Below are 41,020 nucleotides of genomic sequence, written 5' to 3'. Positions count from 1 at the left end.
CGAATGCCGGCCCCCCGCGCAGGCCTTGCGATCATGGTCGACCTATTCCTCTACACCCTGGGGCCCCCGCTTCTCGTCGTGGCCCTGTCCGCCCCGTGGGTGCTCCGCGCGGGCAAGTCCCAGCCCGGTCTCGTCTGGCGTCTGGCCTTCATGATCGGCTCGATCGGCGGCTTCTTCATCTTCGTCGCCGTCGGCTGCGCGGAGGATCGATCCTTCGCCGAAAGCCATGGAGGGCGGCCGCCGATGATCTCGTCCGCCTCCATCGCGGTGATCTACGGCGGAATCTTCAGCCCACTGGGCGCCGCAATCAGCGCCGTCCCCCTGTGGCTCTACGCCAGGCGGTCGAAGGAGCGTTGAGCAGCGGAGGACGGGGGCAGGGGCCGCGCCCGTGGCCCACGCAGCGCACGCTTTCCTCAATCTTGTCCCCTTGTTCCCTTCTCACGATAGCCCTGGCCTTTATCGCGAGGGCTTGTTGTCTTGTCTCGGGCTATCGATCCTTTTCAACGATAGGGCTGAGCCTTATCAAAAGGGCGCTGGATAAGGGAATGTCCTATCGTTGAAAGCCCTCGGCCCCACTGAGCTTTGTCACAAGGGCACAACACCGTGCTCAGTCCCGACGTGGATGCGCTCGGTGCCCGCAGCGCCTTGTCGTGCAGGCTTGCCGGATGCTTGCGTCCGCGCTCCCCCTGCCGCAGCGGTGGTCGGGGTGGCGTATGGCGCGCCGCGCCTTTCCGGGCCGTCACCCTCACCGTGGCGTGGGGCCGCGCGGCGTGCCCGCGTTCGCTCGGCATGTTCGGATGTGTGCGCGTGAATGCAATTCAAATTTGTGGATGCATTTCGGGTTGACTGTATGCATAATCCGGCATGGGCGACGCGTCGCGCGCCCTGCCCGAACATCATTTCATTCTGGAGAGAACATGACATCCACCGCCACCGGCCGCGTCGCCCCTCAGGTGCTCGAAGACGACATCCAGGCCTTCATGGCCCTCGCCACCATGCCCGACTACGCGCCTCGCGATCCCAATGTCACCCTTGCGGCCATCACCGCCACCTACGAGGAACTCCTGGCCGACCGCGCCGCCCTGGTGCACGCCCAGATCGCGATGGACGCCGTGCGCGACAGGCTCGCCAACACGGAACAGCGCATCCACAAGCAGATGCTCGACGCCAAGAGTCAGGTGCGCGCCCAGTATGGCGACGACTCCAACGAGCTTGCCGCGATGGGGCTCAAGAAGAAATCCGAGAAGAAATCCCCCACCCGCCGCCCGCGTGGCAACAGCGCCGCGGGTGTGTGAGCGCGGCGCCGGTCACCCGATGAAGCGGCGCCGCAACGGCGCGGAACGGGCGGCCTTCGCCTTCCGGGCGGCCGTGCAGGCAACGTCTCAAGCGGTGGAGGTGCCGGCTTCCTCCCGCATCCCGATCACTTCCGGCAACTGGAGATTCAAATGAGCAAAGGTGGAAGCAGCGGCGGCGCCCGTGGCGGTGCCTCGCAGGGGGGCGGTGGGAAAGGCGGTAGCAGTGGCGGCGGCGGCCGCGGCCAGGGTAACGGCGGTGGCTGGCCCAGCGGCACCGGCCAACCCTCCGGCGGTGGCCGTAGCAACGCCCCTGCGGGTGGCGGTGGCAAGAAGTAGATGAAGCGGAGCCGGCTGGGCGTGGCCCGGCTGGCTCACTCCAATGCCGAGCTTGCTTTTGCATCCGTGTGGATGCAGATTCGCACCATCATGGATGCTTGGGAGCGCCGCATGCGTACGACAGTGACGATTGATGATGCCCTTTACGAGCGGGCACTGGAACTGGCCGATCCTTCCATGGACAAGGCCGATCTGTTCCGTGAGGCGATCAAGACCTTCGTCCGGGTCCAGGCGGCCAAACGGCTCGCCGCGCTGGGCGCCAGTGCCCCGGATATGCAGGGCATTCCTCGAAGCCGGGAACAGGATCAGCGATGAGCGGCGTGCTCGTCGATACCTCCGTGTGGGTAGACCATTTCAGGCGCAGCAACGATGCGCTGGTCGAACTGCTCGGGCTCGATCTTGCAATGTCGCACCCGCTGGTGATTGGCGAAGTTGCCTGCGGTACGCCACCGGACCGGATGCGCACTCTCGCCGATCTGGGGCTGCTACAGCCGACCCGACAGGCCAGCGTGTTCGAGGCGCTCACCCTCATTGAGCGGGAAAAACTCTTCGGCGGGGGCTGCGGACTGATCGACATTCTCCTGCTGACCTCGACGCTGATGACACCCGGCGCCGTGCTCTGGACGCTGGACAGGCGGCTGGGCTTGCTGGCGGAGCGGTTTGGGGTGGGGTATCGGGCGGCGAGGCATTGAAGAGCCGTGTGCTGCAAGCGTCAGGCGGGTACTTCTAAGCCCGGCAGCACTCGCGGCTTCGGCACAAGGGCGTCAATGGATTGCCCTGAAAGATGATCTTGGCCGTGTTACGGGCACCAAGGTGCACTCATTCTGGGTCTTGAAGGTTTCTTAGCGCTGCGCTCATGGCCGCGTAGCCATCGGAGGGGTACATCGGCCAATTCTGGGGCATGCAAAAACCCTTGCGTCTTTCGGTGTTGCCGAACGACGCATGCCAAGGATTATTGAGTGGCAGCACCCATCCCTCAGTGTTGGTTTCGCCGAACTGGTCATGTGTGATGTCGATGATATGCCCACAAGCCTCGAACCAGGCGTGGCTCTGGTTTCGTGAAAGACCTGGGTGGTGCTCTCCGCATACATAATCGCCGTCAATGCCGAAGTGTTCCTTCAACAATCGGCCAATTAGATTAGCTGATGCGCCACAAGCCCCGGCAGGGAAATCCGAAAAATCAATCGAGCGAGGTTGCTTAGGCAGGCTCTCTGCTCCACGGCGACAAGCCTCGGCGAATCGTATGAGAGTATTCAAATCGATGGTATCCATGCCCTAAGGCTAGCACCATTAAGGGCGATCTTGCTCAGATGAGCAGGTGCCTTCCCCGAATTACCCCCCCTTTCCCCCTCACTTCCGCCCTTTCCCCGGCGCTGGTCTGAGCGACCATCCGGAGCATGAACGGAAGTCTCAACCTGCGCACGCTGTTTGCGCCCAGCAACATCCGGCAGCTTGCCGGGCCGCTGCTCATCGTCCTCATCCTGTCGATGATGGTGCTGCCGCTGCCGGCCTTCGTGCTCGACCTGATGTTCACCTTCAACATCGCGGTGTCGGTGATGGTGATGCTGGTGGCGATGTACACCAGGAAGCCGCTGGATTTCTCGGTGTTCCCCACGGTGCTGCTGGTCACCACGCTGCTGCGCCTGTCGCTCAACGTGGCTTCGACGCGGATCGTGCTGCTGGAGGGCCACACCGGGCCGGATGCGGCGGGCAAGGTGATCGAGGCCTTCGGTCACTTCCTGGTGGGCGGCAACACCGCGGTGGGCCTGGTGGTGTTCATCATCCTCACGGTCATCAACTTCGTGGTCATCACCAAGGGCGCGGGGCGGATCGCCGAAGTGGGGGCGCGCTTCACCCTCGACGCGATGCCCGGCAAACAGATGGCCATCGACGCCGACCTCAACGCCGGCCTCATCGATGAGAAGGAGGCCAAGAAGCGCCGGGCCGAGACCTCTCAGGAGGCCGACTTCTACGGCGCCATGGACGGTGCCTCCAAGTTCGTCCGCGGCGACGCGGTGGCGGGCATCCTCATTCTCGGGATCAACGTGGTGGGCGGGCTGATCGTCGGCGTGCTCCAGCACAACATGGAGCTGGGGCAGGCGGCCACCAATTACACCCTGCTCACCATCGGCGACGGGCTGGTGGCCCAGCTGCCGGCGCTCATCATCTCGGTGGCGGCCGGCCTGGTGGTGTCGCGGGTGGGCGACGACGGGGACATGGGCTCCCAGGTCATCGGGCAGGTGTTCTCCAACCCGCAGGTGCTGGTGCTCACCGCGGCGATCCTGGGCATCCTGGGTTTGATCCCCGGCATGCCCAACTTCGTGTTCCTGCTGCTGGCCAGCGCCTTGGGTTACATGGCGTGGCGGGGCGGCATCAAGCAGACGGAGGCGGTGGAGGAGGAGGCGCCCGCCGCGGCGCCGGTGGTGCCTGCCGAGAGCCAGGAAGCCAGCTGGTCGGATGTCACCCCGGTGGACGTGCTGGGGCTGGAGGTGGGCTACCGGCTGATCCCGATGGTGGACAAGGGCCAGGACGGCGAGCTGCTCAAGCGCATCCGCGGCCTGCGCAAGAAGTTCGCCCGGGACATCGGCTTTCTGGCCGCGCCAGTGCACATCCGCGACAACCTGGAACTCAAGCCCAACGCCTACCGCATCGTGCTGAAGGGGGTGGAGATCGGCACCGGCAACGCCTTCCCCGGGCAGTTCATGGCGATCAACCCGGGGCGGGTCTCGGGCCCGCTGGCCGGCCGCGAGACCACCGATCCGGCCTTCGGCCTGCCCGCGGTGTGGATCGACGCCAGCCAGCGGGAGCAGGCCCACGCCCTGGGCTACACCGTGGTCGACGCCAGCACCGTGGTGGCCACCCACCTCAACCACCTGATCCTCAGCCACGCGCCCGAACTGCTGGGCCGCACCGAGACCCAGTCGCTGCTCGACCACATCGCCAAGGACAACCCCAAGCTGGTGGAAGATCTGGTGCCCAAGCTGCTGCCGCTGGCCACCGTGCAGCGGGTGCTGCAGAACCTGCTCGACGAGGGCGTCAACATCCGCGACATGCGCTCCATCGTCGAGGTGCTGGCCGAATTCGCCCCGCGGGTGCAAGACCCGCTGGAGCTTACGTCCCGCGTGCGTCAGGCCCTGGGTCGGGCGATTGTCCAGGGGCTCTTCCCGGGCAGCGGCGAGGTGCAGGTGATGGCCCTCGATCCGGGCCTGGAGCGGGTGCTGATGCAGGCCATGGCTGGCGGCGGGCCGGACGGCGGCGCCATCGAGCCGGGCCTCGCCGACACTCTGCTGCGCGAGACCGCCGCCGCCGCCCAGCGCATGGAAGACATCGGCCTGCCGCCGGTGCTGCTGGTGCCGGCGCCGCTGCGCTGGCTGCTGTCGCGCTTCCTGCGCCGCAGCGTGCCCACCCTCAAGGTGGTGGCCAACTCCGAAGTGCCCGAGACCCGCCTGATCCGCGTCTCGGCGATGATCTCCCCCACCGCCTGATCCTGCCGTCGGCGCGCCCGGAATGGGCGCCGGCCGGCCCCGCCGCAGGAATAGCACCCTAAAACCTGTCTTTTCCCGGCCATCGAAAGACGACCGGCTGCGGATAATCAAACGTACCGAAGTGCCCACGCCGATCCCGTGAGTGCCTTCGTACCCCGGAGACAGGAGCATGAACGTCAAGCGCTACTTTGCCAAAACCGCCCGCGAGGCCCTTCGCATGCTGAAGGACGACCTCGGTCCGGACGCCGTGGTGCTGGCCAACCGCGCGGCCAACGGCGGCGTCGAGATCCTCGCCCTGCCGGCGGGCGATGTGGCAAGCCTGCAGCGTGCCCGCAGCCAGGCCCAGGCCGCCGCAGCGGCGCCTGCGCCCGCCCCGGTGGCGGCGGCTCCCGCGCCTGCTCCTGCGCCGGATTTCTTCGACGACGACTTCCGCGTCAGCCTGTCCCGCGCCGCCGCGGCCAACCGCCCGGCCCCATCGCCCGCGCCGACGCAAGCCGCCCAGCCCCGGCCGGCCGCCCCTCGCGCCCCCGACATGCAGCCCTTCAACCCGCCGCGGGTCGAGCTTAACCGCGACGTGTTCAATGCCGCCTCCAGCCAGATGCGCCGCCCGCCCGCCGAGGCGCCCCGTGCCCCGGCCCCGGCCCAGCCCCGCTCGCCCCTGCGCAGCGACGCCGCCGCCCGCGCCCCCGAAGCCCCGGCCCGCCAGCGCCCCACCGGCATCGAAGAAGAAGCCCGCATCCGCGCCCTCGAATCCGCCAACTCCCAGATGGCCAACGAGCTGGCTGCCATCCGCACCATGATCGAACGCCAGCTCGCCGGTTTTGCCTGGGGCGAACTGAGCCGCAGCGCCCCCGGCCGCGCCCGCCTGATCGGCGATCTGCTCGAGGCCGGCTTCTCTGCCGTGCTGGCCCGCGAGCTGGCCGAGTGCGTGTCCGAAGACGAAGCCCCCGAAGAAGCCCACCGCCTGCTCCACGCCGAACTCGCCCGGCGCTTCCGCGCCATGGACTGCGACGCCGACATCATCGACCGGGGCGGCGTGTTCGCGCTGGTCGGCCCCACCGGCGTCGGCAAGACCACCACCACCGCCAAGCTCGCTGCCCGCTGCGTGGTGCGCCACGGCGCCGACAAGCTGGCCCTCATCACCACCGACAGCTACCGGATCGGCGCCCACGAGCAGCTGCGCATCTACGGCCGCATCCTGGGCGTGCCGGTGTACGTGGTGCGCGACGCCACCGACCTGCGCGAAACCCTCGCCAGCCTGCGCGACAAGCACATGGTGCTGATCGACACCATGGGCATGAGCCAGCGCGACAAGATGGTCGCCGAGCAGGCCGCCATGCTCACCGGCGCCGGCAAGGTGTCGCGCCTGCTGCTGCTCAACGCCACCAGCCGCGGCGACACCCTGGACGACGTGGTCAATGCCTACGGCGGCGACGATCTGGCCGGCGTGATCCTCACCAAGATGGACGAAGCCATGTCCCTCGCGCCGGTGCTCGACGTGGCCGTGCGCCACCAGGTGAACGTGTACTACATCGCCAACGGCCAGCGGGTGCCGGAAGACCTCCACCTGCCCGACCGGGACGCGCTGCTCGACCAGGCGCTGCGCGAGCTGCCCGCCAACTCCCCCTTTCGGCTCGACCCCCTCGAAGCCGGCCTGCTGATGGCCGGTGCCGGCCAGACCGGGGTCGCCCAACTGCGCGGAGGGGTTTGAGATGCTCCACGCCTCCGATCAGGCCGCCGGCCTTCGCCGCCTGTTCCGCCGCACCCCGGCCGGGGTGGTGGCCCTGTTCGCCTCGGGCCGCGCCCCGCGGGATCTGGCCATCCAGACCCTCACCGCCCTCACCGAAGGGGCCCGCCGCGTGGTGGCCATCGACGAGCACGCCCCCGACCGCGGCTCCCTGCTGGCGGCCTTCGGCTACCCGGACGGCGGCGACCTGCTGGGCGCCCTGCAAGGGCAGCACGACGTGACCGAGACCATGCGCGAAGTGGCCGACGGGCTGTGGGTGGTGCCTGCCGCCGCCACCGTGCTGGCCGTGCCGCTGCTCGACGAAGCCCAGCACGCCCGCCTCGAAGCCGGCATCGCCGAGCTGCAGCGCCGCGCCGACCTGCTGGCGATCCACACCGCCGGCGACGTGCGCAACCTCACCCCCTTTGCCCGCGCCGCCGGCCGCCGCCTGCTGGTGGTGGAGGCCAGCGGGGTGGGCGCCCGCGGCGCCTGTCAGTGGATCAAGGGCCTGGCCGCCGCCGGCGCCGGATCGCTGGAGATCGCCGTGAGCGGCGCCCGCGACCGGGCCGACGCCACCGCGCTCTTCGCCAGCCTCAACGACTTCACCGGTCGCCACGTGGGCCTGCCCCTGGTGTGGCGCGGCGAGGTGGAACGCGACCCCCTGGCCGACGCCATGACCACGCCCCTGGGCGCCCGGCACCCGGCCGAAGGGGCCCAGGCCTTCATCCGCCGGCTGCGCGCCTGGTCGACCCAGGCCGGTGTGGCCGGTTGAGCCGGGCAAAAAGTGCAATTGTGAAATCTTGTGTCGTCGGCTGCATGAAAGCCTATCGTTGCCGATGAGTAATGGGAGCGCCGCGCGACTCCGAAACCAGACCAGAAAGCAGACGAAAGATGTACACCGCTTCCGGCACCCTCGATAAAGAGCAACTCGTCGTCCAGTACGCGCCGCTGGTCAAGCGCATCGCCTATCACCTGATGGCCAAGCTGCCTGCCAGCGTGCAGGTGGAGGACATCATCCAGAACGGCATGCTGGGCCTGCTCGACGCCATCAACCGTTACGAGGAAGGGCTTGGCGCCCAGTTCGAGACCTACGCGGTGCAGCGCATCCGCGGCTCGATGCTCGACGGCCTGCGCGAGAACGACTGGCTGCCCCGCAGCCTGCGCCGGGACATGCGGCGCATCGAGGCGGCGGTGCATCAGCTGGAGCAGCAGAACGGCCGCCACCCTACCGAGGCCGAACTGGCCGACTCGCTGGGCGTGCCGCTGGCCGAATACCAGCACATGCTGCAGGAAGCCCGCGGCTACCAACTGGTGTACTTCGAGGATTTCAGCGGCGAGGGCGAGGACGACTACCTTGAGCGCCACATCACCCTCGAAGGCAACGACCCGCTCACGCTGCTGCTCGACAGCAACATGCGCGACGTGCTCATCAAGGCCATCGACGACCTGCCCGAGCGCGAGAAGACCGTGATGGGCCTGTACTACGAGCAGGACATGAACCTGCGTGAGATCGGCGAGGTGCTGGGCGTCTCGGAATCCCGCGTGTGCCAGCTCCACAGCCAGGCCATCGCCCGCCTGCGCTCGCGCATCTCCGGCGCGATCCAGACGGCGCCCAAGGTCAAGGGTGAGGGCCGCGGCCGCGGTCGTCGCCCGGCCGCCGGCTGAACCGGGCCCGGGGCGTCGCCATGGACAGCATCAGCCTGATCGGCCTCACCCTCGCGCTGGCCGCGATCCTCGTCGGGCAGGTGCTCGAGGGTGGTCACGTCGGCTCGCTGATCCAGCCGACGGCCTTCCTCATCGTCATCGGCGGCACCCTTGGCGCGGTGATGCTGCAAAGCTCGCTCAAGGTCTTCCGGCTGGGCGTGCAGATGATCCGCTGGGTCTTCATGCCGCCGGCGCTCAATCACGACGCGCTGATCGCCGAGGTGGTGCGCTGGAGCAACGTGGCCCGCAAGGAGGGCCTGCTGGCGCTGGAAAGCCAGATCCCCGCCATCGACGACCCCTTCATCCAGAAGGGCCTGCAGCTGCTGGTCGATGGCGTCGAGCCCGACCGTCTGCGCGAGGTGCTCGAAGTGGAGATCGACACCTGGGAAGGCCAGATGAAGCAGGGCGCCAAAATTTGGGAGGCCGCCGGCGGCTATGCCCCGACCATCGGCATCCTGGGCGCGGTGATGGGCCTCATCCACGTGATGGAGAACCTCTCCGACCCCTCCAAGCTGGGCTCCGGCATCGCGGTGGCCTTCGTGGCGACGATCTACGGGGTGGGCTCCGCCAACCTGATCTTCCTGCCGGTCTCGAAGAAGCTGCTCGGGGTGATCGGCACCCTCGCCTCGATGCGCGAGATGCTGCTGGATGGTCTCGTCGGCATCGCCAACGGCGACAACCCGCGGATCATCGAGAGCCGCCTCAAGGGCTACACGGGGTAGGCGATGGCGCGACGCCGGAAGCACGAGGACGAGCACGAGAACCACGAACGCTGGCTCGTCTCCTACGCCGACTTCATCACCCTGCTGTTCGCCTTCTTCGTGGTGATGTACTCGCTCTCGTCGGTGAACGAGGGCAAGTATCGGATCATGTCCGACTCGGTGGTCAACGCCTTCCGCAAGCTTGGCGTGCAGACCAACAACGCCCAGATGGCGTCCGCCCCCATCCCGTCGATCCGCCCCAGCGGCCCGCCGCCCAGCCCCGAGATCGAGGAGGCCCGCAAGGCCAAGGCCGAGCGGGTCAAGAACATGGCCGAGGAGATCCGCAAGGTGCTCGCCCCGCTGGTGGCCGACGGCCAGGTGCGGGTGACCGAGGGCGCCTTCGGCATCACCGTCGAGATCAACGCCAGTGTGCTGTTCAACCCCGGCGAGGCCCAGCTCGGGCGGGAGGCCGTCGCGGCCCTGCGGGCGGTGGGGCAGGTGGTGGGGCCGGCGGAGTTCCCGATCACCGTCGAGGGTCACACCGACACCATCCCCATCGCCACCGCGGCCTTCCCGTCCAACTGGGAGCTGTCGGCGGTGCGGGCGTCGAGCGTGGTGCGGCTGTTCGTGGAGAGCGGCGTGCAGCCCGCGCGCCTCACCGCGGCAGGGTATGGCGACCAGCGGCCGGTGGCCGACAACGCCACGCCCGAGGGGCGGGCCCGCAACCGGCGGGTGACGATCCTGATCGAATCGCGGGCGGTGGAGCCCCAGGCCCAGCCGAAGCCGCGGGCCTCCGGCATCGCCGACTCGATTCTGCCGGCCGATGCGGCGCCCCCAGTGCCGGCCTCGCCCCCCGCAGACGCCAACAGGCCCGCGCAGTAGCGGGCGCACGGACGCGGCGCGGTCAGGCCACAGGCGAAGCGGGGGAGGAGGGCGCGTGCCCGAGACGGGCCGGTGCGCAGGCCGGAATCAGACCGAGCCGAGGTGGCGGCTGCCGCCGGTGGGGCGGGACTGGCCGTCCGGGCCGTAAATCTGGGGGTGCTCTGCGGCGGCGAGGAGGGTGGTGAGCGCCTGCTGGTTGTTCTGCAGACGCTGGGTAATCAGCTGACCATTGACCCGGTTGCGCTCCTTGGCCTGATCGGCCAGCGCCACCACCTCGCTCCAGGCGGTGAGGGCTTCGGGGTTGCCGGCCAGCACGATGCGGATGTTCTCGTTGGTCACTTTGGCCCCGACCCGGGCAAACATCGCCAGCCGGTCGTCGGACAGGCGCTGGAGCGCCCGGTAAAGCGCCGTCTTCTCTTCGGCGAGCAAGGCCAGCGCGTCGATCTGGCTGTGCACCAGCAGCGCCTCCTCCCGCTCGAGCAGGGCCACGAAGCCGCGCATGCCGCGCAACTCGTCCTGGATGAGCTGGGCGAGGCGAGCCTGGAAGCCGGGATCGACAGCCATGCCCGCTTACGCCTTGGAAGTTTGAGCGTTGAGCATCTGACGCACGCTGTCGATGAGCCCGTCGGCCACCTTCTCGGTGTCCACCTTGAAGCGGCCCTCGCTCATCGCCTGCTTGATCTCATTCACCTTCGCGCTATCGACCACCGGCGTGTTGGCGATGGTCTGCTCCATCTGCTGCAGGCGGGCGGACAGGGAGGACAGCTCGACCTTCTCGCTGCTGCCGGCGTCCTGGGATTTCGGTGCTTCCTTGGCAGTGCGCGTGCGGCCTTCGCCGGACGGCAGATTGCTGGTCGCTTTGACAGAGTTATCGATCTTCACGGCAGTGCCCTTTCATCCATAAGTCGACTGGGTATACGACGCATGGAGATGAAACTTTAACCCATTCGGGACGAAGGGCGCGGCGGCCGTTTCATGGCAGCGTGATTTCGACAACGCCTCCGCTGCGGGCGATGCCCCGCACCACCTGACCGCTCGCAAGGCGCACCTGGGCGGGCTGGCCGACCCCGGCCGAACTGAGGGCCACCCCGTCGTTGGCCACCTGGAAGCCGGCCCCGCCGGAGACCACCTTCACCGGCTGGCCCTGGGCCACCGCCAGTTGTGGGCGCAGGTGGCTGGCGGTGAGCGGACGGCCGGCGGCGAGGTTGATCCGGGCAGTCTGGCCGATGGCCTGGGCCGGGTCGGTGAGCACGTCGGCGGCCATCGAGGTGAGTTCGCCGGTGTCGACGCGCAGGTCGCCCGGCGCGATGGGCTGGCCGGCGGCGAGCGGGCCGGCGGTGAGCAGGTAGGGGCCCTTCACCCGCACCTCGGCGGGCACCCAGGCCGACCACGCCGTCGGCGCCAGGCAGCGCACGCCGACCGAGATGCGCCCCCAGGCCCGTGCGCCGGGCGGCAGGAAGGCTTCGAGCTGGAGGCAGGGGGCCAGCGCGTTGCCGGCGCCGAACTCGCCCACCTGAATGCTCACCTCGCCCGACAGGCTGCGGGCCTGGGCGGCCAGGAAGCGGCTCACCTCGGCCCGCACCGGCGCGGCGTCCTGGCGGGCGGCGGCCGGCGCGGCAAGGTTCAGCAGCACGAGGAGGAGGGCGAGAAAGCGGGGCACGGAGGTCATGGCATGGCAGCGCGAAGCGCGATGACGCCATTGAACCATGTGGGCGCCCGTCGCCGCGACGGGAACAGACGCGCTTTTCCGGCCCTGTTCGAGGCGGCCGGTGGCGGGCGGCCGGGCCGGCAAAGTTTGCCGCGGCGGCAGTGGCGGGGAGGCAAAAAAGCGGCTGCCGGCCGGGGAATTGGGGCGCGATTTGCCGCCTGTTCGACCCATCGACGGCGGTGGCCGGCTCATAAGATGGCTGGCACGGAAGCTGCAAAGGTGTGGCTGCCAGCCGGTCTCCAGCAGCTTACGGCGGACCCGGCACCCAACTTGAGGGATTAGCAGACATGACGAACCGACTGGACGATACGCTGCGTTTTCACCAGACCGCGCTCAACGCCCGCGCCTACCGCCAGCAGGTGATCGCCTCCAACATCGCCAACGCCGACACGCCCAACTTCAAGGCCCGCGACGTGGATTTCCGCGAGGCCCTGACTGGCGCCCTTGGCGGCGCGACCCGCGGCCTGCCCCTCAAGACCACCGCCCAGCGCCACATCGCCGGCGCCGCCGCCAACCCGCTGGAGGCCAGCCTCAAGTACCGCAACGAGGTGCAGGGCGCGGTGGACGGCAACACGGTGAACATGGATACCGAGCGGGCCGCCTTCGCCGAGAACTCGGTGCAGTACCAGGCCAGCGTCACCTTCATCAACGGCCTGCTGCGCTCGATGCAGATGGCCGTCCAGGGCCAGTAAGGAGATCGCCATGAGCATGCTCAATGTCTTCCAGGTGGCCGGCACGGCGCTCCACGCCCAGTCGATGCGCCTGAACACCACCGCCAGCAACCTGGCCAACGCCGACAGCGTGGTGGGTGCCGACGGCCAGCCCTACAAGGCCAAGCAGGTGGTGTTTGCCGCCACCCCGATGCCCGGCGCCGGCGTGGCCGCCCAGGGCGTGCGGGTGACCCAGGTGGTCGAGAGCGCCGCGCCGATGCGCATGGTGTTCGACCCGAAGAGCCCCGCCGCCAACGCCGAGGGCTACGTGACGATGCCCAACGTGAACGTGGTCGAGGAGATGACCAACATGATCTCCGCCTCCCGCGCCTACCAGACCAACGCCGAGATGATGGGGACGGCCAAGAGCCTGATGGAAAAGACCCTCGCCATCGGACAGTAACAGTTCATCGAGATTGGAAAGATCATGAGCACAGTGGGTTCCGCCACCTCCGCCGAAGTCATCGCCGCGCTGCAGAAGAACACCGCCTCCACCGCCTCGAAGACCGACGCCGCCCAGAGCCGCTTCCTCACGCTGCTCACCGAGCAGCTGAAGAACCAGGATCCGCTCAACCCGGTGGACAACGCCCAGATGACCTCCCAGATGGCCCAGATCGAGACGGTCAATGGCCTCGAGAAGCTCAACACCACCCTCGCCACCCTGCTCGCCAACAGCCAGTCGGGCGAGGTGCTGCAGGCGGCGGCGCTGGTGGGCAAGGGCGTGATGGTCAACGGCAACGGCCTCAGCCTGACCAGTGGCAGCAAGACCTACGGCGGCTTCGAACTGCCCACCGCCGCCGACAAGGTGACGGTGACGATCAAGGATTCCAACGGCCTCGAAGTGCGCAAGCTCGAGCTGGGCGCCGCCGACGCCGGCGTGCACAACTTCGCGTGGGACGGCCTGAGTGCCAGCGGCGCCCAGGCCGCCACCGGCAAGTACAGCATCAGCGTGGCCGCCACCCGGGGCGACACCACCCTGAAGCCCGTCGCGCTGCAGATCGCCACCGTCAATAGCGTGCTGCGCAGCAGCAGCGGCAGCGTGTCCCTGGATGTGGGCAGCGGGGTGGTGAGCCTCGCCGACATCAAGCAGATTCTCTAAGCGGAGACAGAAAATGGCTTTCCAGCAAGGTTTGAGCGGGCTCTCCATCGCCTCCAAGGCCCTCGACGCCATCAGCAACAACGTGTCCAACTCGGGCACCGTCGGCTTCAAGCAATCCACCACCCAGTTCTCCGACGTCTTCGCCGCGTCGCTGGCCGGCGGTGGCACCCAGGTTGGCATCGGCGCGTCCATCGACAAGGTGTCCCAGCAGTTCACCCAGGGCAACATCTCCACCACCAGCAACGCCCTCGACCTGGCGATCAACGGCCAGGGCTTCTTCCGGATGAGCGACAACGGGACGATCACCTACAGCCGGAACGGCCAGTTCCAGACCGACAAGAACGGCTACATCGTCAACGCCAGCGGCCTGCGCCTGACCGGCAAGCTCGCCGACTCCAACGGCGTGCTCACCGGCACCACCGGCGACATCAAGCTCAACTTCAGCGACGCCAAGCCCGCCGCCACCACCAGCGCCGGCTACAACGTCAACCTCGACTCCCGGGCCAAGACCCCCACCGCCATGACCAAGGCCGCGGTGTACGGCACGGCCGCGCCGTCCCTCACCGTGGGCGCCGCGCCCGCCAACACCCTCAGCATCACGGTGGATGGTGCCGCGACGCCCGTCACCGTGACCGTCGCCCCGGGCACCTACGCCGACGTGGGCTCCCTCGTCACCGCCGTCCAGACCGCCATCGACAAGACCGCCCTGAAGGATCGGGTCAAGGTGGCCAGCGACAGCACCGGCGTCGTCAACTTCTCCTCGCTGCGCGGCGGGCGCCTGTCCGGCATCCAGGTGAGCGGCACCGCCGCCACCGCCCTGAACGTGCCTGCCACCGCCGCCACCGCCACCAACGCCGCGTTCAGCATCTCCGACCCCACCAGCTACACCAGCACCACCTCCCAGACGGTGTACGACTCCCTCGGCAACGCCCACACCCAGTCGCTGTACTTCGTGAAGACCGCCCAGTCCAACATCTGGGACGTCTACACCAGCCTCGACGGCGGCTTCCCGCCCGAGATCGACCCGGTCACCGGCACCCACACCCCCAAGACCATCAGCTTCGACGCCAACGGCGTGCTGCAGACCCCGACCTCCTTCAGCTCCTCCTACGCCATCTCCACCGGCGCCGCGGTGCCCCTCGCCTTCACCGTCGAGCTGGAAGGCTCCACCCAGTTCGGCAACAGCTACGGCGTCAATCAGCTCACCCAGGACGGCTACACCACCGGCAAGCTCTCCGGCCTCACCGTCGACCCCGACGGCACCATCCAGGGCAACTTCAGCAACGGGCAATCCCGCGTGATGGGGCAAGTCTGGCTGGCCGCCTTCCAGAACCCCAACGGCCTGCAATCCCTCGGCGGCAACCAGTGGGCGGTGACCAACGCCTCCGGCCCCGAGCAGCCCAACGCGCCCGGCACCGGCAGCCTGGGCGTGCTGCAGTCTGCGGCGGTGGAAGATTCCAACGTGGATCTCACCTCCGAGCTGGTCAACATGATTACCCAGCAGCGCGCCTACCAGGCCAACGCCCAGTCCATCAAGACCCAGGACCAGATCCTGCAGACGCTGGTCAACCTGCGCTGATTGACCCCGGGAGCCCCGCATGGACCGCCTGATCTACACCGCAATGACCGGCGCCTCCGCCACCATGGGGCTGGCGGCGGCGCTCGCCCACAACCTCGCCAACGCCACCAGCACCGGCTTCAAGACCGAGATGCACAAGCTGCGCGCGGTGCAGGTGCAGAACGCCCAGATGCCTACCCGCGCCTTCGTCGCCGACGCCAGCGTGGCCGACGACTTCTCGCCCGGGCCGCTCCAGCACACCAACCGCGGCCTCGACATGGCCATCCAGGGCAAGGGCTGGTTTGCGGTGCAGATGCCCGACGGCACCGAAGGCTACACCCGCAACGGCAACTTCGAGGTGAGCGCCAACGGCATCCTGCAGACCCGCGGCGGGCTGCCGGTGCTGGGCACCGGCGGCCCGATCACCATCCCGCCCGACGTGGAAGTGGCGGTCGGCGCCGACGGCAGCATCTCCACGGTGCCCCGCAGCGGCGCCCGCAACAGCACCAGCGCGGTGGATCAGCTCAAGCTGGTCAACCCGCCCGAGGCCGAGCTGCGTCGCGGCGGCGACGGCTTCTTCCGCACCGCCGGCGGCGCCGCCGCCCCGGCCGACCCCGCGGTGCGCGTCGCCTCCGGCTACCTGGAGGGCAGCAACGTCAACGTGGTGGAGCAGATGGTCTCGATGATCTCCCTCGCCCGCCAGTACGAGATGCAGACCAAGATGCTCTCCACCGCCCAGGAGATGGACCGCTCCTCCACCCAGCTCGTCGCCAAGGCCTGAGCGCCGCCGCCCTCCCGCGCCCTGCCGCGCGCACCGGCAGGGCGTTTTCACGTCTGCCGCCCGGCAAGATTTACCGGGCGGCCTGCCGGGTGCGCCGGCCGGCCCTTGCCGCTACCGGCTTTCCCCCTGAATTGACAGGCTTTTCTCCACCTTCTCCGGGGCTGGAACGGCTCTTGCTGAAGCTAGGATGACCCTGCCGCCCCTTGCGCGGCCAACCCCGTCGCCCGCCGGCGACCACCCGAAGCACAGGAGCCCCCGATGATCCGCGCCCTCTGGATTGCCCGTACCGGTCTCGACGCCCAGCAGACGCAGCTCGACGTCATCTCCAACAACCTGGCCAACGTGGCCACCAACGGCTTCAAGCGCTCCCGGGCGGTGTTCGAGGATCTGCTCTACCAGAACCTGCGCCAGCCCGGCGCCCAGTCCACCCAGCAGACGACGATCCCCTCCGGCCTGCAGATCGGCACCGGCGCGCGGCCCATCGCCACCGAGCGCATCCACACCCAGGGCAACCTCACCCAGACCGGCAACGCCCTCGACGTGGCCATCCAGGGCGAGGGCTTCTTCCAGATTCTGTTGCCCGACGGCACCACCGCCTACACCCGCGACGGCGCCTTCCAGAAGGACGCCAACGGCCAGATCGTCACCTCCAGCGGCTACCCCCTGCAGCCGGCCATCACCATCCCCGCCAACGCCCTGTCGGTCACCATCGGCAAGGACGGCGTGGTGTCGGTGACCCTGCCCAACCAGACCGCCCCGTCGCAGATCGGCAACGTGCAGCTGGCGGGCTTCGTCAATCCGGGCGGTCTGCAGAGCGTCGGCGAGAACCTCTACCTCGAGACCGCCGCCAGCGGCACCGCCAACCCCAACACCCCGGGCACCAACGGGGTCGGCGTGCTCAACCAGACCTACGTCGAGACCTCCAACGTCAACGTGGCCGAAGAGCTGGTGCTGATGATCCAGACCCAGCGCGCCTACGAGATCAACTCGAAGGCCGTCTCCACCTCCGACGCCATGCTCGGCAAACTCACCTCGCTGTAAGCCCCGCGCGCGGAGAACGACGATGACCCCCTTCCTCCGGCCCCTCGCCCCCGCCCTGGCCGCGCTGGCCCTGGCCGGCTGCGCCGCCCTCCAGGCCACGCCGCCCACCGCCGTGCACCAGCCCATGAGCGTGCGCCCCGAGCCGCGCACCGCCCTCGCGTCGCAGCCCGGCTCGATCTTCCAGCCCAACTTCTCGCGCCCGCTGTTCGAGGACCGCCGCGCCCGCTTCGTGGGCGACGTCATCACCGTCAACCTGGTGGAACAGACCGCCGCCAGCAAGAAATCCTCCACCACCGCCGAGCGCAACGCCAGCCTGGACGCCTCCCTCTCCGCCATGGCCAAGCTCCCGCTCAAGGGCCTCGCCGGCCTCGACGCCAACGCCTCCGACGCCAGCAAGTTCGGCGGCAAGGGCGACGCCGCCGCCAACAACACCTTCACCGGCACCATCACCGCCACGGTGATCGAGGTGCTGCCCAACGGCAACCTGCTCGTCTCCGGCGAGAAGCAGATCGCCGTCAATCAGGGCAACGAGTTCATCCGCTTCTCCGGCGTCGTCAATCCGGTGTACGTGACCGGCGCCAACACCGTGCAATCCACCCAGGTGGCCGACGCCCGCGTCGAATACCGCGCCAACGGCTATCTGGACGAAGTCCAGACCATGGGCTGGTTGCAGCGCTTCTTCCTCACCGCCATGCCGTTCTGAGGGCCGCCGTCATGCCGCGCCGCACCCACCGCCGCCTCCTCACCGCCACCCGCCCGCTGTCCCGCTGCCTGCTCGGGCTGCTCGCCGCCTTCTGCCTGCTGGGCAGCCCGGCGGCCGCGGCCGAACGCCTGAAGGATCTCGCCTCCATCGGCGGGGTGCGTCAGAACCAGCTGATCGGCTACGGCCTGGTGGTGGGCCTGGACGGTTCCGGCGACCAGACCACCCAGACCCCCTTCACCGTGCAGAGCATCATCAACATGCTCGGCAACCTGGGCGTCACCCTGCCGCCGGGCCAGTCGCTGCAGCTCAAGAACGTGGCCGCGGTGATGGTCACCGCCAGCCTGCCGCCCTACGCCCGGCCGGGCCAGCAGATCGACGTCACCGTCTCGTCGATGGGCAACGCCCGCTCGCTCAAGGGCGGCACCCTGCTGATGACCCCCCTCAAGGGCGCCGACGGCCAGATCTACGCCATGGCCCAGGGCAGCCTCGCGGTGAGTGGGGCCGGCGGCGCCGCGCCGTCGGGCGGCAAGGTCACCGTCAATCACCTGTCGGCCGGGCGCATCCCCGGCGGCGCCACCGTCGAGCGGGCCGTGGCCAGCCCGGTCGGGCAGGGCGACTCGGTCTTCGTCGAACTCAACACCACCGATTTCGGCACCGCCCAGAAGGTGGTGGAGGCCATCAACGGCGTCGCCCCGGGCAGCGCCCAGGCCCTCGACGGCCGGCAGATCCAGGTGCGCGCGCCGGAGGATCTCAACCAGCGGGTGGCTTTCCTGGGCAAGCTCGAGAACCTCGACGTGACCCCCGCCATCCAGGCCGCCAAGGTCATCGTCAACTCCCGCACCGGCTCGGTGGTGATGAACCAGAAGGTCGCCCTTCAGAACTGCGCCGTCTCCCACGGCAGCCTCACCGTCACCATCGCCAACGAGCAGCAGGTCAGCCAGCCCGGCGCCTTCTCGGGCGGCCAGACGGCCGTCACCAACAAGGGCGGCGTGGACATCAAGCAGGAGGGCGGCAACATCTTCAACATCAAGGGCGGCACCAGCCTGGCCGACGTGGTCAAGGCCCTCAACGCGGTGGGCGCCAACCCCCTCGAGCTGATCGCCATCCTCCAGGCCATGAAGGCCAGCGGCGCGCTGCGCGCCGAGCTTGAGGTGATCTGACGTGGCCGCCTCCGACTTCAGCCAGATCAACGCCCTCGACCCCAACACCCTGGGCGGCCTGCGCCGGCTGTCGAAGGAGAACTCCCCCGAGGCCACCAAAGAGGCCGCCCGCCAGTTCGAGGCCTTGTTCGTCCAGCAGATGCTCAAGTCGATGCGCGACGCCACCCCCAAGGGCGGCATGTTCGACAGCGACGAGACGCGCATGTACCAGTCGCTGCTCGACCAGCAGATGGCCATGCAGCTCTCCACCCGCGCTGGCGGCATCGGCCTGGCCCGGGTGATCGAGCGCCAGCTCAACGCCGGCAAGGCCGAGGTGACGCTGCCCGACGGCCCGGTGCCGCTGGATGCGGCGATCCGCCGGGGCTTCGACGCCGCCGTGTCGCCCGCCGGCACGGCAAGCGGAGCGGCAAAATCTGCCGCAGCGGCAGCTTCGGCTGCGGCAACTGCCGTGCCCCAGCTCCCCAACATGCCGGCCGGCGCCGGCCCCCGCGCCTTCGTCGAGAAAGTGTGGCCCCAGGCCGTCGAGGCCAGCCGCGCCACCGGCATCCCGGCCCGCTTCCTGGTGGCCCAGGCCGCGCTGGAGACCGGCTGGGGCAAGTTCGAGTTGAAGAACGCCGACGGCACGCCCAGCCACAACCTCTTCAACATCAAGGCCGGCAAGCGCTGGGGCGGCGACACCGTGAGCACCGCCACCACCGAATACGCGAACGGTGCCGCCACCCGCGAGAACGCCCGCTTCCGCGCCTACGGCAGCTACGCGGATTCCTTCCGCGACTACGCCAACCTGATCCGCAACAACCCGCGCTACGCCGCGGTGGTGGGGCAGAGCGACGCCACCGCCTTCGCCCGCGGGCTGCAGGCGGCCGGCTACGCCACCGACCCCCAGTACGCCGACAAGCTCGCCCGCATCATCAACGGCAACACCCTGCGGGTGGCGCTCGCCGCCAGCGCCACCCCCTCCGCCTGAGGGCGCGGGCAGAGCTGGCAAAGTTCTTGCATAGGTTGGGTCGGACCCCACCGACGCAAGGACGCGGATCATGAGCGCCAGCCTCTACAACATCGGACTCACCGGACTCAACGCCGCCCAGGCCGGGCTGCTCACGACCAGCCACAACATCTCCAACGCCGGCACCACCGGCTACAGCCGGCAAAGCGTCGTCCAGAGCACCAACCCGGCCCTCTTCACCGGCGCCGGCTTCTTTGGCGAAGGCACCAAGGTCGACACCGTCAAGCGCGCCTACAACGGCTTCCTGAGCAACCAGGTGCTGGCCGCCGAGACCCGCTTCAAGGAGTACGACACCTACGACGTGGAGATCGGCCAGATCGACAACATGCTGGCCGACTCCACCGTGGGGCTCACGCCGGCGCTCGAATCCTTCTTCGGCGGCGTGCAGGAAGTGGCCGCCAACCCCTCGAGCATCCCCGCCCGCCAGTCGATGATCTCCACCGCCCAGAGCCTGGTGGCACGCTTCCAGAACCTCTCCGAGCGGCTCACCGACGTGCGCGCCGGGCTCGAGAGCCAGATCAAGGAAACCGTCGGCGCGATCGGCACCTACGCCAAGGAGATCGCTGAGATGAACCACAAGATCGCGGTGGCCCAGCAGGCCGGGTCGGCCCAGCCCGCCAACGACCTGCTCGACACCCGCGACCAGCTCGTCAAGGAACTCAACCAGCTCACCCGCGTCTCCACCGCCACCGGCAGCGACGGCTCCCTGTCGGTGTTCATCGGCACCGGCCAGCCGCTGGTGGTGGGCACCGTGGCCACCACCCTCGAAGCCCAGCCCTCCAGCGCCGACCCCCACCGCTTCAACGTCAACATCGTCACCAACAGCGGCAACGCCATCACCATCCCCGAGAGCCTGCTGGGCGGCGGCAGGCTGGGTGGCCTGCTGGCGATGCGCAGCGGCTCCCTCGACACCGCCCAGAACCAGCTCGGGCTGGTGGCGGTGGGCCTCGCCACCGCCTTCAACGCCCAGCACGTGCTCGGGCAGGATCTCAACGGCAACCTGGGCACCGACTTCTTCACCCCGCCGGCGGTGGCGGTGGCGCGCTACGCCAGCACCAGCTCCGCCTCGCCCGACGTGCAGTTTGCCGACATCACCAAGCTCACCGGCGACGACTACAAGCTCACCTTCACCGACACCACCGGCGGCTACGCCCTCACCCGGGTGTCGGACGGCGCCTCGGTCACCGCCGCCTCGGTGGGCCTCACCATCACCCCGCCGACCACCTCGATGGTGGGCGACAGCTTCGTGATCCTGCCCACCCGCAACGCCGCCGCCAACATCGGCGTGTCGATCAGCGACACCCGCATGCTCGCCGCCGCCGCGCCGGTGACCAGCGCCGCCACCAGCACCAACCTGGGCACCGGCAGCATCTCGGCGCCGGTGGTGTCCAGCACCGCCAGCCTGGCCGCCTTCGGCACTGCCGCCGCGCCCCTCAAGCTCACCTACTCGGGGGGCAACCTCAGCGGCTTCCCGGCCGGCCAGCCGGTCACCTACACGCCCCTGGGCGCCGCTGCCGTCACCCTCGCCGCGCCGGTGGCGTCGATCCCCTACACCAGCGGGATGAGCATCGCGGTGGGCGGCGTCAGCTTCTCGATGACCGGCGCGATCAAGGACAACGACACCTTCACCGTTGGCCCCAACACCAAGGGCGTCTCCGACAGCCGCAACGCCGTGCTGCTGGGCAACCTGCAGACCACCAAGGTCATGCTCGCGGCCGGCGGCCAGCCCTCCGCCACCCTCCAGTCGGTGTATTCCCAGCTGGTCAGCGCGGTGGGCAACAAGGCCCGCGAGGTGAGCGTGAACCGCGACGCCCAGGAGAGCCTGGTCGATCAGGCCACCACGGCCCAGCAGTCGGTGGCCGGCGTCAATCTCGATGAAGAAGCCGCCAACCTCATCCGTTATCAACAGGCATACCAGGCCGCCGGCAAGGTGATGAGCATCGCCTCCAAGCTCTTCGACGAAGTGCTGGCCCTCGGCCGATAACCTGAAGGAACTCCGCCATGCGCGTCACCACCGGCATGATCTACGACTCGGGCGTTGGCCAGATGCAGCGCCAGAACGCCCAGCTCCTCGACACCCAGAAGCAGGTGGCCACCGGGCGGCGCATCCTGCGCCCCTCCGACGACCCGGTGGCCTCGGCCCGGGCGCTGGAAATCTCCCAGTCGAAGAGCGTCAACAACCTCTACGCCGCCAACCAGGGCTACGCCAGCGACGCCCTCAAGCTGGTGGACAGCAAGCTCGACGCCGCCAACGAGATCGTCACCTACGTGCGCACCCGGGCGGTCGAGTCGGGCAACGGGGTTTACACCGCCAGCGAGCAGGCCAGCATCGGCGCCGATCTGGCCGAACAGTTCTCGGCGCTGCTGGGCATCGCCAACAGCCAGGATTCCACCGGCGAGTACGTCTTCGGCGGCTACAGCAGCAACATCCAGCCCTTCACCGGCGGGCTGGCCGGCGGGGTCGGCTACCAGGGCGACCAGGGCGAGCGCACGCTGCAGATCTCCGCCTCGCGCAACCTGCCCATCACCAGCTCGGGCGACGAGATCTTCAACGCCATCCGCGCGCCGGCGGGCTCCGCCTTCGCGCTGGCGGGGGCGGGCAACACCGGCGCCGCGCAGGTCTCCGGGTCCAGCCTGTCGGCCGCCTACAACGGCCACAGCTACGCCGTCAGCGTGGGCGCCGGCCCCACCTATCAGGTCTTCGATTCCACCGCCGACCCGGCCCACGCCAGCCCCATCGCCCCCACCGTCACCACCAGCGGCACCAGCACCACGCTGGCCTTCGGCGGGGTCAGCCTCACCCTCAGCGGCGCGCCGGCGAGCGGCGACAGCTTCAGCGTGTCCACCGTGTCGAGCACCTTCGACGTGCTGGGCAACTTCGTCAATGCGCTCAAGTCGGGCAACGCCGCGGCGATCCGCTTCAACGGCACCCAGACCATCGCCGGCATGGACGCCTCCCAGGAGAACGTCTCGCGGGTGCGCTCCGGCGTGGGCTCGCGGATGGTGGAGGTCGAAACCCAGCAGAACATCAACGGCAACCTCGACCTGCAGTTCAACGAGGCCCTGTCGCGGCTGGAGGACGTGGATTACGCCGAGGCGGTGAGCAACCTCACCCAGCAGCGGACCTTCCTGCAGGCGGCCCAGCAGAGCTTCCTGAAGGTGAGCAACCTGTCGCTGTTCAACTACCTGGGCTGACGGCGATGCGTCCCCGCCCGTCCTCCGTCGCCCTGGCCCTGGCGGCCTTCCTGGCCGGCTGCGAGCACCTGCCCGCCAAGGAGTGGGCCCTGCTGCCGGCCGGGGCCCTGCTGCTCAGCGACGCCACCCTGCTCAAGGCGCCGGTGGCGGCCGCGGGGCTGGCCTTTTACGTGGTGAGCGACCCCTTCGCGCCCAACTGGGTGATCGAGGAATCCCGCCAGTCCGACGAGCGCTACCTCCTCGCCCTGCGCCACAAGGCCGTGCACAGCGGCGGGGGCGGCGAGGCGCGCCAGGTGTTCGCCCGCCGCGCGGCGCAGCTCGCCGGCCAGCCCGGCTTCGGCGCCTACGAGGTGGTGAACTGGCAGACCGGCATCGACAGCGGCCGGCCCTTCGCCCAGCGGGTGGCCTACGGCGAGGTGCGGCTGGTGCGGTTGCAGCCGCCCCGGGATGTGGCCAACTCGGCGCCCTGAGGCGGTCGGGCATCTGTACCTATCTTTTTTCCGTTTTTTAGATCTGTACCTATTTTCCGGCCGCCGCCTGCAAGCGTCTCTGAACCTTGCGACGCCGGACGGACTTCCGTAAGGTGCGCCCATCTCAGGCACAAGGAAACGAAGACGCCCATGGACCGCATGACCGAACGCCGCCGGGACCGCCGCATCCCCCTGGGCTGCAAGGTGGGCATCAAGCTCCCGCACGCCGCGCAGGCGGTGGTCGGCACCTGTGTCGACATCAGCGTGGGCGGCCTCACCATCCGCTCCAGCCACGTCCCGCGGATGGACGAAGTGTTCGAGATTGCCGTGCTGCCGCCCGACATGGGCGGCCCCTTCCAGCCGCTGCACGCCCGGGTGCGGGTGCGCCGCTGCCACGGGCTGGAGCAGGCCGGGCTCTACGAGATGGGCGTCGAGATCGTCGAGGTGATCCGCTAGCAGGCTGCCTCAGCGCGCCGGCAGCAGGCCGATCTCGACGGCCGTGCGGGGGCCGATCACGGTGTCGGCGAGGCTGTCGGGGCTGTCGGCGCGGCCCTCGGCCACCGGCAACCGCCCGGCCATGATCTCGGCCAGCGCCTGGGGGTGGCGCGGCTGGCGTCCGGGCTCGGCGTAGCCGTCCGGGTAAACCGGCAGCAGGCTGGCGGGGTCGTACTTGTCGGTGGCGCCCAGGGTGTGGAGCAGCTCGTGGGCGATCACCACCCCGTTGCGCTGGCGCTCGTCGCGGCTGGCGAACACCTTCACCACGCCGATGAGGCCCTTCTGCAGACCCAGGGAGTGATCGAGCTGCGGCGTGAGCGCCGGGTCGTGGTAGAGCACGAACAGGCGGATCTCCGGGCGCGGCCCCGGGGCGGCGTCGTGGCGCCACGCCCAGTAGCGCAGCTGCAGGCTCCACAGCGCCACCGACAGCCGGTTGCCGTCTGCCGGGAAGGGGGGCGGCAGCGCCTCCAGGGGCGGCGCCAGGGTGATCGCCACCGGGCGCAGCAGCGGCCGCCCGTAGCGCCGGACTTCCTCCTGCAGCCACTCGCCGATGGGGGCGAAGTCGTCGGCATGCAGGCGCGCGACGATCTGGCGGGTGACCGGCGAGTCGTCGGCGGCGATGGGGTAGATCGTGGTGCGGATCGAGTGCTTCCAGTCGGTGGCCTGGGCGCCGGCCCGCCACGCGCCGACGGCGACGGTGGCGAGGACGACCAGCAGGATGGCGATGCGCAGGGTGCGGAACATGGGTGGGGCGCCGGGGCGGAGCCTTCCATTCTAGCGGTGCGGCTCCAGCGGCGGTGGACCGGCGTCGGGGCCGGGCACGGCGGAGGCCTGACGCAGTTCGTCCAGAAACGCCCGGGCCGGCCGCGACAATATCTTGCTGCGCAGGTGCACCAGGTTCCACGGCTGGTGCAGGGGAAATCCGGCCACGTCGAGCACGCACAGGCCCTCGGCCTCCAGCCGGTCGCCCAGGGCGTGGCGGGACAGCACCGCGATGCCCATGCCGGTGCCGGCCAGTTCCAGCAGCGCCTCGTTGCTGGCCAGCGACAGGCGCACCTGCAGCGGCACCCCCTCGGCCGCCGCGAAGGCGTCGATGGCGTGGCGCGAGCCCGAGCCGGGCTCCTTGAGCAGAAAGGGTTCGCCAGCCAGCTCTCGCAGGCTCACCGGGCGGGCGGCGGCCCAGTGGTCGCGCGGGGCGAGGGCCACCAGCTCGTTGTCGAGGAAGGGGTGGACCACAATGTCCAGGTCGTCGGGCGGGTAGGACATCACGTACAGGTCGTCCTCGTTGTTGCGCAGGCGCTCGACGATCCGCGCCCGGTTGGCGATCTCCAGCTCGATGGAGACCTGCGGGTAGCGCCGGCAGAAGGCGCCCACCATGCGCGGCACGAAGTACTTGGCGGTGCTCACCAGCGCCACCCGCAGCCGGCCCCGGCGCAAGCCCTGCAGCTCGTCGATGGCCGACTCGAAGCGCGACCACACGTCGTCGAGGCTGCGTACGGTGGCCAGCAGCTCCTCCCCGGCGGCGGTGAGGCGCAGCTCGCGGCCGGCCTGGTCGAAGAGCGGCAGGCCCACGGTGTCGGCCAGCTGGCGCAGCTGGATCGACACCGCCGGCTGGGTGAGGTGGAGGGCCTCCGCGGCGCGGCTGAAGCCGCCCAGGCGGGCGACGGCGGCAAAGGTCTCAAGCTGGCGGAAGGTGATGCGGCGACGGGGCATGTATAAGCTCCGGTTTATGTGTCGAGTGAAAGTCTTTAATTGGATTTTATGCTGCACTGCAGCCAGACTGGCAAGCGTTATCTGCTCTCGGGCTACGGCCCGGCCGAACCATGCCCTTCGAACCTGTCATCCTGTTCTTCGCCCTCGGCCTGCTGGCCGGCGTCGTGCGCTCCGACCTCAAGCTGCCCGGCGTGGTGTATGAGGCCCTGAGCATCTTCCTGCTGCTGGCCATCGGCCTGAAGGGCGGGGTCGAGCTGTCCCGCCATCACGTGGCCGATCTGGCGCTGCCGGCGCTGGTGGTGGTGGGGGCGGCGCTGCTGATCCCGCTCGCGGCCTTTCCGTTGCTGCAGCGCGTGGGGCGCCTGCCCCGGGCCGACGCGGCCTCGATCGCTGCCCATTATGGGTCGGTGAGCGTGGTCACCTTCGCGGTGGCCAGCAGCTATCTGGCCAGCCGCGGCGAGCCGGCCGAGGGCTACATGGTGGTCTTCCTGGCCCTGCTCGAGCTGCCGGCCCTGGTGGTGGGGGTGGCCCTGGCCCGCAAGGGCGCCGCCGACACCCGCTGGGGCAAGCTGCTCCACGAGGTGCTGGCGGGCAAGAGCATCGTGCTGTTGGGCGGCGGCCTCTTGATCGGCTGGCTGGCCGGGCCCCAGGGCATCCAGCCCCTCGACCGGGTGTTCTTCGACCTCTTCAAGGGCATGCTGGCCTTCTTCCTGCTGGAGATGGGGCTGGTGGTGGCGGGGCGGCTGGCCGACCTGCGCCGGGCCGGGCCCTTCCTGATCGCCTTCGCGGTGTCGATGCCCCTGGCCAGCGGCCTGCTGGGGGTGCTCACCGCCAATCTGCTGGATTTCTCGGTGGGCGGCGCGATGCTGCTGGCCACCCTGTACGCCAGCGCGTCCTACATCGCGGCCCCGGCGGCGATGCGCATCGCGGTGCCCGAGGCCAACCCGGCCCTCTCCATCGGCGCGGCGCTGGGCATCACCTTCCCGTTCAACCTGCTGGTGGGCGTGCCGACTTATCATTGGCTCGCCAGCCAACTTGCCGGAGTGATCTGATGAACCTGCCCCTGACCCTGCGCAAACTCCTCACCATCGTCTGCGAGGCCAGCCTGGAGCCCGATCTGGTGCGCGACCTGGCCGAGCTGGGCGCCCGCGGCTACACCGTCACCGAGGCCCGCGGGCGGGGCGCCCACGGCCTGCGGGACGGCTCGTGGGGTGCCGTGGCGAACATCCGGGTGGAGGTGCTGTGCGACGAGGCGACCGTCGAGGCCATCGTGGAGACGCTGCACCACCGCTACTACGCCCACTACGGGATGGTGATGTTCGTGACCGAGGCGGCCGTGCTGCGGCCCGAGAAGTTCCGCGGCGGCGCGGCCTGAGCCCCAGAAAGCACAAAACCCGGCACGGGGCCGGGTTTTGCGTGGGGCGTTGCCGGGTCAGGCGACGGTGACCGGGATCTTGCCGATCTTGGCCTGCCATTCCTTCGGGCCGGTGTTGTGCACCGAGGTGCCGGAGGAATCGACCGCCACGGTGACGGGCATGTCCTGCACGTCGAACTCGTAGATGGCTTCCATGCCCAGGTCGGCAAAGCCGACGACCTTGGCCGACTTGATGGCCTTGGCCACCAGGTAGGCGGCGCCGCCGACGGCCATCAGGTAGGCGGACTGGTTGTCCTTGATGGCTTCGATGGCGGTGGGGCCGCGCTCGGACTTGCCGACCATGGAGATCAGGCCGGTCTGCTCGAGCATCATGCGGGTGAACTTGTCCATCCGGGTGGCGGTGGTGGGGCCGGCGGGGCCGACGACTTCATCGCGCACGGGGTCGACCGGGCCGACGTAGTAGATCACGCGGTTGGTGAAGTCGACGGGCAGCTTCTCGCCCTTGGCCAGCATGTCGGCGATGCGCTTGTGGGCGGCGTCGCGGCCGGTGAGCATCTTGCCGTTGAGGAGCAGCTTCTGGCCCGGCTTCCAGGCGGCGACCTGTTCCTTGGTGAGGGTGTTCAGGTCAACCCGGGTGGCGGACTTGAGATCCGGCGTCCAGGTGACGGCGGGCCAGTCTTCGAGCTTGGGCGGCTCGATCTTGGCGGGGCCGGAGCCATCCAGGTGGAAGTGGCAGTGACGGGTGGCGGCGCAGTTGGGCACCAGGGCCACCGGCAGGTTGGCGGCGTGGCAGGGGTAGTCGAGCACCTTCACGTCGAGGACGGTGGTGAGGCCGCCCAGGCCCTGGGCGCCGACGCCCAGCGCGTTGACCTTCTCGTACAACTCGAGGCGCAGCTCTTCGGCGCGGGTGAGCTTCTCGCCCTTGGCGGCGGCTTCGGCGGCCTTGGCCTTGAGTTCGTGGATGTCCACCGGGGCCATGATGGATTCCTTGGCCAGCAGCATGGCCTTCTCGGGCGTGCCGCCGATGCCGATGCCGATGATGCCCGGCGGACACCAGCCGGCGCCCATCTCGGGGATCTTGTGCAGGACCCAGTCCACCAGGTCGTCGGACGGGTTGAGCATGGCGAATTTGGACTTGGCTTCGGAGCCGCCGCCCTTGGCCGCGCAGATCACCTCGACGTGATCGCCTTCGACGATCTCGAAGTGGACCACCGCCGGGGTGTTGTCCTTGGTGTTCTTGCGGGCGCCGGCCGGATCGGCCAGCACCGAGGCGCGCAGGGGGTTGTCGGGGTTGGCATAGGCGCGGCGCACGCCTTCGTCGATCATCTTCTGGACGCTCATGGTGGCGTCCGGCCAGGTGACCTGCATGCCCACCTTGATGAACACCATGCCGATGCCGGTATCCTGGCAGATCGGGCGATGGCCTTCGGCGGCCATGCGCGAGTTGGTGAGGATCTGGGCGATGGCGTCCTTGGCGGCGGGGGATTCCTCGCGCTCGTAGGCTTCGCCCAGCGCCTTGATGTAGTCCAGCGGGTGGTAGTAGCTGATGTACTGGAAGGCGTCCGCGACGGACTGGATCAGGTCTTCCTGCTTGATTGCGGTCATGGGTGAGGCTCCCTCTCTTTAGTGTTTTGACAGCAGAACGGTCTGGTTCATGATCTTGTCGACCCACGCCATGGCGAGGGCCGAGAACAGGAACACGACATGGATGATGACCTGCCACATGATGGCCTGCTCGGGCAGGTTGGCGGCGTTGATGAAGGTCTTGAGCAGGTGGATCGACGAGATGCCGATGATGGCCGTGGACAGCTTGATCTTGAGCACGCCGGCGTTCACGTGGGACAGCCACTCGGGCTGGTCGGGGTGGCCTTCCAGGTCGAGCCGGGAGACGAAGGTCTCGTAGCCGCCGATGATGACCATGATGAGCAGGTTGGCGATCATCACCACGTCGATCAGGCCGAGCACCACCAGCATGGTTTCGGTTTCGCTGATGTGGCCGCCGGAGTGGATGACGTTGCTCACCAGGTGGCCCAGTTCGGCCATGAACAGCCACACGTAGATGCCCTGGGCGACGATCAGGCCGAGGTAAAGCGGGGCCTGCAGCCAGCGGCTCCAGAAGATGAAGTTTTCGAGAACTTGCGGACCTTTTCTCATGGGTTTGGCACAGCAGTTGGGGAGCCCGGATTTTATCATCGGCGAAGCGGCCTCCAAGGCGGTAAAATAGAGAACTTTGCTTTTCTGCCTCAAGGGCTTTACGCATGAATCTGCAACCCATCACCGCGCTGTCGCCGCTGGACGGCCGCTACGAATCCAAGGTCTCCGCGCTGCGCGAGCACTTCTCCGAATTCGGCCTGATCCGCAACCGCGTGAAGGTCGAGATCGAATGGCTCAAGGCGCTGGCCGCCGCGCCCGAACTGGCCGAGATCGCGCCGTTCTCCGCCGCCACCGTCGCCGAACTCGACGGCGTGATCGCCAACTTCTCGGTGGCCGACGGCGAGGCCGTGAAGGCCATCGAGGCGACCACCAACCACGACGTGAAGGCCATGGAGTACTGGCTCAAGCAGCGCCTGGGCCACAACCCCGAAGTCACCCGCGTCACCGAGTTCATCCACTTCGGCTGCACGTCGGAAGACATCAACAACGTCTCCCACGCGCTGATGCTGCGCGACGGCCGCGACGGCGTGCTGCTGCCGTCCCTGGACAAGATCATCAATCGCCTCGTCGAGCTGGCCCACCAGCACGCCGACCTGCCGATGCTCTCCCGCACCCACGGCCAGCCCGCCAGCCCGACCACCCTGGGCAAGGAGATGGCCAACGTGGTGTATCGCCTGCGCCGCACCCGCAAGGCCATCGCCGGCGTCGAGCTGACCGCCAAGTTCAACGGCGCCGTGGGCAACTACAACGCCCACCTGTCGGCCTACCCCGAGTTCGACTGGGAAGCCTTCAACGGCCGCTTCATCGAATCCCTGGGCCTCGCCTTCAACCCCTACACCATCCAGATCGAACCGCACGACGCGATGGCCGAGCTGTACGACGCCACCGCCCGCGCCAACACCATCGTGCTGGATGTGTGCCGCGACATCTGGATGTACATCTCCCTGGGCTACTTCAAGCAGAAGCTGAAGGCCGGCGAGATCGGCTCGTCCACCATGCCGCACAAGGTCAACCCGATCGACTTCGAGAACGCCGAAGGCAACCTGGGCCTCGCCAACAGCGTGCTGCGCCATCTGGCTGACAAGCTGCCGGTGTCCCGCATGCAGCGCGACCTGACCGACTCCACCGTGCTGCGCAACATGGGCGTGGCCTTCGGCTACGCCGTGCTGGCCTACGATTCTTGCCTGCGCGGCCTGGGCAAGCTGGAAGCCGACCCGGCCCGCCTCGCCGCCGATCTCGACGCCTGCTGGGAAGTGCTCGCCGAGCCGATCCAGACCGTGATGCGCCGTTACGCCGTGCCCAACCCCTATGAGCAGCTCAAGGAGCTGACCCGCGGCAAGGGCATCACCAAGGAAGCGCTGCAGCAGTTCATCGGCACCCTGGCGATCCCCGAAGCCGAGAAGGCCCGCCTGCTCGAGATGACCCCGGGCAGCTACATCGGCAAGGCCGCCGAGCTGGCCAGGCGCATCTGAACGCTCGCCGGCGCGTTGGTGCCGGCTTGATCGGAAGGGCGGCGTGGTCGCCCTTCGCGCTTCAAACCTGATTCTGGAGATTCACGAATGGCTTTTGCCGACAAGCTCAAGGCCCTGCCGGGCGTCTCGCACCTGGCTTCGATCCAGCTGCTGGGGGCTGGCGACGAGGTGGTGGCCACCATCGAGAACAAGCCCGGCCAGGCCGGCTCGCTGGCGGTGTACAACCACCTGGCGCAGATCCACGGCGCGATCACCCCGACGGCTGCCGCCCAGGGCATCGAGATCTACTCGGAGCACAGCGAGGACGCGCGCCTCAATCCGGGCAAGCACCCCAACATCGACCGTCTGATCGGGCTGGTCGAGCGGGGCGAGACCCTGCGGGTGAAGCACGTGTTTGCCGCCTGAGCGGTTCTCGCGCTGCACGAAAAGGGCTGCCCGCGGGCAGCCCTTTTTGCTGGCGCGGGCGGATCAGGCCGCGCGGGGAACCCGCCCCAGCCAGCCCACGATGACCCGGGCGACGACGATGCCCAGTGCGTCGGCGATCACGTCCATCGGCTCGCCGACGCGGTTGGCGGTGAGGGTGGCCTGGCACACTTCGATCAGCACACCGTAGCCGAGCAGGCCGCCGGCCACCGCCCCGATCTGCCGCGGCCAGCCCGCCCAGCCCAGCAGCGCGAGCACGGCAAAGGCGGCGCTGTGGTGGAGCTTGTCCTGGAAGGAGACGACCTCGGGCACGACGGCCATCGGGATCATCGCCAGCACGAAGATGACGACGAGGGCCAGGATGAACAGGGGGCGGACGAGGCGCGGGGAGAGTCGCAAGGGCATGGCGGCAGGGAGCGGTGGGGAGCGCGCATTCTAGCGCGTGCCTGGACGCGGGCCGGGTGGGCGTCGCCCGCGCCGGGCAGGTCAGGCGTTGCCGGGCCGGCGGCGGGCGGCGAGCCACTCCCACACCAGCCCGCCCGGGGAGTCCTGGCCGGTGAGCACGTAGTCGAGGGTGTGGGCGTTGAACAGGACCAGGTCGAGATCCTTGCGGGCGGCGTCCAGGCCCACCAGCAGGAGCTGGTCGCCGGGCAGGATGTCCTGCTCGTCGCCCGGCAGCAGGCGGGGTGGGTCGCCCTCGCGCAGCAGCAGCAGGGGCCGGCATTCGAGGGGCGGCCGCCCGGTGACCGGGGCGCGCAGCAGCTGGCCGAGCTGCAGGCGGTCGTGGCGCATGAGCAGGCGGTACGCCGAGGGCGCCTGGGCGATGTTGAGGGTGACGCTCCAGACGGCGGGCACGTCCCAGCCGAAGCGCGCGGTGAGGGCGTCGAGGATCTGCTGGGCCCAGGCGTCGTCGGCCCGCTTGACGGCGTCGAGGAAGGGCGCCAGGAGCGGGGTGGTGAGGATGGCGAGGCATTCGTGGGCGACGATTTCGCTGGGCACCATCGCGAAGTCGGATTCGAAGGCCTCGAACAGGGCGCGGTTGGAGACGTGGTTCTGGCGCAGCACGGTGAACAGCCGGGGGTTGAGTTCCCGGGCGGTGACGACGGTGGAGAGGTTGTTCACGTCGTTGGCGGTGGCGGCCACGATGCCCACCGCGTCGGCGATGCCGGCCGCACGCAGGGCCTCGACGCCGGTGCCGTCGCCCTTGACCCAGGTGTGGGTCGGGTCGATGGGCGGGGCGCGGTCGATGATCGTCACCGGCAGGCCGGCGCCTTCGAGGGCCTGGGTCATCACCCGGCCGAAGGCGCCGTAGCCGCACAGCACCCACTTGCCGGTGGGCGGTTCCCGGTGGCGGGCGATGGCGGTGCCGGGCAGCCCGGTGAGCCACAGCAGCAGGTGGTAGGCGGCCGGCGAGTGGAGGGCGAGGGCCATGTACTCGCCGAACTTCTCGAAGGGGTTGATGATGTGGCGGGTGCCGAAGGAGGCCATGTTGGCGACGGTTTCGGCGTGTTCGGCCCGGCACAGGGCCGGCAGGGTGGGGGCCAGCAGGCGGGCGGCGATGGCCACGGCGAGGTTGGTGCCGTCGTCGTTGGTCAGCGCGATCACCCCGCGGCAGTAGCGGCTGGTGAGCCCGGCGAAGATCAGGGTGTCGGGTTTGCCGGCGTCGGCGCACAGGGCGGGCATGTCGGCGGAGTAGCTCTGCAGCTCCAGGTCGCCCACGCGGGTTTCGTCGAGTTCGATGACCACCGCCCGGAAGCCCAGTTCGTCCAGCGCCTTGCAGATCAGCCGGCCGGTCTCGCCGTAGCCGCACACCAGGAAGAAGGGTTCGCGCAGGTGGCGGACCTGGCGGGAGAAGTGCTGCACGGCGATGGCGTTGAGGAAGTTCTTGTCCTGCAGCATCGCGAACACGGTGCCCAGGGTGTAGGCCCAGCCGATCACCGACAGGTAGATGCACACCACCGTCCATAGCCGCTGCTGTTCGGAGAAGGCGTAGGGGATCTCGCCGAAGCCGATGGTGGTGGCGGTGTAGCTGATGAAATAGACGGCGTGGAAGAAGCTCATCCGTGGCCCTGGGCCGCCGCCGTTGGGGTCGGGCGGGCCGGGCATGAGGGTGAGGCCGAGCACCGATACCGCGAAGATCACGATGAGCACGATCAGCGGCGTGCGCAGCCGCCGCAGGACCAGGAAGATCGTGCTGGTGGGGGTGCTGTTCACGGCGTCAGCGCCGCTGCATGATGGTTTCGGCGATCAGGATCACCACCGACACGACGTTGGCGAACAGTGCGCCGCCCGAGAGGGAAACGATGCTCGACATGGACGACGGGGTGAGGCCGGTGCCGGCCACGTGGGCCACGTAGCCCCACACCATGGCGGCGGCCAGCAGCTGCAGGTCGGCGACGAGGCTGGTGGCAAGGTGGATGGCGCCGATCTGGGTGCGGTCGCCGAACTTGAGCACGGTGGCGATCAGGTTGACCACCACCGCGGCGAACAGCTCGTAGATGTCGTGGTGGGCGGGGTTGTCGATTTCGCCGATGAAGAAGCCGAAGTTGAGGGTGGCGGCGAAGACGATGAAGAAACCGAAGATGACTTTCTCGAGGTTCATGGGCGGCCTGCGCTTCCGGAGAGGGTATCCCGGAATCCTAGCACCGGGCCGGCGGGGGCGGGCTGTCGATGTGCGCCGGGCGTGCTCCGGCGGGGCGGGTGTTGCCAAAACGACGACGGCGGGAAGCGCCGGCCGTGCTGGCCGTGGCTTCCCGCCGTGGGTCGGGTGGGGCTTACCAGCAGGTGTTGGGGGTGCCGGTGCCGGATACCGTCTTGGCGCCGGTGTGGGCGAGGGTGAGGGTGCCGCACTGGGTGTCGGCGCTGGCCTGGCCGCCCTGGGGGGTGATCTTCAGGACGAAGGCGTTGGCGCTCACCGAGGCGATCGCCAGCACGTAGGTGCCCTTCATGTCATTCACGCAGGCGGTGGCGGGCAGGGCCACGGCGGTGCCGTCGGTGGCCTGGTCGTAGCGCAGGTTGGAGGTGTAGAAGCGCTCCATGTACTGGGCGGCTTCCTGCAGGCAGGCGGTGGCGAGGTTGCGCTTGCTGCGCATCACGTAGCTGGAGTAGTTGGGGTAGGCGATCATGGTGAGGATGCCGACGATGCAGACGGCGACCATCAGTTCGATCAGCGTGAGGCCGGCCTGGCGGCGGCGTTGGCGGTTGGGCTTCATGGGCTTCCCGGGGGCAAAGGTTGACGTTGGCGAGGCCTATAACGGCATCCCGCGTCATTCCTTGCGGATTTCCCGCCACGATACGCGCCCCCGCAGTTCGGTGAGGTTGACGTTCGGCTGGGCCTTGCAGGCGCCGGTCGAGTCGCAGCTCTGGATGGTGAACTTGGAGTCGGTGACCTTCTTGATGGTGATCTCGCCGATCATGCCGCCGGTGCGCACCGAGCCCGCCGGGGTGAGCTTGCCGCCGACGAGCTTCTTGTCGGCGTCGTCGAAGGTGCTGTCGTTGTTGATGTCGAAGAAGGGCTTGACCAGCGTGGCGCCGCTGAAGGCGCTCAGGGCGTTGATGTAGCCGCTGCCGCCCGAGGCGCATTTGTCGGTGCTGGGGATGATACTGCTGGCGTACAGCACGCCGGCCGAGTACTGGCTGCGGGAGACGATGCGCTCGCCGCTCTTGACGCCGCCGATGGCCAGATCCACGTACCAGCCGCTCTTGCCGACCATGTCGTTGGCGGTGGCTTCGGAGAAGGTGCGGGTGAGGTAGGTGCCCTGGGCGGTTTCGGCCGTGAGGGTGCGCTGGGTGAGGGCGCTGCGGCCGGCGATGGCGGTGCCGTCGTCGATGAGGCCGTACCAGGTCTGGATGGCGTTGTCGGAGACGTCGGCGTTGGTGAGGTAGCGGCCGGTGCCGCCGAAGACCCAGCGCTTGTTGGTCTTGGGGTCGATGGCGACCGACAGCCCGCCGGTGATGGGCTGGGTGTTGTTGCTGGCGTCGCGGGCGGTGAACATCGAGGTGGCGGACCATGCGCTGGTGTCGGTGCCGGCCAGGTTGAAGCGCCAGAAGTTGCCGAGCAGGTCGCCGGCGTAGACCAGATCGACCTTGCCGTCGCCCTCCTTGTCGAAGCCGACCAGGGATGCCAGCCCGTTGGTGGCGGTGGAGGAGCCGGCGCCGGTGGCGATCTTCTTGATGAGCGCGCCGGTTTCGAGGTTCAGGACGTACAGGAAGGCTTTCTCGTTGGTGCTGTTGTAGCCGTTGCCGATGAGCACCGCCCACACGCCGGTGTTGAGCTTGACGATCACCGGCTTGCCGAGGGTCTGGCCGAGGTCGGAGTCGGTGTATTCCCACAGCACGTTGCCGCTGCCGAAGGCGGAGGGCGAGCTGACGTCCAGCGCGTAGATGCCCTTGCCGGCCCGGCCGAGGCTGCCCACCAGGATGTTCTTGCCAACGAGGGTGGCGTCGGAGACGGCCAGCTCGCCGTCGTTGAGGTACTTGTGGGAGTAGTTGGGGTTGGAGAGCGAGGCGAGGTCGGTGAAGTTGACGCTGCCGGGGATGTAGGCGAACAGCTCCACGCCGTTGGTGGCATTGAAGGCGTGGAGCATGCCGTCGTTGCCCGGGATGAACAGGGTGTTGGACGACTTGAGGTAGACCGGGGCGGGGTTGGCGAAGTCGCCGAGCACCGAGCTGCGGTTGCGGTAGGCGCCGCCGTTGGAGACTTCGCCGGTTCGCACGCCGCGCAGGTAGTCCACCACCGCCGAACTGCCCAGGGCGCTCTTCTTGCTGCCGCTGAGGTTGGTGTATTCGAAGGCAGTGCCGCCGCCGCCGTTGTCCTTCCAGGTGAAGATGTTGCGGGATGCCGCCGCCGGCACATTGGCAGAGGCTTTCCAGACCGGGATCGGAGTGCCGTCGGAGGTGGTGTTCATCTGGCCGTTGGCGTTGTAGGCGACGGCCCACAGGTCGCCGCCCCAGTTGCCGTCGTAGCGGGCGACGAAGGTGCGGCCGGCGGCTTCGAGGGCGAAGGAGGTGACGGCCACGTTCCACACGCCGCCGGCCTCGCCGATGGTGGTGAGCGCCGAGACCAGGCCGTTGGCGAACTCGGTGGGGTTCTTGGCGGCGACGAAGCTGCCGCGGCCGTTGACGGCGGCGTGCCAGAGGTCGTCGATCTTCTGGGCGTCGCCGTCCAGGGGGTTGGGCCAGGTGACGGTGCCGGCGGTCAGGCGTGCGAGGTCGGTGGCGGGGTTGAGGGTGCCCTGGGGCCCGAGGGACAGGGTGAAGGTGTTCATGTTCTGCCAGAACGACGGGTTGGTGCTGGTGGCCCGCATGTTGTTGGCCAGGTCCGTCCGCAGGTCGTTCTTCCAGTAGTACATGGCGATGTCGGCCAGGGTGTTGGTGTAGCTGTCCTGGTAGGGCTTGACCGCGGCGTACTTGTAGGTCTGGGAGCCGGTGCCGCTGATGGTGGTGCCGGCGGTGCCGTCCTCGTTGGCGATGCCGGCGATGGTGGTGTCGCCGTAGTAGCCGTCGGTGGTGAGGATGGTGAAGTTGCGCCGGCACGACAGCTGGGGCGAGGGGCCGTAGGGGCCGGTGTTGTCGGAGCGGGAGTAGTACTGGCCGGCCCGGTCGAGGGCCTGCTTGAGCGGCGTGCCGGAGGTGGGTACGGGGTTGGTGAACAGGTTGTTGAACCAGGTCTGCCGGTTGGTGCTTTCGAAGACGCCTGAGGTGGGGATGGCGTCGCCGAAGCTGCCGGTGTTGATGGTGGTGAAACCGACCCGGTAGTTAGTGCCCAGCTTGGAGAACGCGATGCTCGACCCGGCCCGGGCCGCCAGCGTGCGCGAACGGTAGTAGCTGAACCAGTTGGCGAAGTTCTGGGCTTCGTCGGCGACGCTGCGGCCGGAGGGGAAGGCGCTCGATATGGTCGTGGTGGTGCCGGTGGCCAGGTCGGTGGCGTAGCCCTTGTTGCCCTGGATCTGGTACTTGGTGTAGCTCGCGGCGGCCGTCTTGCTCAGGCTGCCGCCCTTGTACACGTAGTAAGTGATCGGCCAGAAGCTGTGGGTGCAGGTGCCCGACCAGCCGCACTGGGATGCGCCGTTGGTCAGGGAGGTGCCGGAGATCCAGTTGGCGGTGAGGGTCTGCTGACTTGTCAGGTTGAGGGTGCCGGCGCTCGAGTTGGCTGGATGGTACGGTGCCGCGCTAGGGGAGGCGTTGCCGTACGACGTGCCGTCGTATTTCACCCACGGCGTGTAGGTGATCGACGGGTCGTAGAAGATCGTGTTATTGGCGGCTGAGCGCTTGTAGTAGTTGTGGAAGTTGGTGTCGCTGAAGGTGGGGATCAGCCGCCAGTTGGTGTTGTTCTGGCCGTAGATGTCCGAGCCGTAGATGGTGCGGGTCGGCGGCGGAAACAGGTAGATGCCATAGCCGAGGTCGCCGATGGGGTTCTCGCCGGGCCAGATCGTGAGGTCGTCCGGCATCATCTCGAACTGCATGCTGCCCGAGTCGTCGAGGATGTACAGGATGTTCGAGGGGATGGCGGCGGCCGACTGCAGCGGTGCGTTCGGGATGTCGAGGGTGGCACGGGCGGGCTGGCAGGCCAGGATCACGGCGAGGGCGATCAGCGAGGGCGCGAAGGCGGCCCTGGGTTTGCGGCTGCGCGGGTGGTTGGACGGGCTTCTCATGACCGGCTCCCTGGATTACTGGCGTAGATTGGATTGAAGCATCACGCTGGTGCCGCGGCCGTTGGCGGCCACCGCGCGGGCGGTGATGCGGACCATCGGGATGAGACAGGTGGGCTCGACCGGGATCTGCAGATGGCAGGTGCCGTCGACCGGCTGGGCGCCCATGTCTTCGATGATGTACTGGGCCGTGACGATGCCGGCGTTGGCGTTGGTGGCCGACTTCCACCCGGTGAAGCTGCTGTCCATCCAGCGGTCGGTGGCGTTGGCGACGGGCGTCGGGCACAGGCCGTTGGTGCAGACGGTGGTGAAGGTCAGCGGCGAGGCGGCGACGATCTCGGCTTCGCGCAGGGCGGCTTCGGCGGCTTCGAACACGTAGTTCTGGTCGTACTGGTTGCCGCTCATCCGCTCTTCGAGCCCGGCGCTGCGCATGGCCGACAGGCCCAGCAGGGTGATGACGATGAGGATCAGCATCGACGCGACCAGGACCATGCCGCGCTGCCGGCGGGGATGGTGCGGGCTCATGGCGTTCTGTTCCTCAGCATGATGGTGCTGGTGGCGGCGGTGGTGATGCGCCGCTCGCCCGCGGTGCCGGTGGTGACGTTCTTGTCGATGCCCTCGAAGTTCAGGGTCAGGCGCACCGCGATGACCGCTCCCCAGTCGGTGACCGAGGCTGCATCCACGTAGGCCGTGTTGCCGCTCTGGAGGTACTGGATCTGCATGTCGGTCACGCCGGTGGCGATCTCTTCGGGCGTGCCGTTCAGGAACAGGCGGTACAGCGCGGGCCGGCCGGCGGTGCCGTTGCCGATGTACCAGGTGCTGGCGCCGAAGCGGTACAGGCGGGCGACCAGCGAGTCGTACTTGTAGGCGGTGGTGGAGCAGGTGTTGTCGGCGTCGAAGCCCAGCGAGGTGCCGCAATTGCCCCGGGTGCCGGCGCCGGCGGCGTAGGTCACCGTCTTGCCGGACACGGTGGAGGCGTTGAGCACGGTGGATTGCTTGTAGTCGCAGGCGATCAGGATGTCGCCGGCGCTCAGGCCCGACGTGGCGGTGTTGAGGGTGAAGCTGAAGCCGGTGTTGTTGTGGGCGTCGATGCTGAAGCCCGCGCCGAGGGCGCCGGTGAGCTGGATCGCGTCGGTGGTGGAGATGCGCTGGCCCACGCCGCTGCCGATGGCGACGGCGGGCGTCGCGGTGCCGGCGTCGAAGCCCTGCACCCCGTTGCCCACCACGCTCCACCAGGCCGGGGTGGTGGCCTGGGCAGCGTTGAGGATGCTCTCGTTGCGCTTCGAGATGGCGTTGTCCAGGCGGCTGCCGTTGCCGCAGCCGGTGCCGGCCGCCTCGCGCACCTCGTGGCTGATGAGGGCGAAGGAGATGCGCGCCGAGTCCTGCATCTTGGAGAGGTTGTCCGAGGTCTTGTAGGAGGTCTGGCTGCCCAGGAACACCACCAGCACCCCACCCACCAGCACCATGCCCAGCACGAGCGAGATCATCAGCTCGATGAGGGTCAGCCCCTTCATGCGGGCGGGGCGAGCGGTCGGGGCGAACATGGCCGTCGTCACAGGATGATGCGGGTGGTCACGCTGAAGGCCGATTTGCCGCTGGTGGCGCGGGAGTCGTCCCACTGCACGGTGATGTCGCAGGTGGCGTTGCGGCACTCGATGCCGCCGCAGGCGGTGCGCCCGATGGCGCCCTTCAGGGCGTTGATCCACGAGGCCACGTCGGTGTTGGCGAGCCCCGTGCCGCTCACGTTGGCGCAGGTATCCACGTTGTACTCGCCGCCCTTGGCGGCGACCACGTTGGCGCGCATCGATTCGGTGATCGAGGCGCTCATGATGGTGGCCATCGAGCGCGACTGGGCGCTCTGGTTGTTGCGCAGGGACACGGTCTGCAGGGCGGCCATGCCGAGCATGCACAGGGACAGCACCACCATCGAGACGAGCACTTCGATGAGGCCCACGCCCTGTTGCCGCTTGAGAGAGGTTTTGTTTCTCATTTCCGGAATGCCTGTGGCTGGGGTCAGGAGTTGGAGGGGTTTGAGCAGGCGCCGTCGTTATCCACCGGCACGATGAGGGGGCGGCCGCCGGCGGCGATGCGCAGCTCGCGGGCGTTGAAGGCGGGCGCGGGGGTGACGATGCACACCGACAGCTTGGCCTGCAGCAGCGCCGACGAGGAGCCGGGCGCGGTGCGGGCGAAGCCGTCCGACCCGATGCGGATGCGGTTGCTCTGGCCGGAGATCGCCGGGCTGGCCAGCACGCTCATGCCGGAGGCCGTCGAGATCGAGCCGGTGCGCAGGATCTCCGCGGCGCTGGGGGTGTCGGAGCCGTCGGCGTCCGCGAACACCAGCCAGCCCTTCCAGGCGTCGGTGGATGCCGAGCAGGTGCTGCCGTCGTCGCTGCGGCAGAACACCACCCGCTGGTTCAGGCGGATGGCCTCGCTGCGGGCGATCATCAGGCCGCCCAGGATGTCGTTGGCCTGGGTGGCCAGCCGGTTGGTGTTGGTCAGCGAGGTGTAGGACGGCGCCGCGATGCTGATGAGGATCGCGGCAATCGAGATCGTCACCAGCAGTTCGACCAGCGTGAATCCGTTGTTGAGCGGTTTGCGCATCGGGTGTCTCGGTCTCCGCAGCCGTTGCCGGCGCGGCGGTCAGTTTTCGGGGGCGTTCCGGTTGAATCGGGGCCGGAGGGCGACGTGGCGATCACCGAGCGGCTCTTTCCGGTAACGACAAAAATGCGAAAAACTGAAACGGGCCTCGGTGATCTGCGTCACGACGTCCCGTTCGTTCGGGCTCCAAGGGAAACGGCCCCGCCGGGGGGAACTTGAGGTGGCTGCGACGAACGGTCGGGAAAGCTCCGCATCCCGCGCCGGGGCTGGATATTCCGCAATGCAGCAGGTGCCTGGGAGAGGGCTGGGAGGCATGCGCCGCGGGGGCTGCGGCGAGTCGGCGTGGCCGGGGCGACCACAAAATGGGCAGGTGCTGCGACAAAAAAGAACGGGCCCTGAGGCCCGTTCGTCGGATACGGCGGAAGGTGACTTTAGACTTTTTGGTAGATTTCGGCGCCCTTCTTCACGAACTCCACCGCCTTGGTCTCCATGCCCTTCTCCAGCGCCTCGGCCTCGGCGATGCCCTGGGCGGCGGCGAAGTCGCGCACGTCCTGGGTGATCTTCATCGAGCAGAAGTGCG

Annotated in this window: 44 protein-coding genes; 27 read left to right on the top strand and 17 right to left on the bottom strand. The window is 68.6% G+C overall.

All coding sequences use genetic code 11. The annotated features are described in order from the left end of the window. The first annotated feature begins 33 nt into the window (after positions 1-33). The 4 genes from ACE3N6_RS07385 to ACE3N6_RS07370 all read left to right on the top strand — a co-directional run bounded on the left by ACE3N6_RS07385 (position 34) and on the right by ACE3N6_RS07370 (position 2,323). On the top strand, positions 34-357 hold the full coding sequence (locus tag ACE3N6_RS07385) for a hypothetical protein (RefSeq protein WP_374244542.1): 324 nt from the start codon (positions 34-36) through the stop codon (positions 355-357). A gap of 560 nt (positions 358-917) precedes the next feature. Next, the gene (locus ACE3N6_RS07380) at positions 918-1,295 is read left to right on the top strand and encodes a hypothetical protein (protein ID WP_374244541.1); all 378 of its coding nucleotides are present in this window, start codon (positions 918-920) and stop codon (positions 1,293-1,295) included. Between the two features lie 408 nt (positions 1,296-1,703). Then, positions 1,704-1,946, top strand: a complete 243-nt coding sequence (locus tag ACE3N6_RS07375) for a type II toxin-antitoxin system VapB family antitoxin (protein WP_374244540.1) — start codon at positions 1,704-1,706, stop codon at positions 1,944-1,946. Then, on the top strand, positions 1,943-2,323 hold the full coding sequence (locus ACE3N6_RS07370) for a type II toxin-antitoxin system VapC family toxin (protein ID WP_374244539.1): 381 nt from the start codon (positions 1,943-1,945) through the stop codon (positions 2,321-2,323). Before ACE3N6_RS07375 ends, ACE3N6_RS07370 begins: the two co-directional genes overlap by 4 nt. Before the next feature lie 127 nt (positions 2,324-2,450). Here the strand turns inward: ACE3N6_RS07370 and ACE3N6_RS07365 are convergent, their stop codons facing one another. Beyond that, positions 2,451-2,903 (bottom strand): hypothetical protein, encoded by a 453-nt coding sequence (locus ACE3N6_RS07365; RefSeq protein ID WP_374244538.1) that lies wholly within the window; start codon positions 2,901-2,903, stop codon positions 2,451-2,453. A 125-nt stretch (positions 2,904-3,028) separates the two neighbouring features. On the opposite strand from ACE3N6_RS07365, the gene flhA reads away from it, so the two are divergent. From flhA to motD, 6 genes are all read left to right on the top strand, one after another. Then, positions 3,029-5,116, top strand: a complete 2,088-nt coding sequence (flhA, locus tag ACE3N6_RS07360) for a flagellar biosynthesis protein FlhA (protein ID WP_374244537.1) — start codon at positions 3,029-3,031, stop codon at positions 5,114-5,116. A gap of 169 nt (positions 5,117-5,285) precedes the next feature. Beyond that, on the top strand, positions 5,286-6,827 hold the full coding sequence (gene flhF / locus ACE3N6_RS07355; protein ID WP_374244536.1) for a flagellar biosynthesis protein FlhF: 1,542 nt from the start codon (positions 5,286-5,288) through the stop codon (positions 6,825-6,827). A gap of 1 nt (position 6,828) precedes the next feature. Next, the gene (locus ACE3N6_RS07350) at positions 6,829-7,614 is read left to right on the top strand and encodes a MinD/ParA family protein (protein WP_374244535.1); all 786 of its coding nucleotides are present in this window, start codon (positions 6,829-6,831) and stop codon (positions 7,612-7,614) included. A gap of 119 nt (positions 7,615-7,733) precedes the next feature. After that, positions 7,734-8,507 carry an RNA polymerase sigma factor FliA gene (locus ACE3N6_RS07345; protein ID WP_374244534.1) on the top strand — a complete coding sequence of 258 codons (774 nt, stop codon included), beginning with the start codon at positions 7,734-7,736 and terminating at the stop codon, positions 8,505-8,507. 20 nt (positions 8,508-8,527) lie between these two features. After that, a complete protein-coding gene (locus ACE3N6_RS07340) occupies positions 8,528-9,268 on the top strand; it encodes a flagellar motor protein (protein ID WP_374244533.1) in 741 nt (246 codons plus the stop codon). Positions 9,269-9,271: 3 nt separating this feature from the next. Further along, positions 9,272-10,129, top strand: a complete 858-nt coding sequence (motD, locus tag ACE3N6_RS07335; protein ID WP_374244532.1) for a flagellar motor protein MotD — start codon at positions 9,272-9,274, stop codon at positions 10,127-10,129. 87 nt (positions 10,130-10,216) lie between these two features. Here motD and ACE3N6_RS07330 read toward each other — a convergent pair whose 3' ends face one another. The 3 genes from ACE3N6_RS07330 to flgA all read right to left on the bottom strand — a co-directional run bounded on the left by ACE3N6_RS07330 (position 10,217) and on the right by flgA (position 11,798). Further along, positions 10,217-10,693 (bottom strand): flagella synthesis protein FlgN, encoded by a 477-nt coding sequence (locus ACE3N6_RS07330; protein WP_374244531.1) that lies wholly within the window; start codon positions 10,691-10,693, stop codon positions 10,217-10,219. A gap of 6 nt (positions 10,694-10,699) precedes the next feature. Next, positions 10,700-11,011 (bottom strand): flagellar biosynthesis anti-sigma factor FlgM, encoded by a 312-nt coding sequence (flgM, locus tag ACE3N6_RS07325; protein ID WP_374244530.1) that lies wholly within the window; start codon positions 11,009-11,011, stop codon positions 10,700-10,702. Between the two features lie 91 nt (positions 11,012-11,102). Further along, positions 11,103-11,798: a flagellar basal body P-ring formation chaperone FlgA gene (flgA, locus tag ACE3N6_RS07320; protein ID WP_374244529.1), complete on the bottom strand. Its 696-nt coding sequence runs from the start codon at positions 11,796-11,798 to the stop codon at positions 11,103-11,105. A 326-nt stretch (positions 11,799-12,124) separates the two neighbouring features. Between flgA and flgB the strand changes: the two genes are divergently transcribed. The 13 genes from flgB to ACE3N6_RS07255 all read left to right on the top strand — a co-directional run bounded on the left by flgB (position 12,125) and on the right by ACE3N6_RS07255 (position 24,016). Next, positions 12,125-12,529, top strand: coding sequence for a flagellar basal body rod protein FlgB (flgB, locus tag ACE3N6_RS07315; RefSeq protein WP_374244528.1), 405 nt, complete (start codon positions 12,125-12,127; stop codon positions 12,527-12,529). A 10-nt stretch (positions 12,530-12,539) separates the two neighbouring features. After that, the gene (gene flgC / locus ACE3N6_RS07310; protein WP_374244527.1) at positions 12,540-12,950 is read left to right on the top strand and encodes a flagellar basal body rod protein FlgC; all 411 of its coding nucleotides are present in this window, start codon (positions 12,540-12,542) and stop codon (positions 12,948-12,950) included. 24 nt (positions 12,951-12,974) lie between these two features. Further along, positions 12,975-13,646, top strand: a complete 672-nt coding sequence (locus ACE3N6_RS07305; RefSeq protein WP_374244526.1) for a flagellar hook assembly protein FlgD — start codon at positions 12,975-12,977, stop codon at positions 13,644-13,646. 13 nt (positions 13,647-13,659) lie between these two features. Further along, positions 13,660-15,225 (top strand): flagellar hook protein FlgE, encoded by a 1,566-nt coding sequence (locus ACE3N6_RS07300; RefSeq protein WP_374244525.1) that lies wholly within the window; start codon positions 13,660-13,662, stop codon positions 15,223-15,225. A 19-nt stretch (positions 15,226-15,244) separates the two neighbouring features. After that, the gene (gene flgF, locus ACE3N6_RS07295) at positions 15,245-15,985 is read left to right on the top strand and encodes a flagellar basal-body rod protein FlgF (protein ID WP_374244524.1); all 741 of its coding nucleotides are present in this window, start codon (positions 15,245-15,247) and stop codon (positions 15,983-15,985) included. A gap of 258 nt (positions 15,986-16,243) precedes the next feature. Beyond that, positions 16,244-17,026 carry a flagellar basal-body rod protein FlgG gene (gene flgG / locus ACE3N6_RS07290; RefSeq protein WP_374244523.1) on the top strand — a complete coding sequence of 261 codons (783 nt, stop codon included), beginning with the start codon at positions 16,244-16,246 and terminating at the stop codon, positions 17,024-17,026. 22 nt (positions 17,027-17,048) lie between these two features. Next, on the top strand, positions 17,049-17,729 hold the full coding sequence (locus tag ACE3N6_RS07285; RefSeq protein ID WP_374244522.1) for a flagellar basal body L-ring protein FlgH: 681 nt from the start codon (positions 17,049-17,051) through the stop codon (positions 17,727-17,729). A gap of 11 nt (positions 17,730-17,740) precedes the next feature. Beyond that, on the top strand, positions 17,741-18,889 hold the full coding sequence (locus ACE3N6_RS07280) for a flagellar basal body P-ring protein FlgI (protein WP_374244521.1): 1,149 nt from the start codon (positions 17,741-17,743) through the stop codon (positions 18,887-18,889). 1 nt (position 18,890) lies between these two features. After that, positions 18,891-19,856, top strand: coding sequence for a flagellar assembly peptidoglycan hydrolase FlgJ (gene flgJ / locus ACE3N6_RS07275; protein WP_374244520.1), 966 nt, complete (start codon positions 18,891-18,893; stop codon positions 19,854-19,856). Between the two features lie 70 nt (positions 19,857-19,926). After that, complete coding sequence (gene flgK, locus ACE3N6_RS07270) at positions 19,927-21,879, top strand: flagellar hook-associated protein FlgK (RefSeq protein WP_374244519.1); 1,953 nt, start codon at positions 19,927-19,929, stop codon at positions 21,877-21,879. A gap of 17 nt (positions 21,880-21,896) precedes the next feature. Beyond that, positions 21,897-23,090: a flagellar hook-associated protein FlgL gene (gene flgL / locus ACE3N6_RS07265; RefSeq protein WP_374244518.1), complete on the top strand. Its 1,194-nt coding sequence runs from the start codon at positions 21,897-21,899 to the stop codon at positions 23,088-23,090. Between the two features lie 5 nt (positions 23,091-23,095). Continuing rightward, positions 23,096-23,560: a hypothetical protein gene (locus ACE3N6_RS07260; protein ID WP_374244517.1), complete on the top strand. Its 465-nt coding sequence runs from the start codon at positions 23,096-23,098 to the stop codon at positions 23,558-23,560. A gap of 150 nt (positions 23,561-23,710) precedes the next feature. Beyond that, the gene (locus ACE3N6_RS07255) at positions 23,711-24,016 is read left to right on the top strand and encodes a PilZ domain-containing protein (protein WP_374244516.1); all 306 of its coding nucleotides are present in this window, start codon (positions 23,711-23,713) and stop codon (positions 24,014-24,016) included. Between the two features lie 9 nt (positions 24,017-24,025). Here the strand turns inward: ACE3N6_RS07255 and ACE3N6_RS07250 are convergent, their stop codons facing one another. Together ACE3N6_RS07250 and ACE3N6_RS07245 are read right to left on the bottom strand one after the other, a co-directional pair. Then, a complete protein-coding gene (locus ACE3N6_RS07250; protein WP_374244515.1) occupies positions 24,026-24,799 on the bottom strand; it encodes a hypothetical protein in 774 nt (257 codons plus the stop codon). A gap of 30 nt (positions 24,800-24,829) precedes the next feature. Continuing rightward, complete coding sequence (locus ACE3N6_RS07245) at positions 24,830-25,768, bottom strand: LysR family transcriptional regulator (protein WP_374244514.1); 939 nt, start codon at positions 25,766-25,768, stop codon at positions 24,830-24,832. A gap of 110 nt (positions 25,769-25,878) precedes the next feature. Between ACE3N6_RS07245 and ACE3N6_RS07240 the strand changes: the two genes are divergently transcribed. Continuing rightward, complete coding sequence (locus tag ACE3N6_RS07240; protein ID WP_374244513.1) at positions 25,879-26,820, top strand: sodium-dependent bicarbonate transport family permease; 942 nt, start codon at positions 25,879-25,881, stop codon at positions 26,818-26,820. Continuing rightward, positions 26,820-27,143, top strand: coding sequence for a DUF3240 family protein (locus tag ACE3N6_RS07235; protein WP_374244512.1), 324 nt, complete (start codon positions 26,820-26,822; stop codon positions 27,141-27,143). The genes ACE3N6_RS07240 and ACE3N6_RS07235 overlap by 1 nt, the downstream gene beginning before the upstream one ends. A 57-nt stretch (positions 27,144-27,200) precedes the next feature. Here the strand turns inward: ACE3N6_RS07235 and ACE3N6_RS07230 are convergent, their stop codons facing one another. Together ACE3N6_RS07230 and ACE3N6_RS07225 are read right to left on the bottom strand one after the other, a co-directional pair. Next, positions 27,201-28,748: a fumarate hydratase gene (locus ACE3N6_RS07230; protein ID WP_374244511.1), complete on the bottom strand. Its 1,548-nt coding sequence runs from the start codon at positions 28,746-28,748 to the stop codon at positions 27,201-27,203. A gap of 18 nt (positions 28,749-28,766) precedes the next feature. Continuing rightward, a complete protein-coding gene (locus ACE3N6_RS07225; RefSeq protein ID WP_374244510.1) occupies positions 28,767-29,297 on the bottom strand; it encodes a TIGR00645 family protein in 531 nt (176 codons plus the stop codon). A 104-nt stretch (positions 29,298-29,401) separates the two neighbouring features. Between ACE3N6_RS07225 and purB the strand changes: the two genes are divergently transcribed. Together purB and ACE3N6_RS07215 are read left to right on the top strand one after the other, a co-directional pair. Next, positions 29,402-30,769: an adenylosuccinate lyase gene (purB, locus tag ACE3N6_RS07220; protein WP_374244509.1), complete on the top strand. Its 1,368-nt coding sequence runs from the start codon at positions 29,402-29,404 to the stop codon at positions 30,767-30,769. Between the two features lie 87 nt (positions 30,770-30,856). Further along, positions 30,857-31,174, top strand: coding sequence for a DUF2322 family protein (locus ACE3N6_RS07215; protein WP_153159947.1), 318 nt, complete (start codon positions 30,857-30,859; stop codon positions 31,172-31,174). Positions 31,175-31,237: 63 nt separating this feature from the next. Here ACE3N6_RS07215 and ACE3N6_RS07210 read toward each other — a convergent pair whose 3' ends face one another. From ACE3N6_RS07210 to ACE3N6_RS07170, 9 genes are all read right to left on the bottom strand, one after another. Next, positions 31,238-31,597, bottom strand: a complete 360-nt coding sequence (locus tag ACE3N6_RS07210) for a hypothetical protein (RefSeq protein WP_374244508.1) — start codon at positions 31,595-31,597, stop codon at positions 31,238-31,240. An 81-nt stretch (positions 31,598-31,678) separates the two neighbouring features. Continuing rightward, positions 31,679-33,406, bottom strand: a complete 1,728-nt coding sequence (locus ACE3N6_RS07205) for a TrkA family potassium uptake protein (protein WP_374244507.1) — start codon at positions 33,404-33,406, stop codon at positions 31,679-31,681. Positions 33,407-33,410: 4 nt separating this feature from the next. Next, entirely contained in the window at positions 33,411-33,794 is a 384-nt protein-coding gene (locus tag ACE3N6_RS07200) for a DUF6394 family protein (RefSeq protein ID WP_374244506.1), read from the bottom strand. A 172-nt stretch (positions 33,795-33,966) separates the two neighbouring features. Beyond that, positions 33,967-34,404, bottom strand: coding sequence for a type IV pilin protein (locus ACE3N6_RS07195; RefSeq protein ID WP_374244505.1), 438 nt, complete (start codon positions 34,402-34,404; stop codon positions 33,967-33,969). Between the two features lie 54 nt (positions 34,405-34,458). Further along, positions 34,459-37,845, bottom strand: coding sequence for a pilus assembly protein (locus tag ACE3N6_RS07190; RefSeq protein WP_374244504.1), 3,387 nt, complete (start codon positions 37,843-37,845; stop codon positions 34,459-34,461). 15 nt (positions 37,846-37,860) lie between these two features. Further along, positions 37,861-38,367, bottom strand: coding sequence for a PilX N-terminal domain-containing pilus assembly protein (locus tag ACE3N6_RS07185; RefSeq protein ID WP_374244503.1), 507 nt, complete (start codon positions 38,365-38,367; stop codon positions 37,861-37,863). Then, on the bottom strand, positions 38,364-39,386 hold the full coding sequence (locus ACE3N6_RS07180; RefSeq protein WP_374244502.1) for a PilW family protein: 1,023 nt from the start codon (positions 39,384-39,386) through the stop codon (positions 38,364-38,366). Before ACE3N6_RS07180 ends, ACE3N6_RS07185 begins: the two co-directional genes overlap by 4 nt. Before the next feature lie 8 nt (positions 39,387-39,394). Beyond that, positions 39,395-39,832, bottom strand: a complete 438-nt coding sequence (pilV, locus tag ACE3N6_RS07175; RefSeq protein ID WP_374244501.1) for a type IV pilus modification protein PilV — start codon at positions 39,830-39,832, stop codon at positions 39,395-39,397. Positions 39,833-39,855: 23 nt separating this feature from the next. Continuing rightward, a complete protein-coding gene (locus tag ACE3N6_RS07170; protein WP_374244500.1) occupies positions 39,856-40,443 on the bottom strand; it encodes a GspH/FimT family pseudopilin in 588 nt (195 codons plus the stop codon). Positions 40,444-41,020: the final 577 nt, after the last annotated feature.

The organism is Zoogloea sp., from assembly GCF_041904905.1.
Lineage (GTDB): Bacteria > Pseudomonadota > Gammaproteobacteria > Burkholderiales > Rhodocyclaceae > Zoogloea.
The sequence above is the reverse complement of the archived record's forward strand: the minus strand, read 5'-3'. Positions and strand labels throughout refer to the sequence as shown.

Bases quoted from the DNA above. Each gene is read 5' to 3' on its own strand.
- ACE3N6_RS07330 (WP_374244531.1), bottom strand. From the start codon at position 10,693: ATGGCTGTCGATCCCGGCTTCCAGGCTCGCCTCGCCCAGCTCATCCAG.
- flgC (WP_374244527.1), top strand. From the start codon at position 12,540: ATGAGCATGCTCAATGTCTTCCAGGTGGCCGGCACGGCGCTCCACGCC.
- ACE3N6_RS07300 (WP_374244525.1), top strand. From the start codon at position 13,660: ATGGCTTTCCAGCAAGGTTTGAGCGGGCTCTCCATCGCCTCCAAGGCC.
- ACE3N6_RS07305 (WP_374244526.1), top strand. From the start codon at position 12,975: ATGAGCACAGTGGGTTCCGCCACCTCCGCCGAAGTCATCGCCGCGCTG.
- flhF (WP_374244536.1), top strand. From the start codon at position 5,286: ATGAACGTCAAGCGCTACTTTGCCAAAACCGCCCGCGAGGCCCTTCGC.
- ACE3N6_RS07370 (WP_374244539.1), top strand. From the start codon at position 1,943: ATGAGCGGCGTGCTCGTCGATACCTCCGTGTGGGTAGACCATTTCAGG.
- ACE3N6_RS07385 (WP_374244542.1), top strand. From the start codon at position 34: ATGGTCGACCTATTCCTCTACACCCTGGGGCCCCCGCTTCTCGTCGTG.
- ACE3N6_RS07365 (WP_374244538.1), bottom strand. From the start codon at position 2,903: ATGGATACCATCGATTTGAATACTCTCATACGATTCGCCGAGGCTTGT.
- ACE3N6_RS07230 (WP_374244511.1), bottom strand. From the start codon at position 28,748: ATGACCGCAATCAAGCAGGAAGACCTGATCCAGTCCGTCGCGGACGCC.
- ACE3N6_RS07380 (WP_374244541.1), top strand. From the start codon at position 918: ATGACATCCACCGCCACCGGCCGCGTCGCCCCTCAGGTGCTCGAAGAC.
- ACE3N6_RS07190 (WP_374244504.1), bottom strand. From the start codon at position 37,845: ATGAGAAGCCCGTCCAACCACCCGCGCAGCCGCAAACCCAGGGCCGCC.
- ACE3N6_RS07170 (WP_374244500.1), bottom strand. From the start codon at position 40,443: ATGCGCAAACCGCTCAACAACGGATTCACGCTGGTCGAACTGCTGGTG.
- ACE3N6_RS07260 (WP_374244517.1), top strand. From the start codon at position 23,096: ATGCGTCCCCGCCCGTCCTCCGTCGCCCTGGCCCTGGCGGCCTTCCTG.
- flgA (WP_374244529.1), bottom strand. From the start codon at position 11,798: ATGACCTCCGTGCCCCGCTTTCTCGCCCTCCTCCTCGTGCTGCTGAAC.
- ACE3N6_RS07235 (WP_374244512.1), top strand. From the start codon at position 26,820: ATGAACCTGCCCCTGACCCTGCGCAAACTCCTCACCATCGTCTGCGAG.
- ACE3N6_RS07200 (WP_374244506.1), bottom strand. From the start codon at position 33,794: ATGAACCTCGAGAAAGTCATCTTCGGTTTCTTCATCGTCTTCGCCGCC.
- ACE3N6_RS07245 (WP_374244514.1), bottom strand. From the start codon at position 25,768: ATGCCCCGTCGCCGCATCACCTTCCGCCAGCTTGAGACCTTTGCCGCC.
- ACE3N6_RS07375 (WP_374244540.1), top strand. From the start codon at position 1,704: ATGCAGATTCGCACCATCATGGATGCTTGGGAGCGCCGCATGCGTACG.
- ACE3N6_RS07280 (WP_374244521.1), top strand. From the start codon at position 17,741: ATGCCGCGCCGCACCCACCGCCGCCTCCTCACCGCCACCCGCCCGCTG.
- ACE3N6_RS07350 (WP_374244535.1), top strand. From the start codon at position 6,829: ATGCTCCACGCCTCCGATCAGGCCGCCGGCCTTCGCCGCCTGTTCCGC.
- pilV (WP_374244501.1), bottom strand. From the start codon at position 39,832: ATGAGAAACAAAACCTCTCTCAAGCGGCAACAGGGCGTGGGCCTCATC.
- ACE3N6_RS07195 (WP_374244505.1), bottom strand. From the start codon at position 34,404: ATGAAGCCCAACCGCCAACGCCGCCGCCAGGCCGGCCTCACGCTGATC.
- motD (WP_374244532.1), top strand. From the start codon at position 9,272: ATGGCGCGACGCCGGAAGCACGAGGACGAGCACGAGAACCACGAACGC.
- ACE3N6_RS07340 (WP_374244533.1), top strand. From the start codon at position 8,528: ATGGACAGCATCAGCCTGATCGGCCTCACCCTCGCGCTGGCCGCGATC.
- ACE3N6_RS07240 (WP_374244513.1), top strand. From the start codon at position 25,879: ATGCCCTTCGAACCTGTCATCCTGTTCTTCGCCCTCGGCCTGCTGGCC.
- ACE3N6_RS07215 (WP_153159947.1), top strand. From the start codon at position 30,857: ATGGCTTTTGCCGACAAGCTCAAGGCCCTGCCGGGCGTCTCGCACCTG.
- purB (WP_374244509.1), top strand. From the start codon at position 29,402: ATGAATCTGCAACCCATCACCGCGCTGTCGCCGCTGGACGGCCGCTAC.
- ACE3N6_RS07285 (WP_374244522.1), top strand. From the start codon at position 17,049: ATGACCCCCTTCCTCCGGCCCCTCGCCCCCGCCCTGGCCGCGCTGGCC.
- ACE3N6_RS07250 (WP_374244515.1), bottom strand. From the start codon at position 24,799: ATGTTCCGCACCCTGCGCATCGCCATCCTGCTGGTCGTCCTCGCCACC.
- ACE3N6_RS07185 (WP_374244503.1), bottom strand. From the start codon at position 38,367: ATGAGCCCGCACCATCCCCGCCGGCAGCGCGGCATGGTCCTGGTCGCG.
- ACE3N6_RS07255 (WP_374244516.1), top strand. From the start codon at position 23,711: ATGGACCGCATGACCGAACGCCGCCGGGACCGCCGCATCCCCCTGGGC.
- flgB (WP_374244528.1), top strand. From the start codon at position 12,125: ATGACGAACCGACTGGACGATACGCTGCGTTTTCACCAGACCGCGCTC.
- flgK (WP_374244519.1), top strand. From the start codon at position 19,927: ATGAGCGCCAGCCTCTACAACATCGGACTCACCGGACTCAACGCCGCC.
- ACE3N6_RS07210 (WP_374244508.1), bottom strand. From the start codon at position 31,597: ATGCCCTTGCGACTCTCCCCGCGCCTCGTCCGCCCCCTGTTCATCCTG.
- flgF (WP_374244524.1), top strand. From the start codon at position 15,245: ATGGACCGCCTGATCTACACCGCAATGACCGGCGCCTCCGCCACCATG.
- flhA (WP_374244537.1), top strand. From the start codon at position 3,029: ATGAACGGAAGTCTCAACCTGCGCACGCTGTTTGCGCCCAGCAACATC.
- ACE3N6_RS07345 (WP_374244534.1), top strand. From the start codon at position 7,734: ATGTACACCGCTTCCGGCACCCTCGATAAAGAGCAACTCGTCGTCCAG.
- ACE3N6_RS07225 (WP_374244510.1), bottom strand. From the start codon at position 29,297: ATGAGAAAAGGTCCGCAAGTTCTCGAAAACTTCATCTTCTGGAGCCGC.
- flgG (WP_374244523.1), top strand. From the start codon at position 16,244: ATGATCCGCGCCCTCTGGATTGCCCGTACCGGTCTCGACGCCCAGCAG.
- flgL (WP_374244518.1), top strand. From the start codon at position 21,897: ATGCGCGTCACCACCGGCATGATCTACGACTCGGGCGTTGGCCAGATG.
- ACE3N6_RS07180 (WP_374244502.1), bottom strand. From the start codon at position 39,386: ATGTTCGCCCCGACCGCTCGCCCCGCCCGCATGAAGGGGCTGACCCTC.